The 57671-nt window shown below is 53.6% G+C and carries 45 protein-coding genes and 4 pseudogenes (1 of these 49 running past the window's edge); 29 read left to right on the forward strand and 20 right to left on the reverse strand.

Features of this window, described 5'->3' with window-relative positions:
• Window positions 1-276: 276 nt before the first annotated feature.
• Window positions 277-624: a hypothetical protein gene (locus OU993_RS28385; protein WP_268159913.1), complete on the forward strand. Its 348-nt coding sequence runs from the start codon at window positions 277-279 to the stop codon at window positions 622-624.
• A gap of 5 nt (window positions 625-629) precedes the next feature.
• Here the strand turns inward: OU993_RS28385 and OU993_RS28390 are convergent, their stop codons facing one another.
• On the reverse strand, window positions 630-2303 hold the full coding sequence (locus OU993_RS28390) for an IS66 family transposase (RefSeq protein WP_268159912.1): 1674 nt from the start codon (window positions 2301-2303) through the stop codon (window positions 630-632).
• A gap of 191 nt (window positions 2304-2494) precedes the next feature.
• On the opposite strand from OU993_RS28390, the gene OU993_RS28395 reads away from it, so the two are divergent.
• Window positions 2495-2842 carry a hypothetical protein gene (locus OU993_RS28395; RefSeq protein WP_268159913.1) on the forward strand — a complete coding sequence of 116 codons (348 nt, stop codon included), beginning with the start codon at window positions 2495-2497 and terminating at the stop codon, window positions 2840-2842.
• 5 nt (window positions 2843-2847) lie between these two features.
• On the opposite strand, the pseudogene OU993_RS28980 reads toward OU993_RS28395, so the two are convergent.
• A pseudogene (locus tag OU993_RS28980) lies at window positions 2848-3352 on the reverse strand (IS66 family transposase); the annotation flags it as partial.
• A gap of 73 nt (window positions 3353-3425) precedes the next feature.
• Here OU993_RS28980 and OU993_RS28410 point away from each other — a divergent pair.
• On the forward strand, window positions 3426-4460 hold the full coding sequence (locus OU993_RS28410) for an IS110 family transposase (protein ID WP_268162588.1): 1035 nt from the start codon (window positions 3426-3428) through the stop codon (window positions 4458-4460).
• A 262-nt stretch (window positions 4461-4722) separates the two neighbouring features.
• Here OU993_RS28410 and OU993_RS28985 read toward each other — a convergent pair.
• A pseudogene (locus OU993_RS28985) lies at window positions 4723-5894 on the reverse strand (cell division protein ZapB); the annotation flags it as partial.
• Window positions 5895-6029: 135 nt separating this feature from the next.
• A complete protein-coding gene (locus OU993_RS28415) occupies window positions 6030-7241 on the reverse strand; it encodes an IS256 family transposase (protein ID WP_268162589.1) in 1212 nt (403 codons plus the stop codon).
• 534 nt (window positions 7242-7775) lie between these two features.
• On the opposite strand from OU993_RS28415, the gene OU993_RS28420 reads away from it, so the two are divergent.
• Both OU993_RS28420 and OU993_RS28425 read left to right on the forward strand, forming a co-directional pair.
• A complete protein-coding gene (locus OU993_RS28420) occupies window positions 7776-8465 on the forward strand; it encodes a ParA family protein (RefSeq protein WP_268162590.1) in 690 nt (229 codons plus the stop codon).
• Window positions 8465-8839, forward strand: a complete 375-nt coding sequence (locus tag OU993_RS28425; protein ID WP_268162592.1) for a stability/partitioning determinant — start codon at window positions 8465-8467, stop codon at window positions 8837-8839. Before OU993_RS28420 ends, OU993_RS28425 begins: the two co-directional genes overlap by 1 nt.
• 477 nt (window positions 8840-9316) lie before the next feature.
• On the opposite strand, the gene OU993_RS28430 is transcribed toward OU993_RS28425, so the two are convergent.
• Window positions 9317-10711, reverse strand: a complete 1395-nt coding sequence (locus tag OU993_RS28430) for a replication initiator protein A (RefSeq protein ID WP_268162593.1) — start codon at window positions 10709-10711, stop codon at window positions 9317-9319.
• Here OU993_RS28430 and OU993_RS28435 point away from each other — a divergent pair.
• From OU993_RS28435 to OU993_RS28460, 6 genes are all read left to right on the forward strand, one after another.
• A complete protein-coding gene (locus OU993_RS28435; protein WP_268162594.1) occupies window positions 10710-11627 on the forward strand; it encodes a glycosyltransferase family 2 protein in 918 nt (305 codons plus the stop codon). The two genes, OU993_RS28430 and OU993_RS28435, sit on opposite strands and share 2 nt — an antisense overlap.
• Before the next feature lie 198 nt (window positions 11628-11825).
• Window positions 11826-12887: a dTDP-glucose 4,6-dehydratase gene (gene rfbB, locus OU993_RS28440; protein WP_268162595.1), complete on the forward strand. Its 1062-nt coding sequence runs from the start codon at window positions 11826-11828 to the stop codon at window positions 12885-12887.
• A gap of 5 nt (window positions 12888-12892) precedes the next feature.
• Complete coding sequence (rfbD, locus tag OU993_RS28445) at window positions 12893-13777, forward strand: dTDP-4-dehydrorhamnose reductase (protein ID WP_268162596.1); 885 nt, start codon at window positions 12893-12895, stop codon at window positions 13775-13777.
• Between the two features lie 8 nt (window positions 13778-13785).
• Window positions 13786-14670 carry a glucose-1-phosphate thymidylyltransferase RfbA gene (rfbA, locus tag OU993_RS28450; protein ID WP_268162597.1) on the forward strand — a complete coding sequence of 295 codons (885 nt, stop codon included), beginning with the start codon at window positions 13786-13788 and terminating at the stop codon, window positions 14668-14670.
• Window positions 14670-15215: a dTDP-4-dehydrorhamnose 3,5-epimerase gene (gene rfbC, locus OU993_RS28455; RefSeq protein ID WP_268162598.1), complete on the forward strand. Its 546-nt coding sequence runs from the start codon at window positions 14670-14672 to the stop codon at window positions 15213-15215. The genes rfbA and rfbC overlap by 1 nt, the downstream gene beginning before the upstream one ends.
• Before the next feature lie 135 nt (window positions 15216-15350).
• Window positions 15351-16964: a hypothetical protein gene (locus OU993_RS28460; protein ID WP_268162599.1), complete on the forward strand. Its 1614-nt coding sequence runs from the start codon at window positions 15351-15353 to the stop codon at window positions 16962-16964.
• A 254-nt stretch (window positions 16965-17218) separates the two neighbouring features.
• Here the strand turns inward: OU993_RS28460 and OU993_RS28465 are convergent, their stop codons facing one another.
• The 8 genes from OU993_RS28465 to OU993_RS28500 form a co-directional block, all read right to left on the reverse strand.
• Window positions 17219-18016: a glycosyltransferase family 2 protein gene (locus OU993_RS28465; RefSeq protein WP_268162600.1), complete on the reverse strand. Its 798-nt coding sequence runs from the start codon at window positions 18014-18016 to the stop codon at window positions 17219-17221.
• A gap of 183 nt (window positions 18017-18199) precedes the next feature.
• The gene (locus OU993_RS28470) at window positions 18200-20326 is read right to left on the reverse strand and encodes a hypothetical protein (RefSeq protein WP_268162601.1); all 2127 of its coding nucleotides are present in this window, start codon (window positions 20324-20326) and stop codon (window positions 18200-18202) included.
• Entirely contained in the window at window positions 20326-20745 is a 420-nt protein-coding gene (locus tag OU993_RS28475) for a GtrA family protein (protein ID WP_268162602.1), read from the reverse strand. The genes OU993_RS28470 and OU993_RS28475 overlap by 1 nt, the downstream gene beginning before the upstream one ends.
• Window positions 20742-22025: an NAD(P)/FAD-dependent oxidoreductase gene (locus OU993_RS28480; RefSeq protein WP_268162603.1), complete on the reverse strand. Its 1284-nt coding sequence runs from the start codon at window positions 22023-22025 to the stop codon at window positions 20742-20744. The genes OU993_RS28475 and OU993_RS28480 overlap by 4 nt, the downstream gene beginning before the upstream one ends.
• 10 nt (window positions 22026-22035) lie before the next feature.
• A complete protein-coding gene (locus OU993_RS28485) occupies window positions 22036-22968 on the reverse strand; it encodes an NAD-dependent epimerase/dehydratase family protein (RefSeq protein ID WP_268162604.1) in 933 nt (310 codons plus the stop codon).
• On the reverse strand, window positions 22968-23705 hold the full coding sequence (locus tag OU993_RS28490; protein WP_268162605.1) for an SDR family NAD(P)-dependent oxidoreductase: 738 nt from the start codon (window positions 23703-23705) through the stop codon (window positions 22968-22970). The genes OU993_RS28485 and OU993_RS28490 overlap by 1 nt, the downstream gene beginning before the upstream one ends.
• 11 nt (window positions 23706-23716) lie before the next feature.
• A complete protein-coding gene (locus tag OU993_RS28495) occupies window positions 23717-25054 on the reverse strand; it encodes an FAD-binding oxidoreductase (protein ID WP_268162606.1) in 1338 nt (445 codons plus the stop codon).
• Entirely contained in the window at window positions 25051-26523 is a 1473-nt protein-coding gene (locus tag OU993_RS28500) for a UbiA family prenyltransferase (protein WP_326493873.1), read from the reverse strand. Before OU993_RS28500 ends, OU993_RS28495 begins: the two co-directional genes overlap by 4 nt.
• Window positions 26524-26953: 430 nt before the next feature.
• Between OU993_RS28500 and OU993_RS28505 the strand changes: the two genes are divergently transcribed.
• The 3 genes and pseudogenes from OU993_RS28505 to OU993_RS28515 form a co-directional block, all read left to right on the forward strand.
• Window positions 26954-29971 (forward strand): glycosyltransferase family 2 protein, encoded by a 3018-nt coding sequence (locus OU993_RS28505; RefSeq protein WP_268162607.1) that lies wholly within the window; start codon window positions 26954-26956, stop codon window positions 29969-29971.
• Between the two features lie 70 nt (window positions 29972-30041).
• The gene (locus tag OU993_RS28510; RefSeq protein WP_268162608.1) at window positions 30042-30842 is read left to right on the forward strand and encodes an ABC transporter permease; all 801 of its coding nucleotides are present in this window, start codon (window positions 30042-30044) and stop codon (window positions 30840-30842) included.
• Window positions 30843-31003: 161 nt separating this feature from the next.
• Window positions 31004-31597 (forward strand): annotated as a pseudogene (locus OU993_RS28515) (ABC transporter ATP-binding protein); the annotation flags it as partial.
• Here OU993_RS28515 and OU993_RS28520 read toward each other — a convergent pair.
• The 5 genes from OU993_RS28520 to OU993_RS28540 form a co-directional block, all read right to left on the reverse strand.
• Window positions 31594-32544 (reverse strand): GDP-mannose 4,6-dehydratase, encoded by a 951-nt coding sequence (locus OU993_RS28520; protein ID WP_268162610.1) that lies wholly within the window; start codon window positions 32542-32544, stop codon window positions 31594-31596. The pseudogene OU993_RS28515 and the gene OU993_RS28520 overlap by 4 nt on opposite strands.
• Window positions 32545-32664: 120 nt before the next feature.
• Window positions 32665-33642 carry a GDP-mannose 4,6-dehydratase gene (gmd, locus tag OU993_RS28525; protein WP_268162612.1) on the reverse strand — a complete coding sequence of 326 codons (978 nt, stop codon included), beginning with the start codon at window positions 33640-33642 and terminating at the stop codon, window positions 32665-32667.
• A 132-nt stretch (window positions 33643-33774) separates the two neighbouring features.
• The gene (locus tag OU993_RS28530) at window positions 33775-34164 is read right to left on the reverse strand and encodes a DUF6165 family protein (protein WP_268162613.1); all 390 of its coding nucleotides are present in this window, start codon (window positions 34162-34164) and stop codon (window positions 33775-33777) included.
• 37 nt (window positions 34165-34201) lie between these two features.
• The gene (locus tag OU993_RS28535) at window positions 34202-34858 is read right to left on the reverse strand and encodes a CDP-alcohol phosphatidyltransferase family protein (RefSeq protein WP_268162614.1); all 657 of its coding nucleotides are present in this window, start codon (window positions 34856-34858) and stop codon (window positions 34202-34204) included.
• Window positions 34859-34865: 7 nt separating this feature from the next.
• A complete protein-coding gene (locus OU993_RS28540; RefSeq protein WP_268162615.1) occupies window positions 34866-36077 on the reverse strand; it encodes a glycosyltransferase family 4 protein in 1212 nt (403 codons plus the stop codon).
• Between the two features lie 273 nt (window positions 36078-36350).
• Between OU993_RS28540 and OU993_RS28545 the strand changes: the two genes are divergently transcribed.
• From OU993_RS28545 to OU993_RS28560, 4 genes and pseudogenes are all read left to right on the forward strand, one after another.
• Window positions 36351-37691 (forward strand): glycosyltransferase family 4 protein, encoded by a 1341-nt coding sequence (locus tag OU993_RS28545; RefSeq protein ID WP_268162616.1) that lies wholly within the window; start codon window positions 36351-36353, stop codon window positions 37689-37691.
• 128 nt (window positions 37692-37819) lie between these two features.
• Window positions 37820-38664: pseudogene (locus OU993_RS28550) on the forward strand (IS481 family transposase).
• A gap of 445 nt (window positions 38665-39109) precedes the next feature.
• Window positions 39110-40189, forward strand: coding sequence for a polysaccharide biosynthesis/export family protein (locus OU993_RS28555; protein ID WP_268162617.1), 1080 nt, complete (start codon window positions 39110-39112; stop codon window positions 40187-40189).
• A gap of 160 nt (window positions 40190-40349) precedes the next feature.
• Window positions 40350-41402 (forward strand): hypothetical protein, encoded by a 1053-nt coding sequence (locus tag OU993_RS28560; protein ID WP_268162618.1) that lies wholly within the window; start codon window positions 40350-40352, stop codon window positions 41400-41402.
• Between the two features lie 91 nt (window positions 41403-41493).
• On the opposite strand, the gene OU993_RS28565 is transcribed toward OU993_RS28560, so the two are convergent.
• Window positions 41494-43227 (reverse strand): WcbI family polysaccharide biosynthesis putative acetyltransferase, encoded by a 1734-nt coding sequence (locus OU993_RS28565; protein WP_268162619.1) that lies wholly within the window; start codon window positions 43225-43227, stop codon window positions 41494-41496.
• 114 nt (window positions 43228-43341) lie between these two features.
• On the opposite strand from OU993_RS28565, the gene OU993_RS28570 reads away from it, so the two are divergent.
• From OU993_RS28570 to OU993_RS28580, 3 genes are read left to right on the forward strand one after another with little or no spacing between them, the layout of a single operon-like run.
• A complete protein-coding gene (locus tag OU993_RS28570) occupies window positions 43342-45177 on the forward strand; it encodes a fatty acyl-AMP ligase (protein WP_268162620.1) in 1836 nt (611 codons plus the stop codon).
• Complete coding sequence (locus tag OU993_RS28575) at window positions 45170-45415, forward strand: acyl carrier protein (protein ID WP_268162622.1); 246 nt, start codon at window positions 45170-45172, stop codon at window positions 45413-45415. Before OU993_RS28570 ends, OU993_RS28575 begins: the two co-directional genes overlap by 8 nt.
• A 51-nt stretch (window positions 45416-45466) precedes the next feature.
• Window positions 45467-46510: an SAM-dependent methyltransferase gene (locus OU993_RS28580; RefSeq protein ID WP_268162623.1), complete on the forward strand. Its 1044-nt coding sequence runs from the start codon at window positions 45467-45469 to the stop codon at window positions 46508-46510.
• A gap of 138 nt (window positions 46511-46648) precedes the next feature.
• Here the strand turns inward: OU993_RS28580 and OU993_RS28585 are convergent, their stop codons facing one another.
• Entirely contained in the window at window positions 46649-47407 is a 759-nt protein-coding gene (locus tag OU993_RS28585) for an FkbM family methyltransferase (protein WP_268162624.1), read from the reverse strand.
• A gap of 544 nt (window positions 47408-47951) precedes the next feature.
• Here OU993_RS28585 and OU993_RS28590 point away from each other — a divergent pair.
• The 8 genes from OU993_RS28590 to OU993_RS28625 all read left to right on the forward strand — a co-directional run.
• Window positions 47952-49163 (forward strand): hypothetical protein, encoded by a 1212-nt coding sequence (locus OU993_RS28590; RefSeq protein ID WP_268162625.1) that lies wholly within the window; start codon window positions 47952-47954, stop codon window positions 49161-49163.
• Complete coding sequence (locus OU993_RS28595) at window positions 49160-49987, forward strand: ABC transporter permease (protein ID WP_268162626.1); 828 nt, start codon at window positions 49160-49162, stop codon at window positions 49985-49987. Before OU993_RS28590 ends, OU993_RS28595 begins: the two co-directional genes overlap by 4 nt.
• Window positions 49988-50006: 19 nt before the next feature.
• Window positions 50007-51236 carry a hypothetical protein gene (locus OU993_RS28600; protein WP_268162627.1) on the forward strand — a complete coding sequence of 410 codons (1230 nt, stop codon included), beginning with the start codon at window positions 50007-50009 and terminating at the stop codon, window positions 51234-51236.
• Window positions 51233-51979, forward strand: a complete 747-nt coding sequence (locus OU993_RS28605) for an ABC transporter ATP-binding protein (protein WP_268162628.1) — start codon at window positions 51233-51235, stop codon at window positions 51977-51979. The genes OU993_RS28600 and OU993_RS28605 overlap by 4 nt, the downstream gene beginning before the upstream one ends.
• Before the next feature lie 35 nt (window positions 51980-52014).
• Window positions 52015-52824 carry a hypothetical protein gene (locus tag OU993_RS28610; protein WP_268162629.1) on the forward strand — a complete coding sequence of 270 codons (810 nt, stop codon included), beginning with the start codon at window positions 52015-52017 and terminating at the stop codon, window positions 52822-52824.
• A 157-nt stretch (window positions 52825-52981) separates the two neighbouring features.
• A complete protein-coding gene (locus OU993_RS28615; protein WP_268162630.1) occupies window positions 52982-54217 on the forward strand; it encodes a class I SAM-dependent methyltransferase in 1236 nt (411 codons plus the stop codon).
• A 686-nt stretch (window positions 54218-54903) separates the two neighbouring features.
• Entirely contained in the window at window positions 54904-56172 is a 1269-nt protein-coding gene (locus tag OU993_RS28620) for a hypothetical protein (RefSeq protein WP_268162631.1), read from the forward strand.
• A gap of 12 nt (window positions 56173-56184) precedes the next feature.
• A protein-coding gene (locus tag OU993_RS28625) for a hypothetical protein (protein WP_268162632.1) crosses the window boundary here: on the forward strand, window positions 56185-57671 show its 5' portion. It continues 1150 nt past the right edge of the window; the window shows 1487 of its 2637 coding nt (coding positions 1-1487); it begins with the start codon at window positions 56185-56187; its stop codon lies beyond the right edge, outside the window.

Below are 57671 nucleotides of genomic sequence, written 5' to 3' on the forward strand. Positions count from 1 at the left end.
GACCACCGATAAGGGTTACTTATCGGTGGTTATAAGTCATTTCTACGGAATTGATCAGTGAGGGACACAAAGTCATCAGTACCTTCCGTTTAACGAAAGATTTACCATAATTTCCGTGTCTTATGCCCAGCTAAAATTCCCAACTGATCGGCACGGTTAGGGTAAGCGGGGCAGATTCGGTGGCGGTGCCCGAAAACAGGCCGGTGTCCGGTTGCCTGCTAGCGGCGCTATCGGCATGGTAGCCGTAACGCCGAACAGGAGGGTAGGGCACAACGCATGAGGCAGATCGATATCGACAGCCTGGACGAGGCGACCCTTATCGAACTCAACGCACGCATCGTCGAGCGTCTGCAGTATTTGCATCACCAGCGAACCACGGCGGCCCTGCAAGACATCAGGGTGGGGAGCGGCGTGGAGTTTGAAGGCCCTGGCGGCGCTCTGGTCCGGGGTGTCGTGATCCGTCGCAACAAGAAGACGGTGACGGTGCATGCCGATGATAACCGTCAATGGAATGTTTCGCCGACACTGCTGAAGCCCACCGGCGTCCACGTGCTCGACACCGCGGGTCAGATCCAGTCCGACGACGGCAAGGTCGTGTCCTTCCCGAAGCCAGACCGTCGGTGATGCGCTCAGGATCTGGCAACGATCATCGTGGCCAGTTGGGGAATGGCTGGGTGCGACGTGCCGATCCCCAGCCGATCGCCCAGATAGTGCCAGAACGACAGACCAAGCTTCTGGCAGGTCTTGGAAAGGCCCAGCATGCTGTCGCGCGCCTGGCGCCCATTGCGACTGACCGTCCCTCCGGAAATCTTCCGCTTGATGACAAAGCCACGCAGATCTCGCTCCGACGCATTGGTGTGGAGCGGGATTTCGGGCCGCTCCAGAACCCTGAGCAGCTCCGGCTTGCGGCGCTTCAGCCGAGCAAGGAGCTTGTCGAGGTCACCATAGCCGGTCTGGATCGAGAAAATTCGATCAAACCGGACCTGAAGACCGTGAGCTGCACGTTGGCTGGGACTTCGCTGATAGTTTTTCAGCTGCTTGTAAAAGAGCCAGATCAGCTCGCGGAGGGTTTCGACGTGTTTTACCTGGCGCGGCGTTGCCGGCATCAGCTTGTGCAGCAATCGCTCTGCGTGGACCCAGCACAGCGCGTGGGTACCGACCCGAAACTGCCCGGCATCGTCGGAGACGATCACTGCCTTGCCGACCAGCCCATGATGGCGGATGGCACCCCAGATGCCGGCCTCGGCGAACGGGCGGATGATGTCCCTGTCGAAAATGTCGATACCATGTTCAGCCAGATAGGCGAGAAACGGAACTTGATTGGCAAACCGCCGCGGTTCGTTTCTCTTCAGCCGCGCCAGAAGGGCAGGGTCCACCTGCCGGTCTTCGAGAAAAGCGAAGGCGGCATCGTTGAGGATATAGTCCTGATAGCTGCCGCGCAGCAGGGCCAGGAAGTTCAGTCGCGACTTCGAAGACGTCGTGCGAAAGGCGGTGAAATGCTCACCGCCGATATGCGTCGTATAAACATTGCGGTTGGCGTGACGGGCACCGGTGTCGTCGACCGTCACAAAAGGCGCAGAGACGAGGCCGGCGTGGAGCACGGCTGCATCCTCGGCATGAAAGCCATCCAGCCTCTCTGTGAGAAAGCGGACCACCTGACGTTTGGAGATTTCGACACCAACGTCGTTGAGCAAGGTCGTCATTCGCTGCGTCGTGACTTGGCCATGCGCATGGAGCATCAGACAAAACCGTCGCAGATTGGGCCCAAAGCCACCTCGTATCCCCGCAGGCAACGGCGCGATGATGGTGTCTCCCTCCGGCGTTACCCAGCATTCCCGACGGTAACGAACCACCTCGACCCTGAGCACCAGATCCCGGACGAAGCAGTCCTTGTAGCCCTTGAAGCGCGATCCAACTGGCACGCTGACAGGCAGTACCTCTTCACGCGTCACCCGCTTCGTGTCGTTCTTCGGCCCTCGCGGCCGGGACGCCGGATCTTTGCCGGTGAGCGTCTTGTCACCGGTCGCCTTCTCCATTCCCGACGGTCTGAAGGGTGGGCGCGGCGGCAGGTTTTTCAGGCGCGCAATCTCGTCACGCAGAAGCTGGTTGTCGATCTTCAGCCGGGTGTTCTCGAGCCTGAGCTGGTCGTTCTCATCCCGAAGCCTTTGGTTCTCAGCTACGAGCTTCTCAATCCGGGCGTCTGCCCGATCAGCCCGCTCCACCAGACCCGTCACGAGTTCTCGCAGCGCCTTCAGCGACAGCGTGTCGGCATGCTCGGCCATGGGCAGGCGGCGCTTCGTCATGAAAGAAGAATCTCATGATTTGCAGAAAACAGGAATCCCTCCTGCCACCGGATTTGCTCCAGGTACTAAGCGGGACGTAAGCGGGGCAGATTCGGTGGCGGTGCCCGAAAACAGGCCGGTGTCCGGTTGCCTGCTAGCGGCGCTATCGGCATGGTAGCCGTAACGCCGAACAGGAGGGTAGGGCACAACGCATGAGGCAGATCGATATCGACAGCCTGGACGAGGCGACCCTTATCGAACTCAACGCACGCATCGTCGAGCGTCTGCAGTATTTGCATCACCAGCGAACCACGGCGGCCCTGCAAGACATCAGGGTGGGGAGCGGCGTGGAGTTTGAAGGCCCTGGCGGCGCTCTGGTCCGGGGTGTCGTGATCCGTCGCAACAAGAAGACGGTGACGGTGCATGCCGATGATAACCGTCAATGGAATGTTTCGCCGACACTGCTGAAGCCCACCGGCGTCCACGTGCTCGACACCGCGGGTCAGATCCAGTCCGACGACGGCAAGGTCGTGTCCTTCCCGAAGCCAGACCGTCGGTGATGCGCTCAGGATCTGGCAACGATCATCGTGGCCAGTTGGGGAATGGCTGGGTGCGACGTGCCGATCCCCAGCCGATCGCCCAGATAGTGCCAGAACGACAGACCAAGCTTCTGGCAGGTCTTGGAAAGGCCCAGCATGCTGTCGCGCGCCTGGCGCCCAATTGCGACTGACCGTCCCTCCGGAAATCTTCCGCTTGATGACAAAGCCACGCAGATCTCGCTCCGACGCATTGGTGTGGAGCGGGATTTCGGGCCGCTCCAGAACCCTGAGCAGCTCCGGCTTGCGGCGCTTCAGCCGAGCAAGGAGCTTGTCGAGGTCACCATAGCCGGTCTGGATCGAGAAAATTCGATCAAACCGGACCTGAAGACCGTGAGCTGCACGTTGGCTGGGACTTCGCTGATAGTTTTTCAGCTGCTTGTAAAAGAGCCAGATCAGCTCGCGGAGGGTTTCGACGTGTTTTACCTGGCGCGGCGTTGCCGGCATCAGCTTGTGCAGCAATCGCTCTGCGTGATGGTATGGACGCCCCCTTCCGCCTGAGCCCGCGGCGGAAGATAGTCGGCCGTCGTCAACGAGAGGATTTATCATGCAAGCTCACGTCAGTGTTGTTGGTCTCGATATCGCAAAATCCGTCTTCCAGGTTCACGCCGCCGATGCGACCGGTAAACTTGTCATGCGGCGAAAGCTCAAGCGAGCGGAGGTTGAGACATTTTTCCGGACCCTGCAGCCCTGCCTCGTTGCGCTTGAAGCATGCCCAGGTTCCCATTTTTGGGCACGTCTTTTGCGAGACATTGGCCATGATGTTCGGCTTTTGCCGGCACAGTATGTCAGACCTTACGTCAAAACCAACAAGAGCGATGCTGCCGATGCAGAGGCAATATGCGAAGCAGTGACTCGACCGACCATGCGTTTCGTTCCGATCAAGGAAGAGATGCAGCAGGAGGTTATTGTTCTTCACCGTGTCAGGCAAATGTTGATCCGTCAGCGAACGCAACTGATCAATGCCATCCGTGGGCATCTAACAGAATTTGGCATTATTGGTCCAAACAGAGCCCATAATATCGGGCTACTGACCAAGCTTGTTGAAGACGAAGAGTTCGACGAACTTCCCGCGGTTGCCCGCCATGCTCTGCGCTATCTCGTCGAGCAACTTCGCGAGGTTAAAACGAAGCTCTTTCGAATAGATCGAGATCTTATGGTGGTGGTTAAGCGAAGTGAGACCTGCCAACGGCTTATGACCATTCCTGGCGTGGGTGTTGTCACCGCCACCGCTCTCGTTTCCTCGATGAGGCAACCAGCAGACTTCAAATCTGGGCGCCATTTTGCAGCTTGGCTTGGACTGGTTCCAAGCCAACATTCGACGGGCGGAAAGGAGAAGCTTGGCGGAATCAGCAAGCGTGGGGATGGCTATTTGCGAACGCTCCTGATCCATGGAAGTCGCAGCGTCATGCGGTGGTGCAGCCGCTCGTGGAGTTGGCTGGAAAAGCTCTTGGACCGTCGGCCGGCCAATGTGGCCGCAGTGGCCATTGCCAATAAAACGGCCCGCGTAATCTGGGCACTGCTCCGGTTCGGCGGAACCTTCGGACATCCTGGGGAAGGTGCAACGATGAAGAACGCATAGTCAGAATTCGACCTCGTCTGGTCGATGCGGTTGCGAGGGTAAAGAGCGAGTGATGGCAAAACCGGGCTAACGGGAACCAGTTGATCCCGCTGGGTGCATCGAACTTCGAGTTCGTCCGCGTGATTGGGAGCTGGTTTGCGAATCTACCATCAGGGCCGTTGTCGCAAGTTGCGGCATAGTGAAGAGGCCGAATAGATGACTGCAGCCGCAGGTATCGCCATTGGTGGCAACTTATCTCTTGCAAAGTCGGGGGCGTCCATAGATGGACCCAGCACAGCGCGTGGGTACCGACCCGAAACTGCCCGGCATCGTCGGAGACGATCACTGCCTTGCCGACCAGCCCATGATGGCGGATGGCACCCCAGATGCCGGCCTCGGCGAACGGGCGGATGATGTCCCTGTCGAAGATGTCGATACCATGTTCAGCCCGATAGGCAAGAAGCGGAAGCTGGTTGGAAAACCGCAGCGGCTTGTGCGAGTTCAACCGGGCCAGAAGGGTAGGATCGACCTGCCGATCTTTCAGCAGAGTGAAGGAGGCGTCATTGAGGACATAGTCCTGATAGTTGCCGCACGAAAGGGCCAGAAAGGTCAGTCGCGACTTCGCCTGCGCTGTGCGAAAGGCGGTGAAATGCTCACCGCCGATATGCGTCGTATGAAAATTGCGGTTGGCGTGACGGGCACCGATGTCATCGACCGTCACGTAAGGCGCCGAGACGAGGCCGGCGTGGAGGACGGCTGCATCCTCCGCGTGAAAGCCATCCAGCCGCTCCGTGAGGAAACGCACCACCTGGCGTTTGGAGATTTCGATACCGACGTCGTTGAGCAACATCGTCATTCGCTGTGTCGTTACCTGGCCATGCGCATGCAGCATCAGACAAAACCGGCGCAGGCTGGCCCCAAAGCCACCTCGTATCCCCGCAGGCACCGGTGCGATGATGGTGTCTCCCTCCGGCGTCGCCCAGCATTCCCGACGGTAACGAACCACCTCGACCCTCAGCACCAGATCCCGGACGAAGCAGTCCTTGTAGCCCTTGAAGCGCGATCCGGGCGGCACGCTGGCAGGCAGAACGTCTTCACGCGTCACGCGCTTCGTGTCGTTCTTCGGCCCTCGCGGCCGGGGTGGGGGATCCTTGCCGGTGAGCGTCTTGCCGCCCGTCGCCTTTTTCCATACCCGACGGTCTGAAGGGTGGGCGGGCGGCAGGTTTTTCAGCCGCGCAATGTCGTCGCGCAGAAGCTGGTTGTCGATCTTCAGCCGGGTGTTTTCCAGCTTGAGCTGGTTGTTTTCATCCCGAAGCCTCTGGTTCTCAGCTTCGAGCTTCTCAATCCGGGGGTCTGCTCGATCAATCCGCTCCACCAGACCGGTCACGAGCTCTTGCAGCGCTTTAGCGAAAGCGTGTCGGCATGCTCAACCATGGGAAGGCGCCGCTTCGTCATGAAAGAAGAATCTCATGATTTGTAGAAAACAGGAATCCTTGATGCCACCGGATTTGCTCCAGATACAGCGGGGGCGATTTTGGATAGCGTCCGTCAATCTGGTGTAATTTCGGGCGTTGGACCGGGCCGTCATGATCAGGCGGCTTTTGGTGTCATCTGAAGGGGCTTTTCCTCCTCAATTGTTGGTGTGTTGAGCTCTGCCATGCCCTCGATCTGCATGTAGCAGTGCTGAAGCTGCCATTCGTCGTTGGCTTCGAGGAGCACAGCTCCGATGAGCCGGACAATGCTGTCCTCGTTGGGAAAGATGCCGACGACATCAGCGCGGCGCTTCACTTCCTTGTTCAAGCGCTCCAGAGGGTTCGTGCTGTGGAGCTTGGTGCGATGCTGGGACGGGAACGCCATGTAGGCAAGTACGTCAGCCTCTACATCGTCCATGAAGGCTCCGAGCTTCGGCCATCTGGCGCGGAGCTGGTCAGCGACATGCCGCCAGGTCTGAACGGCTCCGTCATGGTCAGGCTGGATGAAGGCTTGGCGGATCGCGGCGGCCACCATGGTGTGCTGTCCCTTGGGCACATAGGCGAGTGCATTGCGCATGGCGTGAACCCGGCATCTCTGCCACGTCGCGCCGAGCACACGGGTGATGGCGGCCTTCAATCCCTCATGAGCATCGGAGATGACGAGCTTGACGCCCGTCAGCCCTCGGCGCACCAGATCACGCAGGAAGCTCGTCCAGAACGGTTCGGCTTCGGAAGGGCCGATATGCAGGCCGACGATTTCCCGCTTGCCGTCCGTGTCGACAGCCACCGCGATTATTGCCGCGACAGAGACGATGCGTCCGCCTTCGCGCATCTTCAGATAGGTCGCATCTAGCCAGAGATACGGCCAGGCGCCGGAAAGTGGGCGTCTGAGGAAGGCGTTCACACGCTCATCGATATCCTTGCACAGCTTGGAAACGGAGGATTTGGAGATACCGGTCATCCCCATGGCCTGCACCAGCTCATCGACCTTGCGGGTCGATACACCATTGATCCAGGCTTCTTGAATGACGGCCACCAGCGCCTTCTCCACCGTCTTCCTCGGCTCCAGAAAGCCGGGAAAATAGCTGCCGGAGCGCATCTTCGGGATCTTCAGGTTCAAGGTGCCGAGCCGCGTGTCGAGCGTCCGGTCGCGATAGCCGTTGCGCCAGGTCTGGCGGCTTTCGCCACGCTCGTAGCGTCCGGCTCCGATCAGGCCGTCCACATCGGCCTCCATGATCATTTGCAGCACGCTTTCGGCAATCAATCGAAGAAAATCCGGATCGCCGCTCTTCGCGGCAAGCTCGGCAAGAGGTAATCTGTCGTCGGTCATCGGGTCTTCCTTTCGGTCAGGTTGAAGTCTCGCAACTCCACCTTCTCCGAGGGGCCTAGGTGCCCACCTGACGTCTCGCGGAAAACCAAAGCGAAATCTCCACCGCTTTCTTCACGAAAATCGCACCCGAAATTACAGCAGCTGTCCGGACGCTATCTTGCCGCCCTTCCCCTTCCGACGAAAGAGAGCGGATGATGGTCGACACGTTCATATTGACACATCCGAAGCGGCAGATCCCAAGGCGGCGGCTTCTTCCTCAGACAACAGGAATGTGAGGTACTCGCATTGGGCACAGCGCTTCTCGGGCGCCAACTCTTGCGCACGTGTGATGCCATCACAATTCCAAGCAATATAGGGTCAAGATCCGATTGCAGCCGTGTTCGTTCGCATATGGCTACTAGATAGCTATCTGGTATCTTTTGCTAACAGATACTACTAATTAATATATGGTAGCTACTAGATACTATATGGATATATGGTAGCTATCTGTTAGCATTTTTTTGATGAACTGGATTCGTAAAAACGGAGAGCGCCATGCCTGTCATTTCATTCGCAAACCCCAAGGGTGGGGCTGGCAAGACAACATCTGCTTTGCTGCTTGCTGGTGAACTCGCTGCGCGCGGTGCATCAATTGCGATCATCGACGCGGATCCGGAGCGCTGGATCTCCCAATGGGGTTCCTTGCCAGGCAAACCAGAGAATATTCAAATCATCAGCAATGTCACCGAAGACACAATCGTCGATCTCGTTGAAGACGCAGCGAGCGAGTACCAGTTTGTCATCATCGACCTGGAAGGCACTGCAAGCCTTATGGTCGCTAATGCCATCGGTATGTCTGACCTGGTTATCATCCCGACCCAAGGCGCCTCCATGGACGCAAAAGGCGCTTCGAAGACCATCAAGCTGATCCGAAACCAGTCGCGGATGGCAAAACGCCAGATCCCTTATGCTGTTCTCCTCACCCGTGTCAGCGCGGCCGTGACATCACGTTCCCTCAAAAATGTTCGTGAACAGCTGCATTCCGCCGGTATTGAAGTCATGTCCAACTCGATCGTCGAACGCGCGGCCTATCGCGATCTTCTCGATTTCGGTGGGATTCTTGCCAAGCTCGATCCAAAACAAGTGAGCAATCTGGATAAGGCAATCCAGAACGCCATGGAGTTCGCCGCAGAAGTCATCACCAGACTGAAGGCCATTCAGTTAGGTGAGGGGAGGGCGGCGTGATGACGAAACGTCCAAGCCTCGGTTTTGGTGATGACGATGATCAGGGCACTGGCTCAACTCCAGACTTGCTGGACTTGAGTTCGTTCCGTCCAAAGCCGGTTCCACGACCCGATCGGGCCAAGATCGAGGAAGCGGCAGCAAGAACCAATTTTAAGAGCCGTGAGGCAAAACAGTCCCCGCCACCGGTGCGTCTCGACAAACCTGTGTCAGTTCGACGGCGCCGCACCGGTCGATCCGCACAGTTGAATCTCAAGGTACGCCCCGAAACGATTGCTCAGTTCTACGCGCTTGCCGACGCGCAAGGTTGGGTTCTAGGCGAAGCCTTTGAGAAAGCCGTCGCGCTTCTGGAAAGGGAATATGGCAGCGCAAAATAAGTGCGTCGCAGGATCGGAGGTAATCTATTCAAAGGCTCGGACATGACCGACGTCAAGACGATTTACCCATGTGGTTAGATTACGTCTCTTGCGTCCTGCCAATCTATTTTTGTCGTGCTCTTGGCAACCTTTGCATCTCTTCACGAGCCATTTCCTGCCCGATCTTTCTGCCCGTTTTGTCGTGCTGTTTGAGTTTTTGTCTTGTTTTAGGTGTTTTATATAGTTTTAGGAAAAAAAATACCTTTTTTTGGATTTTAAATCAAAGACTTAGTGATTTTTGTCGTCGGCGATGTACGGAAAAATGTCGGCGATGTACGGGATGTCGTCGGCAAAGTACGGAAAAAAGTCGCTCAAGTACGGTTTCGAGGTCGGTTGGACGGAAAGATACCTGCCGCAATTTGTCGTCGGTCAAGTACGGAGTCCGAGAGAGATTTTTGTCGTCGGCCAAGTACGGAATCCCGCGACAAAAATGGGGTATCACTCTTCGGCAAGCAGGATGGAAGGCGACGAATGATCCAGTTCGTCTCGTCGCTTCATGGCAAGTACCGTCCCGTCCTTCCCATCCTGAAGAGACAGATCGTAGTCAGGCATCGGAAAGGCCTGTGTGCGTATGACGAACTCCTTAAGGTCATAGGCGAACTTACGAAACTCCTGCGTGGAGCCGCTGCGTTTGTGGATCTCTCGCACGCTGTAGGTGGCTTCTCCCTTGCCCGCGGCCTTGCGCGCCAAGCGGTAGATAAAGCGGCCAAGGCCTGAGCTGATAAGGAAGTAATCTTCGTGCAGCGTCAGAAGCGGGATTGTCTTTTCGTTGCGAACGACACTCGTATAGACCCAGTCGGGAATGGTGATCTCGATCATTTCGATACGGTTGGCATTGGTACGACTGACGACGCTATAACCGCCAATCAAAGGACGACTGTCGACCTGCCGGCGGCGACCATTGGAGAGATTGACGACCTTGATGGTGGTGTTGGCCAACCGATCCAGAGCTGCTTCAAGATCTTCGTAAGACTTTCCACCATCCGATCTGCGGCAAAATTTCAAGATGTGCGAGGCGCTTGGCCGATAGGTCTTCGGTGGAAGGCTCGGCCGCAATCCCTTGTTCTCCTCTCGGCGATAACGCTGCACCTCGTCTGCCAGATACGACACCATGTTGAGGAAGATGTCATAGTCGAAAACGGTCGCGAGGCCCGTCTCGGCACCTCCCTCGATCGTGATCAGGCTGTCTTTCAGCTCATAACGGATGATGCCGGCATTCGCCCGTTTGCTGAGCGAGAAAGGTGCCACATCCATCAGATTGACGTCGTCCTTGATCGGTGCGTCGTAGACAGTTGGCACAAAGAAAGTGAGCTGTGCGTCTGCTGGAGGTGCCGAGCGAAGGATTCGCTTCGGTTTGCTTTCCTGCATCAAGACCGCAGTTACATCGGCCTGGAGGCTCTCGTTGCGAATGGCTTCGCCAAGATTGCGAATGGCCCGATTGATTGCGTTATCTTCTAGCTGGTCCAGCTTCAGATCTGCCCAGACCCTGCGGCTGTAATAACGACGAAGCCGGCTGAGAGCGTCGCGGTCGAGCTCGCAAGGTTCACGGTCGTGAAGCATGGCGAACTGCTTGACCAGGTCCTGCAGATAGGCGTTTTTTTCGTGTAGGCTCAGGTCTGCGAATTGTTCACGGGGCATGAGCGAAAATTTCAAAGTGGTCATGAAAGGCCTGATCGTTGAAAGGGAGTGCCACTGATACGCTGTCATCAGCGCTTCAAGCTTGACTTTCCTTCTGCGCAATTCGATTAGGCTTGGTCCTTGTTGACAAGGTTTGAAGCCCTCACGTCTCAGTTCCGAGATATCGCCGTCTTGCGCAAAAATGTAGTTGTCCATGAAATCTGAACTCCGGCCTGAGGGCAAGCCGCGAACGAGCGGCGTCATCGTTACCTATCGACCGGTTCAGGACGAGCTTTTGCGGCTTGTTGATGCCATTCGACCCCAAGTGGACGAGCTCTTCATCGTTGATAACGGCAACGGGACCGAAATCCCAGAGGTTTTGCGGCAATCAGACATCAAGGTCATCTGCCTCGGTGACAATTATGGAATAGCTTGTGCACAAAATATCGGGATACGCGACGCGCTGAGTGGCGGCAGTCACTTTGTTCTGCTGTTGGATCAAGACAGTGTTCCGCAAGCCGATATGGTCGCCCGGCTCATTGAGGCGTATGAACAGCTTGTAGGGCATGGGGTGCGAGTTGCGGCCGTCGGACCCAGCTATATCGACGAACGACAAGGCGAAATAGCTCCCTTTGTTTATCGGGACGGCCTCAAACTGAAACGTCGCCATCGAAAGGCAGATGCCAAGGTGTCCGAAACGGATTTCCTGATCGCGTCCGGTTGCCTGATCGCACGTGAGGCCTTCTCAGACATCGGAATGATGGAGGAGGGGCTCTTTATCGATTATGTGGATATCGAATGGGGTCTTCGCGCCAGACAGTTGGGCTTCAGGAGCTTCGGCGTTCATGACGCCATGATGACCCATTCACTTGGGGATGAATGGATTGAGTTTCGCGGTCGACGTGTTCCTGTTCATAGCCCTTTGCGGCACTATTATCACTCTCGGAATGCAATCTGGCTAGCCAAACGGCCATGGATCGGATGGCCGTGGCGGCTGATCCTCCTGCAGCGTCTTGTCCTGCAATTTCTGTTTTTTGGGGTATTTGCGCAGCATCGATTGGACCATATCCGCAAGATGAGCCTCGGCTTCTGGCATGGTTTGACAGGCCGTAGCGGGCGGTTAGAGACCTGATCCTACACGCTCAATCCAAATCGATTTTGGCCAGGACCTGCATGCATTTTCTTGCGCGATAAAAGAATGGGGATGTCGTTCTTCGTTGCCACGATCTTCAAAAAGACCGTGGCATCTGGCAGAAAACTCGCTAATGAAGGCGCAGTGCCGTAAATGGCTTGCATCAAAAATACTGCTTCAACAGGTTTGAGAGATAACATGACGATTGTGGTGACGGGTGGCGCCGGTTTCATTGGAAGCAATTTCGTTCTGGATTGGCTGGCGCTCAGCAATGAAGCTGTCATCAACATCGACAAACTGACCTATGCTGGCAATCTGGAAAATCTCCAAAGCCTGAAAGGCCATAACAGCCACGTCTTCGTTCGGTCAGATATCGGTGATGCTGCAACGATCGGCGAGCTTCTGAGGACCCATAAGCCACGTGCGGTGGTCAATTTTGCCGCGGAATCGCATGTCGATCGTTCCATTCATGGGCCGGCGGATTTCATCGAAACCAATGTGGTAGGGACCTTCCGGCTCCTGGAGGCCGTGCGGTCCTACTGGAATGAGCTGTCGGAGACTGACAAGCAGGCCTTCCGCTTTCTGCATGTCTCGACCGATGAGGTCTATGGAACGCTGTCCCCCACCGACCATCCGTTCCGCGAAACCAATCGTTACGAGCCCAACAGCCCGTATTCGGCGAGCAAGGCGGCCTCCGACCACCTGGTGCGCGCCTATCATCACACCTATGGCCTGCCGGTCCTGACGACCAATTGCTCGAACAATTACGGTCCGTATCACTTTCCGGAAAAACTGATCCCGCTGTGCATTCATAATGCACTCGCCGGCAAACCCTTGCCGATCTACGGGGATGGACAGCAGATCCGCGACTGGCTCTACGTCAAGGATCATTGCTCTGCCATTCGCCGTGTCCTGGAAGCTGGTCAGTTGGGCGAGACCTATAATATTGGCGGCTGGAACGAGAAGGCCAATCTGGAGGTCGTCGAGACCTTGTGCAGCATCCTGGATGAACTGTCGCCGCGCAAGGACGGAGTCAACTATGCCAAGCAGATCACCTTTGTGAAGGATCGGCCGGGCCATGACCGCCGGTATGCGATCGATGCCACCAAGATCGAGCGCGAGCTTTGCTGGAAACCTGCCGAGACCTTCGAGACCGGCATTCGCAAGACGGTGCAATGGTATCTCGACCACCAGGACTGGGTCGGTAATGTGACGAGCGGTGCCTATCAGAACTGGGTTGGCCAGCAGTACGGAGCGTGAGGGACATGCGCCTGCTTCTGACAGGAAAGAACGGGCAGGTCGGTTTCGAACTGCAACGCGCCCTCGCTCCACTTGGCGAGGTCGCCGCACTCGATCGGACCGTCTGCGATCTGGAAGATGAAGCCTCCGTCCGTGACGCCGTCAGGCAGTTCAAGCCGGACGTCATCGTCAATCCGGCTGCCTATACCGCCGTTGACCGAGCCGAAAGTGAAGAGGGAAGGGCGCACGCCATCAATGCCTGCGCACCGGCCATCCTGGGCGAAGAGGCGGCTCGGTTGGGTGCGCTCGTTGTCCATTATTCGACCGATTATGTTTTTGATGGCAAGGCGGACGGCTATTATCGCGAGACGGATGCGACGGGGCCGCAAGGTATTTATGGAAAGACCAAGCTTGCCGGCGAAGAAGCGCTGGCTGCAACAGGGGCTCGCCACGTAATCTTCCGCACAAGCTGGGTTTTCGGCGCCCATGGGGCCAATTTTGCGAAAACCATGCTGCGGCTTGCCGGCGAGCGCGAAACGCTTGGCGTCGTCGCCGACCAGATCGGGGCGCCGACCTCCGCGGCTTTGATCGCCGACGTGAGTGCTCACGTCATTCGACAACTCGCTGCCACCAAGACCACCGATCTCGACGGCATCTATCACCTGGTCGCGAGCGGCGAAACAAACTGGCACGCCTATGCCTGCCACGTCATCGACTATGCGCGTGCCAAGGGTCATGCCATCCAGGTCGCACCCGATGCCATCCGGGCGATTGCAACGGCGGATTATCCAACGCCTGCAAAGCGGCCGGCCAATTCGAGATTGGATACCCGAAAACTTCGCGACACCTTTGGCTTGACACTTCCGGACTGGAAGGTTGGCGTCGATCACGTTCTTGAACAGATCCTCTGAGGCACATCATGACAAACCGTAAGGGCATTATTCTTGCCGGTGGTTCCGGTACCAGGCTGCATCCGGCAACGCTGGCCGTCTCCAAGCAGCTGCTGCCCGTCTATGACAAGCCGATGATCTATTATCCGCTGACGACCTTGATGTTGGCGGGAATCCGCGAAATCCTGATCATCTCCACACCACAGGATACGCCCCGGTTTCAGGCTCTGCTGGGCGATGGCACGCAATGGGGACTTCGCCTCGAATACTGCGTTCAACCTAGTCCCGATGGACTGGCACAGGCCTTCATTCTTGGCCGGGCCTTCATTGGCAAAGACCCCAGCGCCCTCGTGCTCGGCGACAACATTTTTTACGGTCACGATTTCCAGAAGCTGTTGCGCAATGCGGCGTCTCAGACCGAGGGTGCGACTGTGTTCGCCTATCACGTCCATGATCCCGAACGGTATGGCGTGGTCGAATTCGATCAGGATCAGCGCGCTTTGTCGATCGAAGAAAAGCCGGCGAAGCCGAAGTCCAACTACGCGGTGACGGGGCTTTATTTCTACGACACACAGGTCTGCGATATTGCCGCAAGCATCAAGCCTTCGCCGCGTGGCGAACTGGAAATCACCGACGTCAACAGCCGCTATCTGTCACAGAACCAGCTCAGCGTCGAGATCATGGGCCGCGGTTATGCATGGCTCGACACCGGAACCCATGACTCGCTTCTGGAGGCTGGCCATTTCATCGCAACGATCGAAAAGCGCCAGGGTCTGCGTGTCGCCTGTCCGGAAGAAGTCGCATACCGTGCTGGCTGGATCGATGCCGCCAAGCTTGAAGAGCTTGCGAAGCCCTTGGTGAAGAGCGGCTATGGAGCCTATCTGCAGAACATTCTGAAGGACGACATTTTCTGATGCAGGCGACAAAGACACACATTCCCGAAGTGATCATTCTCGAGCCGAAAGTCTTTGGCGATGATCGCGGTTTCTTCCTCGAAAGTTTTAACGCGCGCACCTTCGAGACGCTGACGGGTGTCACGCGCAGCTTTGTCCAGGACAATCATTCGAAATCCGCACGTCACGTCCTGCGTGGGCTGCACTACCAGATCCGGCAGCCACAAGGAAAGCTGGTTCGGGTGGTCCAAGGCGAAGTGTTCGATGTCGCCGTGGACCTGCGGCGCTCGTCGCCCACCTTCGGACAATGGGTGGGTTTGACGCTGTCAGCCGACAATAAGAAGCAGCTGTGGGTTCCGGAAGGATTTGCGCATGGCTTCGTGGTGTTGAGCGAAACGGCCGAATTCCTCTACAAGACGACCGATTTCTACGCGCCGGAATACGAACGCAGCCTGCTCTGGAACGACCCGTCGATCGGGATCGAATGGCCTTTCGAAGGCGAGCCAAAACTGGCGGCGAAAGACGCAGCAGCTGTCACATTGGACAAGGCAGAAATCTTCGACTGACGGGTTGTGGGGACCTCGTCGCAAAGTACACGCTGGTTGATGATCGAACATGGGCCTGATACCCCATGTCAGACATCTGCAAGTATCCTCGGTATCATGCTGGGCCCCATAATGATTTCTATAGCAACCACATCGTTGCAAGCGCTGCTTTTGGTTTACCTCGTTTTATGGCCGCTACTGCTGACGGAGCAACGGAGCGAGGAAAGTCATGTTACCATCTTGGCTCCGACGGTGGGAATAATAAGCCTTGCCTTCCTGGGATTGTTTCTCTGGTGCTTCCCATGGTTAAATAATCTCCCATTCCGCTGCTTTATCAGTTTTATCTATGCGATACCTATCATTCTAAGGATCGTTAAAAAAAAGCGTATAAATTTTCTGATAAAAACTCATCTAGTGTTGGCTCTAGCTGTATTTGTTCAAGCCTGCATAGTGGGCCATAATCCATTACCAGTATCTCAGGAATATGCTCCGGCTTCGGAACAGCCGGGCCGAATGATTGCATCCCCACCCGACAATCAAATTCCGTACATCACTGCGGACTACATTCGGAACGGGTTTGACGGGAGAGAAAAGGCGAAAGACTTTTTTGGTGAATGGGGATTCACATCAAGGGGGCTGCTGGTTCCCTTTGGAATCAACGGACTTTTCTTCCTGCTCGGATATAACGGCGGCGGCGGAACCATTGCCTCTCTCTATGGATGGCTGACCAACTCCCTTGTCATTCTCGGGGTATTCTATCTCGGCTGCGCGCTGAGCACGGACATGCGGCGCGTCCGTCTCGCCATTTTCTGGGCGGCCCTTTCGCCGGTCATCTTTATCAATACGGTATTTACATGGCCGAAACTTCTCGCTGCCTATTTTCTATTGCTTGCGACCACTTTCGTGATCCGGCGGCAGCTACATCTGGCGGGATTGCTTGCCGCGCTGGCCTGGCTGAGCCATCCCGTCGGAGCCCTGATGATCCCGGCACTTGCTCTTTTCACCCTTGCCTCCACGCCACTCGGTGCAGGATCCTGGATTTTCAGGACGACGCGGTTCTGCCTGCCGGCAGCCTTGACCGGGGCTTCGGCAATGACGCCATGGATCCTGTTCAAGCTGCACCTCGGCGATCCCGATCCCTTTGCAACCTATCTGTTTGGCAAAGGAGCAGGCTTTGAGCCTGCAGCCAATTTTGAAGAATGGATAGCACCGCGCATCGGCAACCTCTATTATACCTTTACGCCATTTGCTTTCTACAATGATGGCCTGATGTCCGTGTGGCTGTACGGACCGCTGAATGATGTATCGAGATGGCTCAGCCAGTATGCAAAAAGCCTACCGGGACAGCTCGGCTTTCTGACGGTAATTCCCGCCATCCCGGCGATCCTGCTGCACCGCTGGCATCGGCAATCGGCGATATTCCTCGGCTGTTTCCTCGTGGTCGCAGTGTTGGCGATGATGACCTTCTGGGGATTTTCCGGGGACGGTCTTGGCCGCAATTCTCTGGAGCCGGTCACCATATTCTTGATGGTCGCCATCTGCGTATTCGGGCGGGGGCTCTATATAGCAGGACCCATACTCCTAGTCGGCGCCGCAGCCGAGACGATTACGCTGTCCGTCCTTGAGTTTGCCGCTGACGATAAATTCAGCGCACAAACTTCCGTTCACCTCGGAATGCTTTCGATTTTGGCAACAACAGCCGTGTCCGCAGCACTGCTATATTCGTCGGCAGGGATATACAAGGATAAGAAGGCGCAGACTGGCTCGTGAGCCTCACATGCAACCCTATTAGGCGCAGTCAAAGACGCACCGCCTGATTTGGAGATCCTCGTTGGGCAATAACGGATCACATTGCCATAAACGATGGTGCAGTTTCCATTGGAGAAACTGCTGTTGAAGCTAATTAATAACGCCGTTCTCGTGCCGCATGATGTTGATGTGCACTTGCTGTCCAGAATGCCGCGAAAAGACTGAAAACAGGTAGAATCAATATCATGCGCTCTGTCCACGAGATTTGTAAACCGTTACCAGAGTTTGAGGCCGAATTTGCGATAGAAGGTCAGGCCCGATTTGACGAACTGCCAGACATGCCAGGCGCCCTTGCGACTGGCATGTCCACCTCCATGAATGATCCGCACTTGCGGTACAAATGCAATCCTGCTGATCTGCGCCGTGCGCAGGGATAGATCAAAATCCTCAAAATAGAGGAAATAGTCCGGGTCAAAGCCGTTCAGCCCTTTGAACACATCACCACGAAACAGCATGAAACATCCGCTGACGATCGGCGGATCCCAGAACACGGCATCCTCGGACATCTCCGCCATCTGATAGCGGTCGAGGCGCTTCTTGAATAATTGCTGGAGCCACCTCGGCGCAAACCCTCGTAAGGCGAGATCAAGGACCGCCGGATAACGCTTGCAGAGAAACTGCCGCTTGCCGTCAGTGCCGTAAACCAGTGGCGTCAGAAGCCCACATTCCGGATGAGCCTCCATGAAGGCCAGCGCCTTTTCCAGTGAATCGGGAGCAAGCTCAACGTCTGGATTAAGGACGAGATGGTAATCACCAACTTGGGAGAGGCAAAGATTGTTCGCACCCCCAAAGCCGATATTGCCCTGACCGGAAAACACTTTGAAGGGAAGAGTGGGGCTGATGTTGGTTAGCCAATCCCTGAGATTTTGCGGCTTCGGAGAGTTATCGACGAGAATGAACCGGTCAATCTGCGCCACAGGCGGCAGGGCGGTGTCGAAGGATGCAAGTGTTCGACCGAGCTCTTCGAGGTCGGGTCGATAGATGACAATGCAGACAGAAAGAGATCGGTTCATATACTAATTGTGAGCATGCGGTGCACTCGATTTTGTCAGATGTTTTACAGATTTGGCTGGGCTCTCTGTTCGAGAGAAACCACTGAAACCCGGATCGTTCGAATGAGACGGTGCATCGGGAAGGCAATCCCCCATCATGTTACACATACAACTGGTGTTAGCCCACCCGAAGATGACAGAAGCTTATCGGCTTGTTCCAACCGGCGGTGCAATGGCCGCCCACGCTCCCCATCCTTTGCCATCATCGATTAGAGAAACCACAGTCTGACTGTTTCCAGAACAGGAATCGTGATCTCTAACTTTGATCCATGCCCAGCTGTGCGGTAGCAATTCATCGAGGTTTTTCACTTCAGCAAACCCCGCGTCATCATGCACCTCCAAACGAATTCCCTCGCTCGTAGGCCCACGCATGACACCAACGAAGGCGTCGCGGCAGCGTCCGTCTTCTTCGGGACGAAGAACGTAAGTGATAGAGCCGATGTTTTCATCCGATCCTTGCCATGTGGACAGCATTCCAGACATTTGAAGTGACTGGATGCCATGCAATACGCTCGGCAACACTGCCCCGCTTCTGTCGAAACTTTGCTGCAAATCGGCTTGGAGATTGATTGTCGGACCCGGCACTTGAGACTGGAAATAAAGTCTGGGCAGGGAGATCGGATCGCGTAACCTACAACCCTCACCGTTATCACGTAAAAGCACGACGGTAGTGATCTTACCGTCGCCTCGACCGTTGATCTGGACGGGGAGGTGGAACACATATGCACGGCTTGAGGTGAGGCCGCGCCAGCCCCTCCATTGAAGAGACGGGGGAGCAAAGCCGGTGACCTTGCCGTCCTCTGTGATGGCCAGCAACCAAGCCGTGTCCGACATGTCCGATTTTGCATCAATGGAACCGCTGATAGCCCATGAGTTCTGTTCGAGCCGTGTTGTTTCGCTGATCGACACACCCGTGCAAGTCGGAAGCCCCATCAATTCACTGGTTGAAGCAGCAACCGGAACGGCTAGACCATACTCCTCTGAGAAGATGTTGAGTCTGTGATCTTGGAGGTAATCCAAGGCTGGGCGTATAGCTGCAGGATCGGGGTAGAGTGCTTTTAGCGTTCTATCATTGCGCGCCCCCATTAGAACAAAATAGCTCGCCTGACGAAGGACATTGCTGCGATTTTCCAGCTGAACAATATTATTGGTTCTGATGGAGGTCATCCCTGCGATCAGGATCCCCAGTACTCCGCAAGCGATCGCAGTTCGCCCGGCCCTTGCAGGAGGACCGATACGATAGATCAGGCCAATCACGCAGCAGCAGAGAAGTAAATTCAATGCGGAATAACGGGAGGAAAGGGCTGCGACATCGCCGAGTTTGTACCTGCCATAGGTGACAGCAAACGCGCTCATGATCGGGAAGGCCCCGATCGCGACCAACGTGAGTGTTTGAGGATCTACTCTTGCCTTTACGAGTGGCGATATGAGCCCGTAGATAATCGCCAACAATGCAAAGGTTGCAAAGACGATTGTCCCATAGGCAGCGGCAAAGTCGTAGGAAGAGGAAAATGAACTTCCGAGAACGGCCAATAAGAATTTCAGGATGGCGAAGATGTGCGGTTTATCCAAGATGCTTGCCGCCTGAGCCCCGCTCCCTCCCTGCAGGAAGACCGCCATTGGCAGTACATAAGCAAGGCACACAAGCAGCGCCTTGCTCCAGGCAGCGCGATTGGCGACTAGAAGGATGACTTGCGATACGATGATGGCAATGCCGTTTCCCATAGATAGGATGGTCGCGGCCGTGGAGAGGAAAACGAAAATCAACGATCTGTTCAGCATGCCCGTCGACGTCAGGTATTGCTGTGTGGCTGAGCAGACGAAAATAGCAAACAGTGCCGTCAAACCGAACTGTGTCTGAAAGCCGATTGTGAGGTTCTCCCACTGCGAGAGGGACAGCATGATCGCTGAAAATACGACAGACAGGAGCCAGAGCGATCCCCGGTCACCCCCTGTCGCAATCCTCGCCAGACAAAATCCGATAGCGGCCTGAAGTGCAACGATGACGCAGACTAGTGCAACATTGGAGTAATCGAATAGATAGTAGTCTATAAAGAAAAGTATTTTGCTGGTGAATATGATATGCTCGTTATGCTTATTAAAGAGGTAAGAAAGCGATGGGCCTCCGCCGTTTGCAATATGCTTGACCATTTCCCATTGGTCCCAATAATGGACCGGTGTCGTTGTGTAAGTGATTATGTAAATCGAGATAGAAATAAGAATGATCGCCGCAGCGAAAACCGTAGATATAGCCAATTTATTGAACATCATTATCTCGCACCCGCGAATGTGAAATACTTGTGCATGAAATAACTCGAGGCGATGGGGCTTAGAACGCCGATGACGTGAGCCACAGTTTCAGCATGGAAGCTGAAACCGATCCACGGAAAAACAAAGCGGGCCAAGCCAAGGCTCACCGCCCAGACCTGGACAAGTGCCACCAGATTGACGAGCCCAAAGCGCAGATATTCATGTTGTACACTCCGGCCGGATTTTTCGAAGACGAAGAGCTTCATCAAAATATAAGCCGTCGTCATCCCTATCAGATAGGCGATGACGATGGCCGCAGAGTAGTTGGTGAGCTGCGATAGTGCCATCCGCGAGAGGATGTTTGCTGCGGCCGCCAAGCCGCCCGATAGGGCAAAGCGGATGAAAGGCCTGTTCAGCAGGTCAGCAAGTTTGTCCATCATCTGACAATCGCTTCAGCCATTTGACGGCCGTACCGGATACTTTCGGCGATCCCGCGGTCCTCGGGGTAATAATAGCAGGTATCGGCGACCTGGAGGCCTGCGATCGGTGTCTGGATTGGCGGAAGCTTTTCGTAGAAATTCGGCTCACAGACAGGCTGGGCGTATTTCAGGCGCCCGACTTTTGCCTCGATCAGATCGGCCTTCGTGATGGCGGGATTGACCTTGCGGATATAACCGAAGGCCTCATCGATGAACTGCTCGTCGCTCCACTGCCATTTTGGTTGTGATGTCGGCATGTAATAGGGAACGTAGACCACCGTATCCTTGACCGGGCGCAGATTGGAAAACTCGATCAGGCCGGGAATGTCGATTGTCTCGTCAACAATGTTGACCCAGAAGTTTCGACTGACCGACCTCTTCAGTTTGAAGAGGAGGCAGACCACGCCAATGTTGCGGATCGCATCATATTTTGCTTTGGATTCAGCGGGAAGATCCGGAACCAGGGTCGATATAAAGGGGGTGGGAACGGTTGAAATGACCGCATCGGCGGGGAAGAACCGACCATTCGCCTGCACACCGGTCACACGTCCGTTTTCGGTTTCGACCTTTTGCGCCGGTGTCGACAGATGCAGCCTGCCGCCTTTGTCCGTGAAGGCCTTCACAAGAGCATCAACGAGGGTTTGTGATCCGCCGTCGATATAACCAAGTTCCTCCTGGAAAATCGACTTGCGCGAATTGCCTATGCGGCGCACCCGCGTTGCAATCCACGAGGCGGAAATATCATCGGCGAGTTCGTAAAACTTCAGATCCATCAACCGCTTCCAGAGGGTCTGATAGACCTCCTTGCCGGAGCCGCCCTCAAGCCATTCGCGCGCGGACTTGTGTTCGATCGATGCAAAGGACCGCGCCTTGGTCGTCAGGAACATTTGGATCCCGGTTCTCAGTTTCGCGATGAAGCTGAGATGCGGAAAGCGCAGCAGTGAAATCGGATCGCCCCAGGGATGGATGCGGTCCTTCATGAAATAGCCCATCGAGGTCGGTCGCCAGCGCATCCGGTCGCCGAGGCCCAATTCGCGCATCAAGGCAAAGGTCGGTTCGTCGGATTTGCAGACAAAATGATAGAAGCGTTCGATGGACAGGCCGCCAAAATCAAAATGCGCGGCCATGCCGCCGGCAACCGCGTCCGCTTCGATCAGATCCACATCATGGCCGAGATTGATCGCCCGATGTGCGGCAGCAAGGCCCATGGCGCCCGCTCCGATGATGACGATACGGCTCATCGCTTATCTCCTAAAAGTCCAAGACGATGCTGCTGTAATGCGCATCGAGATAGGTTTCACGGATCGCCCCGCTCAGAGGGGTTGCGGTCACGCCAAAGATTGAAGGCCAGTCGATCACCGGGAAGGTTTCCGGTATCACCAGTGCCTCCAGCTGGTTGGTTGTGAACGGCGGATTGGCGCTGAATTTGCCGTAAACGAACAGCAACCACCAGAAAAGCTGATACGGGATATGAATGATCCGCGCGCGTGGTTTCACGGTCTGGTGGATCAGGCGAATGAGGTCGCCGTAGTGGATCTGCTCGAGGCCGGAAATGTCATAGGTTCCCGTTTTCCGATTGTGGAGCGAGGAAATAATGATGGCAGCGAAGTCGCCCACATACAGCGGCTGACGAATGAATTTGCCGTCGCCCGGGATCGGAAACGCGGGTGTGCGGTCCATGAAGCGGCGCAGCCATCCGAGATGCTTGCGATCGAACCAGCCGAACATCAGCGTGGGACGCAAGACGACATGCGGAATGTCCGTCACCGTGTCGATGAACTTTTCCTGCGCCGTCTTCGAGCGCGTGTAGAAGTCATCGGCTTTCGAGTTGACCACAGACGATGAGATATGGACGAAGTAGGGAGTGGCATGCCTGCGCATGGCCGTGACGATATTGTGTGTCGCCGTTACGTTGTTGTCGACGAATTCCTGCTCATCCAGACCGCCGATCTGTGCCTGATTGAGGAGAACCGCATCAGCGCCGGCAAAGACATCCATCCATGGACCTTCGACAGCAAGGTCAGCCTCAACGACCTGCACCTCGGGGTGGAGACGGCGCAGCAGGGCCGTGTTTGTCGGATGTTTGTCGATCCCGACAATGGTGATGCCTGGTTCGCCTTTCAGGCGTGCAATCACGTTCTGCCCGACGAGGCCGGCAGCACCAGTGACAATGATCTTTGTCATCAAATTTCCATCCGATTGAAAACGAAGCTCGGCAGATTACGGATGACGAGCATGATAACGCGCCAAAAGCCTGGAGCATAAGCGACCGGCCCGCCTTTGAAGGCTCGGCTATAGACGATCTTTGCCACCTGTTGCGGGGTTGCCCAGAGCGCACCGCTTCGGTTCATGCCTTCCGTCATCGGCGTGACGGTCGGACCGGGCTTGATGAGAACCGCGCGCGGCCCTTTGTCCGCAAAACGGTGAGCAATGCCTTCCACCAGGGCGGCAAGGCCGGCTTTTGCGGCACCATAGATGAAGTTGGCGCGACGACCACGATCACCGGCCACCGAACCGATGACAACCAGGCTGCCGCGGCCTTGTCTTTCCAGCATGTTCGCGGCCGCAAGGCTCCAGGCTGCGGCGGAATTGAAGTTCACGCGCAGGATTTCCTCAGCAGCGATGAGGTTATTTTCGGCGGCTCCCTGATCGCCCAAAATGCCATAGGCGAGAAGGACATGATCCATCCCTCCGATGCGAGCGGCAAAATCGGCGAGTTGCTGCTGTGCGTCTTCGGGTGCTGCAAGATCGCAGATTGCCGTTTCAACGCGCTCCGCCCCGCGGATTTTCAGATCGGCAGCCGTCTGCTGGAGTCGATCCTGATCACGGCCGACAAGCAAGATGGTCGCGCCGTCTGCAGCATAAAGCCGTGCCGTCTCCGCAGCGATGGTAGACGTGGCGCCCAATACAATAAGTCGCAATGTGTTTCCCCTTAAGCCTGGGACACTCGTTTCCAGAAATGCGAATTGAAGCCCGCATCGACGTGTTTGGCAAAGTCTTGCCAGGCTGGATAGCCCGCCTGAAACATTTCAGCCGACATTCGACCATCCTTGGCGGGATAAAGACGCCCCCCTGCCTCGCGGACAATCGCATCCAGCCGCGCCATCAGCTTGAGGGTCACATCGCCATGGTTTGGGAAATCCAGCGCAAGCGTGGTGCCGGGAGATGGAAAGGACAGAAGGCCCGGTGACGGGACATGTCCGAAGGTTTTCAAAACCGCCAGGAACGAACCCTGGCCGCTTGCCGAGATCGCCTTCAGCATGTCGCGCGTTGCGTCCTTTTGAACTGCGGGCGGGACAACGGACTGGTACTGATACATGCCCTTTCGGCCATACATGCGGTTCCAGCGGCCAATGGAATCGAGCGGATAAAAGAATGGGTGAAGGCCGGTCCGCAACGGTCCGCTTTTCCGCTGACCGTTCCAGAAGTACAGCGCGTTAAAGGCGCTGATGGAATACCGGTTCATGGCAAGACCGGGCAGGCTGACCGGCATGGTCAGGCGCGTATTGCCCTTGTCCGGCAAAGGCGAACCGGTGCTCGCATGATTGCCGCGGGTAAAGATACCCCGCCCCAGACGCTCGCCACTTGAAAGGCAATCGATCCAGGACACGGTGTAATCGTAATCATCCTCGCTCTCCGTCGCCAGGGAGAAGAATTCATCGACATCGCCGAAGGGAATGTTTTCGGCGTCGATCATGGCGCTTTGGATAGGGATGAGCTCGATTTCAGCCCAGGTGATGATGCCGGTCAAACCGAGACCACCGATGGTCGCCTGAAAAAGTCCGGAAGCGTCATCCGGCGTCAGTTCCAGTTCCTGTCCATCAGACCGGACAAGGCCAAGACGGCGCACCCAGCAGCCGATCGTTCCATGGCGGTGATGGTTCTTCCCGTGAACATCATTGGCGATGGCACCACCGACCGTGACGAAACGTGTACCGGGCGTCACAGGCAGAAAAAATCCCTGCCGCACGATTACCTTCAAGATGGCATCAAATGACGTACCGGCTTCGACCCGCATCAGCCGGGACGCCGGATCAAGGGCGATCATCCGGTCCAGTCCGGTCATGTCGATGAGACCGCCTTCGGGATTCAGGCCACTGTCTCCGTAGGATCGACGCAATCCGGAGGCCAGGAGTACGTACCCTTCCTGACGTCCGGACAGGACGAGCCGTTGCAACTCGCTACGCCAGCCTGGACGCGCAACATTGTGAGGGGCCTGCAGCACACCACCCCAGGAGCGAACGGACTTTGAGGCCGAAAAACGGGTCATAGGGCTGCCAGAAACAGGAGGGCAACAACCGCGCCCAGACCGATGCTGAACCGATCGCGGATTGCAAAGCTCACCGGATCATCATTCATCCGCCCGCGATGGGACAAAAGCCAGATCCGCCCGAGCCAAATCGACAGCACGAGCGGAATGACCGACAGGAACTGCGGTCGGCTATATTCATTGCCCGGGAGCATTTCCAGGAGAATGAAGATCATCAGCACCACGAGGGATGCCATGGCGGCACTGATCCCGAGCGCAAGTGTCAATGGTGCATCCTCGACCTCATAACCGCGGCTCTTCAGGCTGGATGTGCCACTGGTCGAGGCGCGAACGATTTCGGTATGTCGCTTTGCGACTGCCAGAGAAAAGAAGAAAAACAGCGCGAAGGTCAGCAGCCAGGCCGGACGTGACTCGTTCAACAGGACCGTTCCCATGATCAGGCGCGTCGTGAAGAGCACGCCGATGATGAGAGTATCCAAAAGAGGCACGCGCTTCAGGCCGAGTGAATAGGCTCCCGTGATGACGAGATAGGCAAGAAGGGCGGTTGCAAATTCAAGTGACAGGAAAAGAGCGCAGACAAAACCGCCAAACAGCAGACTGCCCGCGAGCGTAAATCCCGCCTGAATGGAAAGCCGACCGCTGGCAAGGGCGCGGTGGCGCTTCGACCAATGCTGCCGATCGGCATTGAGATCCGCGATGTCATTCAAAAGATAGGTCGCCGAGGTCACGGCGAGCAGGCAGCAGAAGGCCAGAAGTGTTTCGAGAATAAGAGAAACATCCGTCCAGGCATGCGCGAGGATCAGCGGAACGAACATCAAGACGTTCTTGGTCCAGTGATGAACGCGGATTGCCTTCATGAACTCTTTCGGCTTCAGCGGCGCCGTATGGAATTCCGCCAGAACCGGCCTGCCCAATTGACGCGCCTTGCGGGCGGTTTCCGGCTTGACGCCGGCGAGAACGATACCACTGGATACGGCCCACACCGCAAGATCGACGGCATGATCTCCGACATAGATGAAGCCGTCGGGAAAACGGTCACGAAGATAGTCGGCCTTTGCTGACCCCTTCAGATTGGCACTCGCCGATCCTACGGCTGACGCAAAAATGCCGATCCGTTGGGCAATCTTGTCAACAACGGTCTGATCTGCGGCAGAGCACAGGTGCAACTCATGGCCTTCAGCCGCCTTTTCCCGGAGCCATTGGACCAGATCTTCGCGAAGTGGCAGCACCTGTTCGGTCAGATCCACCTCCTTTGCGAGCGCCGCCTTCAGGGCGTGGCGTCCATTCCTGAGTTCCGGGAGCGTCCGAAAGAATGACGTCGGCTTCCGGAACAGTGCAATGGCCGCGGATTCATGCAGAGTGTCTGACAGCACGAGGGTGCCATCCAGATCAACTACGATGGGCAAGCTCGCAGACGCGGCTTCTGTCATGACCTGCACATTGCCTGAAGAGGATAAGGAGGCCGTCATTCCGATTCATTCCTTCCGCGAGCACCAAAGGCTTCACCAATCAAATTTGCAGACACTTATAATGTCTCGGGAAGACAAGACAAAACTGCCACCTCCCAAAAGAATGAACATCTGATTTTTGTCGTTGTGGTACATAATCCCCACACATGCAGAAATATGTGCCCTTGTCCCGTACATCACGAGGAACGGATGACCGTCGGCAGTGCGGCAGCATTCTGCGAAGGTAAGCGTCTGGAGGTTTCGGCTGACATCAATGTCAACAAATTCGGACTATCCGAACTTCGGCAGGAAAAAATATAACGGATTGATCTCGCTCAGATATGAACGTTTTCCTAACGTAATTCTCGCATGAAACCGAGCTGTCTAGGATGGCTAACGGCTTCAAATGTGCTAAGCCGACCGCAAGATCACTAGGCACTGAGAATAGCATATGTTTCTGACACAAAATGCGCTCGACCCGGCTCGCCATATAAGGCTTTCTGCGTGGCTTGAGCATGCTCCATTTGCATTTTGGCTGATGCAACAAATCCGACCGGAAGTTGTAGTGGAGCTTGGTACTCACAATGGATTTTCATTCCTATCATTTTGCCAGGCAGCAAAACTTAGTAATTTAAGTTCACGAATATACGCTGTCGATACATGGCAAGGCGATGAGCACGCTGGTTTCTATGGTCAGGAGATATTTGATTCTCTTGAGAGTGAACTTCGACAAGAATACCCAGGGATAGGCCTCATGTTGAGGTCCACCTTCAATGAGGCGCGACCGCAGTTCGCTGACGGATCGGTAGATATACTACATATTGACGGTAGACACCGTTACGAAGACGTGCTCGAGGACTTTCAAACGTGGAAAGGTGTACTCTCAGATAAAGCAGTCGTTTTATTTCATGATACGCGGGTCCAGTCTGGAGATTTTGGCGTTTGGAAGCTATGGGCTGAGATAGAAAAAGAATATCCAAGCTTTGAATTTTTCCACGGTAATGGCCTGGGCGTGTTGGTTCCTGGCAAGAATGCACCAATGTCCATTAAGGCGATCTGCAATGCAAATGCAGAGGAAAAAGCTCTAACCCGCTCGTTGTATGCCCGCCTTGGTTCGTTGAATTCAATAGAGTATCAGCTGTCATTTGCTCGAGAAAATCTGCGCGAGGTCGGCGAGCAGTGCCGTCTTCTGACGGAAGATCGTAATCGTGTTGTTGATGCACTTGAACAAAAACGCCAGGAGCTGGTGTCACATCAACATGCTTTGGAAGCTGCTGGCGTTGAGCGCGACGCTGTTATCATTGAACGCGATGCTGTGCATAGCGAGCGAGAAACGCTTCGAGATCAGCTTAGTTTTCAGACTGAAGCTGGCATAGCGCTTGAAGCGCGCTTGAAGTTGGAACTTGAAAAACTCGAACATGTGGAAGCGCGGGTTTCTCAGCTTCAGACTGAACTCGGTCAAGCCTATGCGCGCATCGGCCAATTGGACACAGCAATAACGAAGTTCCAGTCATCCAGCAGCTGGAGATTAACAAAGCCATACCGTTGGCTGGGGCATCAGCTCAAGCGTGCCAAGCATCTGCTGCGGGTTGTTCCAGGGATGGTTCGACGCAATGGTGGACTGCTTCGTTTCATGTCTAAGGTAATACGCTTGCTTATGCGTGAGGGACCTAAGGGACTTCTGTCGGCATGGCGCTACAACAATGCAGTTCCAGCCGCGCTCGTTGATCATCGTGACGATGAACGTGATTACAGTTCATGGCTGAACAAGTACGCATCATTAGATAAGGTTGCCAAGCAAAGGATTGAAACCGAGATTTCGAGTTGGGAAAGCCAGCCGCTGATTTCAATCATAATGCCGGTCTATAATCCTCCGTTGGACTTACTGGAAGATGCTGTAAACTCGGTCAGGTCGCAGATGTATCCGCGCTGGGAACTCTGTATCGCTGATGACTGCTCAACTGACAAACGCGTCCGCAAATATCTCAATACGCTGTCTGGCCTTGATTCTAGAATTAAAGTGGAATTCAGACCCAAGAACGGGCATATTTCAGAAGCGTCAAATAGTGCAATTAATATAGCAACCGGTGAATGGATTGCATTGTTTGATCAGGATGATCTCCTGACGTCTGACGCCTTGTTCTACGTGGCAAGGGAGATCGTTCGCAATAAGGATGTTAAACTTATCTATTCCGATGAGGATAAGTTTGATGGCAGCAAGCGATACGACCCCTATTTTAAGCCTGATTGGAATCCGGATCTGCTGAGGTCACATAACCTTGTTTGCCATCTTGGCGTATACAAGCTCGATCGCATTCAGGAAATTGGAGGCTTTCGAAAAGGATTGGAAGGCGCGCAAGATCACGATCTTGTCCTGCGTTTTTCTGAAGGCCTGCAGACGAACGAAATCGTACATATTCCGCGTGTTCTGTATCACTGGCGCAGCCATTCAGGTAGCACGGCGCAAAGCACCGACAACAAGTCATATGCTGTAACTGCCGGGCAAAAGGCGATTCAAGATCATCTGGATCGTATCGGTTTGCCAGGACAGGTCGATATCCTTCCAACCAACATGTATCGTGTGAAATACGATTTACCGGAAGCTCTCCCTCTCGTCAGCATCGTGATACCAACTCGCAACGGCGTTGAATTGCTAAGGCAATGCATAAATTCTGTAGTCGATAAGACAATATATAAAAATTACGAGATAATCATTATAGATAATAATTCCGATGACGTTAACGCACTTAATTATTTTGAAGAAATTGGAAAAACGGAAAATATCAAAATCATAAGAGACGAAAGTCCATTTAACTACTCTGCATTAAATAACAAAGCTGTCGCCCAAGCGAATGGTGAATTCATTGTTCTCATGAACAACGATATCGAAGTCATTTCTCCCGATTGGCTATCAGAAATGATGGGGCTTGCCATTCAGAAGAATGTCGGCGCTGTCGGCGCAAGACTTTGGTACCCTGATGACCGATTGCAGCACGGGGGTGTCATTCTCGGAATCGGGGGCGTGGCGGGTCATTCACACAAGTTCCTGCCGAAGGGGGCTCATGGCTATTTTTCCCGCGGTGAACTGACACAGACGCTTAGTGCCGTGACCGCTGCTTGCCTCCTCATTCGCAAAAGCGTCTATGAGGAGGTTGGGGGGCTTGATGAGGAGAACCTTAAAGTCGCCTTCAACGATGTAGACTTCTGCATTAGGGTGCGAGGGGCCGGTTACCGGAATGTATGGACGCCTTATGCCGAACTTTATCACCACGAATCCGCTACTCGTGGTCATGAGGATACGCCTGAAAAGAAAGAACGTTTCCGTTCAGAAGTTCTGTATATGCTCGACCGCTGGAAGGATGTGTTGAGCAGCGATCCTGCCTACAATCCAAATCTGACGTTGGAGTACGAGGACTTTTCTCTGGCCTGGCCGCCGAGAAATGATGGCGACCCGACGCTTGCGTCATAATCTTCTCCTATCAAGACGCTAAGGCCCATCCGCGACCCGCCGGCCTCGGCACGGAATGTGAAGAACTGCTATGTGGTATGATAAAAAAAACGTCGAGAAGGCGCTTCTGGATATAGGCCAGGGCTTTTCGAGGCGGGAGCTATGGGTGTTTCTCGGCTGGAGAGATGTAAAAAAACACTATAGTCGTTCAGTTCTTGGACCTTTATGGCTTACGCTCTCAATGGGTGTTATGGTCATGGGTTTGGGCGTTCTCTATTCTGAGATATTTAAGATTGACGTCGCTACCTATCTTCCGAGGTTGGCAATAGGACTGATCTTATGGGGCCTGATTAACGGCCTCGTAAATGGTTCTTGTTCTGTTTTCACAGCGGCTGGAGCATCAATTCGGCAGGTTAAGTTGCCGCTTTCGCTTTATGTTTTTCAGTTTGTTTGGAGTCAAATTCTAACATTTTTACATAATTTTCTTATATACATAATTGTTGTTATATTTTTCGCGATAAATCCTGGATTGAATTGTCTACTTTTTATCCCGGCGCTGGCACTCATTGTCATGAATGGTGTCTTTCTCGCGATTATTCTTGGGCCTTTATGCGCACGCTTCCGTGATGTTCCCATGATCATTGCGAGTGTGATGCAGATCGTTTTTTTCATGACCCCGATTATCTGGAGTACGGAGAGCATGCCGCAACGTGCTTGGCTCCTGATCGGAAATCCCTTCTACCACTTCGTTGAGATTGTCCGTGATCCGCTTCTGGGCGCGACTGGCACTCTCCTAAATTGGAGCGTGTGCGTTTCAATAACCCTGGTATTGGGCGCCATCGCCTTGTTGTTCTTCAGCCGCTATCGCGCACGTGTCGTCTATTGGAGCTAACCGTGACGAGAATTCAGCTTGATCACGTGGTGGTCGATATCCCGATTTACGATGCCGGTAACCGGTCACTGAAGAACAATATCCTGGCTGCCGCAACGGGTGGCCAGATCCGGTCTCGGGTCAATTCGAAGAGGGTCGTTATTCGTCCGATCGATGACGTCTCACTTGCCATCGAGCATGGTGCCCGTCTCGGATTGCTCGGCCATAATGGCGCTGGTAAATCCACCCTGTTGAGGGTTTTGGCCGGCATCTATGAACCGACTGCCGGATCAGTCGAGATCGAGGGCGATGTCGCTTCCATGTTCGATATCGGATTTGGCATGGACCCCGATGCCAACGGCTGGGAGAATATCATCCTCCGGGGCATGTATCTGGGATACAGCCGGGATGAAATTTCACGCCGCTCGACGGATATCGCGGCATTGACGGGGCTTGGTGAATTTCTCGACATGCCCCTGCGGACCTACAGTGCCGGCATGTCGACACGTCTCGCCTTTGCCGTTTCGACGTCGATCAAACCGGATATCCTGTTGATCGACGAGGGGATCGGTGCGGGTGACGCTGCATTTCTGGTGCAGGCCAATGAGCGGATGAAAACATTCATCGGTGAGGCCGGCATTCTCGTCATGGCCTCGCATTCGAATGATCTTTTGCGCGCTTGGTGTGCCGAAGGGCTCTGGATGGAGCACGGACGCATCCGCATGCAGGGGCCGATCGAGGCGGTGATTGCCGCTTATGAGGAATCACTTCGCTAATGAGGATGCGTATTACCCCGAACGGCTTGACGAAACTCGTGCAGAACGTCACGAAGGGTTTCATCAAGTGAAATTTCTGGACTCCAGCCTGTTGCCGCCTCCAATAAAGCGCACTCGCCCTCTGCGACCGCTATGCCGGACGGTCTAGACCTTTCAGAATCGTGCTCTACCGCAATTTCTACGTGTGCATGTGCCAAAAGTATGTTCAACACGTGTCGTATGGAAACGCTCCGGCCTGAGCAGACATTGAAAAGATTGCGTGAAGGCAGGGTGTCCGAAAACCGCAGAAGCGTAGTATAGGCACGAACAACGTCGCGCACATCCAGAAAATCGCGAAAACTATCCAGGTTACCTACACGCAAGACATGTGGAACATTGCCAGCTTCAATCCGCGCGATCTGCGCCGCAAAACTCGGTACTGCAAAACGCTCATCTTGGCCTGGCCCAGTATGGTTAAATGGGCGTACATTTATAAGGCAATTGTCTATATTAAGTATATCGCTAAAAATTTGCTCTGCGGCAATCTTGGTGCGCCCGTACACGTTGAGCGGCATTGTTGGCGTTGCCTCGGTCACCCGGCCGCTCTTGAAACTCCCACCATATACTTCTGAGCTACTGACGTTCAGGACAGTCGCGGTGGGGCAATGCTTTTTCACTGATTCCGCGACGACGATTGCTCCGCCGGCATTCACCTCCCAGGTTCGCGCAACATGGGACAAAACGGACGATTCTGCTGCTAGATGAACGAGGAGATCCGGTTTAATTTCAGAGATTGCCGTGTCGAAGGCTTTGAAGTCCCTGACGTCAGCCGTAATACATCCAGGAGCCTGCCCTCCGCTCAACAAGAACAGTTCAGCGTCTGGATAGACAGATTTTAGCTCCGCCTGCAAATGCGTTCCGACGAACCCCCGAGCTCCGGTAATCGCAATCCTCGTGAAGGTGCGCATCGAATGTAGTGCCCTTCCATGCTGATACAGTGCAGGGGGAATATCCGCTCCGCCTGCACTGGAAAATATTCGGCATTCTGATGCTGGACCGATTAACAAGACATCAATATGGCGTACAGCTTATTTCGCGGTAAGGCGCGCCAGGTCTGCATCCACCATCTCGGTAATCATCTCCTCAAGCGTCGTTGAGGGCTCCCATCCAAGCGTTTTGCGCGCCTTTTCAGGGTTGCCAAGCAAAATGTCGACTTCCGCAGGACGAAACAGATTGGGGTCAATGGACAGATAGTCGTCCATCGTCAGCCCAACATGGGTGAACGCTATGCGACACATATCGCGAACCGTTGTGGTACGGCCTGTCGCAATGACATAATCATCAGCCTGATCCTGCTGAAGCATCATCCACATCGCGACAACATAGTCTTTGGCATGTCCCCAATCGCGCTTGGCATCAATGTTCCCGAGCTTCAGTTCCATCGCCAGTCCAAGCTTGATGCGAGCGACCGCGTCAGTGACCTTTCGCGTCACAAACTCGATACCGCGCAGCGGGCTTTCGTGATTGAACAAAATTCCCGAAGACGCATGCATGTTGAAGCTTTCACGGTAGTTCACCGTAATCCAGTGTCCGTAAAGCTTTGCCACTGCATAGGGCGAACGGGGATAGAACGGTGTTGTCTCGCTCTGTGCTGCCTCTTGGATCTTCCCGAACATTTCTGAGGATGATGCCTGATAAAATCTGGCTTCGGGTGCCGCAATCCGGACGGCCTCCAACATATTGGCGACGCCGACCGCTGTAATGTTTGCCGTTAACACAGGCTGCTGCCAGGATGAGGCAACGAAGGATTGGGCTGCAAGGTTGTAGACCTCGTCAGGTTTCACCTGGGCGACCGCACGGATGAGGCTGGAAAGATCGGAAAGGTTCCCGTCAATGACGTTGATGTCATTGTTGATTCCAAGCCAACGGAGCCTGTGATCGGCGACGCCGAAATGCGACGAACGCCGGACAACGCCATAAACCTCATACCCTTTCTCGAGAAGAAATTTGGAAAGGTAAGCCCCGTCTTGGCCGGTAATACCAGTAACTATGGCTTTACGTTTCACTTTCTGATCCCCTTACTCATAATGATGTTTGGCATGCTGCGTTTTCGCACCCTTGGCACAGCGGTTTAGCTTATTCGTAGAATCGATAAAAGAGAAAAGCCTCGTCGCCTATGCAGTGAATTAATATTTATTCTACGCGTGACTCTTTTCTTCGAAAATGATAGATCCAAAAAGTATATTTATTTCTCGCTTGAGTGCCGCTCTATGATCGTTGTTTTTATATGTCTCTTGTGCTGTCGCAATAAATGTCTTATCAGGAGGATTGTCGGAATTATATTGGCGCACGAGGTTCTCTGCGTCCCATATTGCTTCGTTGACGGATTTCAATCTCCGATATATTTGACCAAGTTTTTCGTCCCGATACTGCGGAAGCCCCTCGGCAAGGTCGCGGAGCTTTAAAAGCTCGAACCGCACATTGGAAAGCTTTTCAGGATCCGTGATTCTCTCACTCTTAATCTCCAGAATGGAGATCTTATCAAAGAGCTCTCCAATCGATACCGGAACAAGAACAAATTCACTCATCGATTTCACCTACTTCTGACTGTCTTAATTATCGTTATTACTTAAGAGAAGCTGCTTTTGTAAACAACTCGTAGAGAAACAAAATAATGAGCGCTGAAAATATCCCCAACAACGTGACGTCGTACCAAGTAAGATAATTTTCAGTCCACCCTAGCAGGGGAGCTCCGAATATATAGACACTCAAGTTGAGAAAAATCATCCCCAATCTTGCTTCTGTCGGACCCAAACCTGCAACATCGACGCGGAACTTGCCCTCAACCAGACTGTAGACAAGAGCGTAGATCGCCAGCATATGGTATGCAGCAAGCATGAGGAGCGCTACGTCGAGCCGTACCCATGGCGACAGACCAAGTCCGACGGCAATCAACAAATTGCCAATAACGTCCACAGTTTGATCGATGAAGAAGCCAAATCGAGGACGTTCGATCTGGCGGACGCGGGCTAACGTTCCATCGAGCGAATCGCCCAGCCAATGAATGACGATGCCGATATTGGCAAGCCAGATATAATTCACGTTCCAGTTCGAAGCAGCGTAGCCGAACAGAACAATCACAGCGCCCAGCACGCCGAATGCCGTCAGGCCGTCCGGCGTTACGGATCTCGGCAATCGCCTAGCGATTGCAATTAGGACACCTTTTTCAAGACCAGCCACAAAGCTGGCGTTTTGGCGTTGAACAGACAAATCAGAAGACATTGCGCTATTATTCGAGTGCGGGTGTAAACGTGCCATTTGCGGCCTGATCGACCGTTTGGCCAAGCGGTCCCGCATCCGTGGTGGCGTGAAACGGTGCTGTTCTGACAAAAGCGCAACGATCGAGGAAGGCCATAATGGTCTGGCTGTATCGTGTTGCCGTCATGAATCGATCATCGTCGATGCGAACCGCTGGCTGCGGATATGTCGCCCGCTCCAAGACAGCCTCGAACCAGACGGTCGGATCATCGGCGGACAGCAGGCGGCCTTCTGGTCCGGCCACTTCGCGATGCGCCGGAATATCTGATGCAATCACCGGAACGCCGAGGCGCTTCGCTTCCACGATCGGCAAGCCGAAACCTTCGTTGAGCGATGGCATCAGCAGACCCACGGATCCGTTCAGAAGATGTGTCAAGGCAGGGCTCGAAAGACCTGATACAGCGTGAATGTAGCCCTGCGTCTCGTTGCAGCGTTCGAATTTTTGCAGAATGGCAGCACCACTCCAGCCTGGCGATCCGACGATAACCAGGTGGGGCGCACGATGCCCCATATGCCGTACCAACCGGCGCCAGACCTCAAGAAGGATCAGGTGGTTCTTACGAGGCTCGATACTGCCGCAGACGACAAAGTAGGGCACGTCCGTCAGCCGTGACTCAGATGGGGGCGAATTGAAGACATCGGAAACAGGTAAGGCTTGAGCTAAGGTTGGCAGCGGTGTTCGCCGATGGCGCGCAATTGCAGCTCCGACCATTTTCTTCACATGTTCGGTCGTGACGATCAACGCTGACGCATAGGTCGCTGCTGTTTTCACCATTTGCGCATGATGTTTTACAGAGGAAGGATCGACGTGATTGGGCATTTCCAGCGGAATAACGTCGTGCAGCATGAAGACAGGCACGACATCGGGCCGCTTTCGCAGCCAGTGCATAAAGAACGGCAAGGCAAGCATAATCTGCCCCACATTGACATAGACTGCGCCGGTTGGGACATGTTTGCGAGCGGAGCGGCCGAAGGAGATTCCGGTCGCCCGGATGAGCGTCAACATGCGCATCAATTTTTCTAAAGCAGACATTGTCTTGCCGGTGGCTAGACGATCGACGGACTGCCCGTGCAGACGGGCCACCAGTATAGACAGTTTCGGGTCGTTTTCAGGCGCGTTGTTCTCCAGCCACATAGCTTCCAACGCGTCCAGACCGCGGCGGACGATGTCGGCATCGTACATTCGCGTGCCCCAAATAGTGTGTAATATTCCAACGACTTGGCGATCACTAGAGGAAAATAAAGCCTTCGCAAGGATGAGCTCTACCCGATCAATACCACGCGGAGTCCGGCTCAAGGGGCCGAGGAAAAGTCTCATCATGTCGTAGGCAATTGGGGCTTGCAATTGCTTCGTTCCTATCGGCTGCACTGACCAAGTCTTGACACCTGTCTCAGCCTTTGGCAAGTCGGGCCGCTGAAGTTACCGATGTATTACTGTCTATCGGATTGGGTTTTCATGAACAGTGCAGACGAAACGCCCAAGGTCATGATCGACGGCTTTAATCTCGGCTTGTCACGAGGAACAGGCGTAGCCACCTACGCACGCAATCTCAGTTTCGCATGTCATCAATCCGGTTATTCAACTGGTATTCTCTATGGGTCGCCAGTCCGTCGCAGGACGCGTTCAGACTTGATGACGGAAGTATCGTTCTTCGACGTTGAGCAGCCGTTGAACACGAGTCAGGAGTTTCTACGCGATTTGGCGCGTCTGATACCACATCCAGGCGGATACCGACCATTTCGTGTACCGATCTCAGGTGAGGTCGTAACCCGAGCGCTGGCTTCCAGGCTTCCTCATTTTGACAGTCTCTGGAACGTCCCTGATCTTTATCCGTCAGCGGACTATCAGTTCGCGCTGACAGGGCGCTTTCATAAAGTCATGAACGTCTCGAAGACACAGATCATGCACTGGACTTATCCATTGCCCCTGAAAATGCGCGGGGCAAGAAACGTCTATACGCTGCACGATCTTGTTCCTCTGCGACTGCCATACGCAACTCTGGATCGAAAATCGAGCTATCTTAAACTTGTCAACCGTTGCGTTCGTGAAGCCGACGTCATTGCGACCGTATCAGAGACATCGCGGTCGGACATTATCCGCATTCTCAACTGCGATCCCGACAAGGTCGTCAACACCTATCAAGCGGTCAGCTTGCCTGTTGCTCTCGTTCAGATGGACGACGCGGAAGTCCAAGCCAAGGTCGAGGGGATCTTTGGTTTGAAGCACAAAGGGTATTTCCTGTTTTTCGGAGCAATAGAACCCAAAAAGAATGTCGGACGTTTAACGGAAGCGTTCCTGACTTCGAATGTTTCGTCACAGCTTGCAATTGTTGGTCCAACCGGCTGGCAATCGGATCAGGAGTTGCGCTTCTTCAACGATATGGCGCAGCGCCAATTGAAGAAAACCGGCCCATTTCCCACGGCGGACCAAAAACTGTTTCGCTTCGAATTTGTGCCGTTGGCATTGCTGATCGCGCTCATTAAAGGTGCTCGCGCCACGATCTTTCCATCGCTCATCGAGGGTTTCGGGCTACCGATCCTGGAAAGCATGCTGCTTGGAACGCCTGTCATTACATCCAAAGGTGGTGCGACGGAGGAAATTGCCGGTGACGCAGCCCTGCTTGTTGATCCCTACAACACTTTAGAGATCGCCAGTGCAATCCAGAAAATTGATGGAGATGGCGAATTGCGGCAGAAACTCGGTGCTCTTGGACAGCAACGCGCAACTTTGTTCTCCCCAGAACGCTATCATGAACGGCTTCAGGCGCTTTATCAGCCTCTCTTAGCCGGGCTATAATTGATAGCAGTAGCCATCCAGAAATTGATAGGCGGTCTGAAGTTGGATAGCGCAGACTTCCAATAGATTAGATGTTTGATCCCGGGTTTTGATGGTGCATTCTTCACGGACGAGTGAAAGGAAGCGCTATGGGCCAGATACTCCACGGGAGCGCCACAACGACTGAGGCGGTCCGTCGAGCGATACAGCATAGTCAAGAGAGCCTGAGGGCCCTGGCGAAGCGTCACGGGATCAATCAGAAGACCGTCGCCAAGTGGAAGCGGTGGTCGCCGCGTTCCGGCGTCACACGCTGCTGCCACCGATGATTGTCTCTACGCCCTCCAGGCGACGATCCCACATCTGACCCGCTCGTCGCTGCACCGCTGCCCGCAACGGCACGGCATCTCACGGTTACCCGAGGTCGAAGGCGAGAAGACCGCGAAGCGGAAGTTCAAAAGCTATCCGATCGGCAACTTCCACATCGACCTTGTCGGGGTCAGAACCGAGCAGGGCAAGCTCTACCTGTTCGGCGCCATCGACCGCACGACCAAGTTCGCCTTCGTCGAGCTGCACGAAAAGGCGACCACGCGCGTCTCAGGCGACTTCCTGCGTCACCTGATCGCGGCCGTGCCGTACAAGATCCACGCGGTGCTCACCGACAACGGTGAACGCTTCCGAGCGCACTCGTTCGAGCTCACCTGCGCCGAGCATGACTCGACCATCGGCTCACCAAGCCTAAGCATCCCTGGACCAACGGTCAGGTCGAGCGGATGCACCGCACCATCAAGGATGCACCGTCAAGCGCCACCACTACGATACCCACGATCAACTCCGGCAGCACCTTGGCGACTTCGTCGCCAGCTATAACTTCGGCCGCAGGCTTAAGACCCTGCGCGGGCTCACACCCTACGAAGCCATCTGCAAAGCATGGCAGAACGAGCCAGAACGATTCATCTCAAACCCGCACCATCAAATCCCGGGACCAAACATCTAATGGAATCCTGTTCACCCCGATATCGCTCTGAAAGATTGATTTTGCGTATAAATGGTTAATGTTACACAGCGTGGAATTTGTTCAAATAGAGACGTGGACTCTGTGGTTTCGAGCCAACTGTTGCGACTTGGCAGCACTTCCAAAGTTAGTGATCGCCTCTTGATAAATTAACCATGAATTTGAACAGTAAAATCTGCTTTCTGCGCTAAGCAGGGTCACAAAATGCGAAACAGTGGCGCGTCGTCAATTGACGGGGGGCAAGCGCGCGGCTAACTCTGCACCCCGCATATGACTGTTGTGAGCATTCATGAACATTCGGCTTTTTTCCGGTGCCTTTTCAAACTTGTGGACCTTACGACGCTCGACGGTTATCGTGTGCATTGCACCAGCCGTCGTAATATCCGGCTGTACCGCCCTACCATCCCAGGGGCCTACGACAGCAGCTGTGATAGAGGCCTCCAGTGACAGCAAGGCAAAAAGCGGTAAACCCGTGATACCTGCTGGCTATGCTGTGGTGGATATCGACAGACATGTTGTAGACGTTCTCGCTCACCAACCAGCAGAAACTTTGCACGGTCGGTTTGGTGAGCGTAGACCAGCGCCAACCCAAAATGTCGGCGTTGGTGATACCGTTCAGGTTGCAATATGGGAGGCATCTGCTGGTGGGCTCTTCTCAAGTGCTTCAATAAGCCCGGATTCGACAGGTCAGCATTCAGCTGTCATTCCTGCCCAGCTTGTGGGGAGTGACGGCTCCATCACCGTGCCTTTTGCGGGCCGAATCCCCGTCGTCGGTCTCTCCACAGCCGCAATTGAACAGCAGATCGTCAAACGTCTCAAGGACAAGGCGATCGACCCTCAGGTAATCGTCTCGATCAAGGACAATATGTCGAGCAGGGTTACGGTTTTAGGTGATGTGTCGGCCAGCGCCCAAGTGCAGCTGTCCCCCCGGGGCGAAAAGATTCTGGATGTCATCGCTGCGGCAGGAGGAGTGCGTACTCCTCCCTACGAAACATTTGTGACCCTCATGCGCGGTGAGCGCACAGCCACGATGCCATTGCAGCAGATCATCAGCAATCCGCGCGAGAATGTCTATGTTCTGCCGGGCGACACGCTGTCGCTGCAGAAAATCGCGCGTAGTTTCACCGTCTTTGGCGCGACGGGTGCGAACAACTTGATTGACTTTGGTGCTCAGGGCATCACGCTGCAGGAGGCTCTGGCTAAGGCGGGGGGACTTCGTGATAGCCAAGCCGATCCTTCCGGTGTATTCCTGATGCGCCGCGAGCCGGTGGAAATCGCAAGAACACTTGATCCGTCCATTCCGATGACTGGACATGGCCAGATCAACATCATCTACAGACTGAATCTGCGATCGACCGGATCCTATTTCCTTGCGCAACAAATCACCATTAAAGACAAGGATATCCTTTACGTGGCATCGGCGCCGAGCAACGACGTACAAAAGTTCCTTAGTCTGGTGCAGACAGCCACATCGCCGGTAATTCAGGCAAAATCACTTTCGAACTGACGCATAAACCCAACCATCGAGCAAGCCGTCCGCAATCGACAAATTGAGGGCTTGAGTTAGGTTTTCAGCCTAATGACATCTGAAATGATGCTCTCCTGATTCGTAGGGCAATCGCGATTCTGAAGTATCTGCTTGTCGACCGGGTTTATGGGTGATGTAAATGTTAGTCGCTACATTTGGACCATCATCCGCATTTGCCTATTGGTGCCTGTTTTCACTCAACACAATAACAGAGGTCGTTCTCGGCGAGTTTGATTATATAGGTGCCAGCACTGTGCACGACCTGAAGGCGGCACTCGGCACGCGTAGAAAGAAGCATCTGCATCTCTATAGCGACTGTCCGGACCAAGGACTGATAAAGGCAATTCTCGGTAGCCGGATTCCTTTCATTATCCTGGAGGAGGACCCGGTCGATGTCCATGACTTCCTTATCCGGGAAAGAGGGCTGGGTTGGATGGAAGCGTTGCGCCTTGCTTCCTTGTTCTCAGCGACGACGGCGCCGCTTTACGATTCTCCATTGGCACTGCGTCTAACGCGTTCGGAGCGGTTGACCCTCGGGCAGTTCGTTGGACAGGTTGCCACTCATCTCGGTCTCGACGTCGAGGGTGATCTCTATCGGAATATCCTTCAGCGCCTCCATCCGAGCGGGGACCCGGACCGATCGATTGAAACAATCATACTGGAACAAATCGCCAATGCTCGCCCAAGGCGCGATACGGTTGATTTACCGCCCTTCGAGCAGTCGATTGCCATGCCAGTTCTGGCATCCATGCGACACGATCGTATCGGCAAATTACCGGAAAGTTTGCGTTGGCCGGCCGATCTTTTTGTCGGACATGCTGGAATCTCTGTGCTTCTGAGCCAGCCGATTGAAATGTTGGGACCTGCGCGCTGCCTGATCTACGGCCCATATCTTCATCTGCCGGTGGGCCAATGGCAGCTTTCTCTCTCGCTTGACGTTGCGGACAATTATTCCGGAAACGCGCTAGACATTGATATCTTTCACGGAAGGGTTCTCCAAATGGAATCTTTCAAACTGCCGCCGGCAGGTCAGATGTCGTTAAAGCTGCGCGTTCCCGTTTCAGAAAGCCGCGAACCTCTGCAAATACGACTGATCCAACGGGAAGGCGCAATTGAGGGTCTGTTGAAGATTGGAGACGTCTACATTCAAAGGCTTGCGATAGAAAACGACATTAATGGAGAAGAGATATAACGCCAGCTGTCGGCATCAACGTGGAATCGATCTGGCTGGTTCACCGGGACTTGAGATCTTTGTCAGGGGGCTGTGGGCTAATTCCGTTGCATCAGCCATAGTACATTATATACTTTCGGAAATATTCCTCCCACCGTACCTTTCGGCCGTGCACGCGGTAGAGCGTGTCGTCTTTCGCCCATTTTAGCTCCAACGCTCTGGCGACAACCGGATGAACTGGAACCTGCAGATAGCGCAAACTATCGAGACGGCGAGACGGCCAAATGAAATCCCTGACGTCCAACTGTCGGGAAAGATATTTGAGAAGCATCCGCAAGATTGTGCCGTTCGGATGTGCGGTCGTGTAGAACAGAGGACGGTCTCGAAAATTCTCAAGGATATAGGCGCCTATGCCCGTATCGAATTTCTCGTCCATCGCGCGGAGTCGTTTTTCTTCAAATCGATGCAGCCGCTTGGGGTCGATCACACCTGTGACTGCGAGCGTTCGATAGGCTTCAAGCCTTGCTTCCGGGTTCGGAATTTCCTGACGCAGCCGCGCCAGAAGTCCGTCGAAATAGGTGAATTCGAAGTTGGGAAAATCCTTGTCGCGGGCAAGACGGTCATCCGGTCCGTTAAACGCGTCGAACGGCCAAGGCGAGGCAAACCGTATACACGGATAGCGTAGCCGGTGCACGGTGTCTGGAACATAGTCCTTCAACGGATAGTTTTCCCATTCCCGAATATCCTGAATGAGGAGGATGTCGCTCCGATCAAGATCTCTTCGCCCCTGTTCATGCAGGTTGGCGGGGAGTTCCATGAAGTGATGCTTCACAGTAAAATGTTTTGAGAATGCACCATCGCGCATCGCGTTGGAGAGAATACCCGCCTGACAATTGCCAAAAATCAGGATTCGCTTCTTTCCGTCGCCCTGCGGGCGGGGCGATGCCATTCGAAGCGGCGTTGTTAATGCGATGGTTTCGCTAGGTCGGACAATGGAAATGTCACGTATCTTGAGCCATACATTGCGGAAATGTCGCAGATCGAGCCGCAGTCGTTGAGGAGTGCCGCCGTCGTAGCTGATGTCGAAGGGGACCTCGAACAGAAAGGAAGCTTTCCCCGATAGGATATCCTCGCCGCTGAAGATTTCCGATGCGATCGTCTGACCGTCCTGACTCAGCAATCGCACATCGAGAACTTCGCGTGCTTCCTGATCAACCTTGCCAACATCGAAGGCCAGGTCAAGACGCATCATGCCTGCCGGCAGATAGAAAGATGACAGGGAACGGTTGAATGTAATGGCGCCGATCGTCAGGGGCGACACCGACACCGATCCCGGCAATCGCAGTGGTCGCCAGCGTCCTTGCATGCGGAAGATCATTGGCGAGGTCTCGCGTGTCGAGGCCGCGGAGAGGCGCGCAAGCGCGAGCTTTTGGACTTTCACGCGACCTGCACCGAAACCTGTCACGCGAAACTCGCAAGGGGCGTCGACACCGCTTTCGATCGATAATTTATGCGGCACATCAAATTCAATTCGATGTAAACCTCTGTTAAGTTCGGCCGGCGTGAAATCTCTGAAAGCTCGCAGGAACCTGTTCTGCATGATGATTTCCACGCCGATGACAGGATCGTGTTGCCAGAGGCAAGGACCAGCCATCGCTGCGATGTCGAGACTATAGCGTCCCTCTTCCAGCCTGAGGAATGGGCCGAACATCATGCTTCGAAATGGATAGAAAGGAACGCAGGAGATGCTGCCGTCGGCATTGCGATAGCCTGGGAATTGAACTTCCATTTTATCAAGGAGGTCTTGTCCGCCAGTTTTTAACGGTGAAATGATGGTATCAGCCATATCCAGGCGGTTCCCTGCGTCTCGCATTGTCGTGGAATGAATAGTTTGTATCCCAACATTCCATATGCACGTCGATGAACTTTATCCGAAGCGAACTGCCGATTGAGGAACGACGTGTTTCTCATTAAGAGAGTTCTTGTTGCGGCGAAGAGTGAGTTGATCCGATACATGCAATCCTATTCTTCTCTTTTAGACATGCTGATCGTCAAGGCAACGGTAAGACGAGATCACAAGGCAGTTGTTTTCGTACCTGAAGCGAATCGACCGGAGGTCGCTCTTTCCTTCCTCGAGTTATGGCAGCAGGCACAAACCCTTGCCGCCGATCTATCAGCCAAGGCTTCTCCCGGAGACAGGGCAATTCTCCTGTTTCCGACAGGGTTGGAATTCGTGGTGTCCTACTTTGCCTGCCTGATGGCAGGCATTATTGCGGTGCCTCTGATGCCACCGCGAAAAACCGCTGGGCGCGATGCGAGCATCGCGATTATTGAAGATTGCCGTCCGCGGATCTTCTTGACATCCGGCGAAGAAGGGCAGGCGCTTCAAACTGCCAGTCTTGCGCGCTTCCATGAGGCAGGAGTGGATCATGTTCCGGTGACGTTGACGTCTCGGCTTCTCGCGTTCACCCCGGTGTCCCTGTCTCCGGAGAGCATTGCCTTCTTGCAGTACACGTCAGGATCCACGTCCGTGCCGAAAGGGGTGATGGTCAGTCACGGCAACCTTTTGGCAAATCTTGAAATGATGCGCAGTCGGTTGGGGAACCACGAATGTTCAACCCATGTCAGCTGGATACCGCTCTACCATGATCTTGGACTGATCATGAACCTTCTGCAGCCGTTGTATGTCGGTGCAACAAGCGTTCTGATGACGCCCTCAACGTTCATGCACCGACCTCTTCATTGGCTTCAAGCGATCCATAAGCACAAAGCGGAAGTGGCAGCAGCCCCGAATTTCGCGTATGACCTTTGCGTCGATCGATATCGTGCAGATGCTATGGACGGAATCGATCTCTCCGGCTGGAAACTCGCTGTCAACGGTGCTGAGCCAGTCCGGCAAGATACATTAGCAAGATTTGCCGAATGCTTTCAGCGGCATGGGTTCAATGCATCTGCCATGCATCCGACCTATGGCTTGGCGGAGGCGACGCTCGTCGCAACCTCCGCAGTCCGAGGGCGCGGCCCCTACACGGCGCAGGTGAGCGCCCACGGTTTACACGCCCGTCGCATCGTTTCTCCACGCGATATCCAGGATCGCCGCCAGATCGTTAGCTGCGGAAGTGCAGTATCGGGTGTCGAGGTCGCCATTGTCGATCCGCAAGAATGTATTCGTCAACCTAAGGGCCTGATCGGTGAGATCTGGCTTCGAGGTGCGAGCATAGCCGGCGGTTACTGGAATAATGTTAAGGCATCCCGGGAGACGTTTGATGCAAGACTTGCTGATCCGGATGATGCCGGCGGATGGCTTCGAACGGGTGATCTGGGACATGTGGATGATGCCGGCGAATTGTTTGTCGCCGGTCGCATCAAGGACGTCATTATCATTCGTGGCGTGAATTACTATCCGCAAGATATCGAAGGTACGGCAGCAACCGCGCACACAGCTTTGAGGCGAGATCATTGTGCCGTGTTCACTGTGCTGGACGAGAAGGGACTGGAACAGGTCATCCTGGTTCAGGAGGTCGAACGCACGCAACGGCATAACCTTGACGAGCGTGCGATTTGCGCAGCAATCCGAAAGGCCGTAGCCGAGAATCATGACATTTCACTTACGAAGATTGCCCTAATCCGGCCGGGAAATATCCCGAAAACAACGAGTGGCAAGATACAAAGACACCGCGCTCGCGATCTCTGGCTCGCCGGTGCATTTGAGCATGCTCGTCTCGTCACCGCTCCACTTCCATTCATTGGTCCGGCGGATACCCAGACAATTACCTCGGAGATTGAGCATGGTTAGCGTTAATAGCATTCGGGAATTTTGTATCAGTGAACTGGCGCGCATGCTGGAAATCGAGGCAACCATGATTGATGCGTCCGACACATTTACCGGTTTAGGGCTGGACTCTGCAATGTCGGTACACTTCGTGATCGCTGTAGAGGAAAAGTTCGATCTGGAACTCTATCCATCAGTCACCGAGGATTACCCGACGCTTGGTGACTTTTGCGGGTATATCACAACGCTGACTGACGCATAACGCAATTGCACGCCGCAGGACAGGCGCTCGATAAATTCTGTTAGGAAGACAATGTCTACAAACGACAAGACGACATCCGATTTCCATGAGATCACGCGTCTGATTGCAACGCTAACCAACGACCACTCGCATCCGAATCTCAACGCCATTGCCCGTAAGCTGCACAACATCGATGCAATGGCATTGAATCTGAAATATTTCGGCTATGAGCTTGCCGCCGCACTGGTCAAGGCCTTGCCTCCCATCGAGAATGCGCACGTTCAAATCATCGGACTCCGGTCTAAGCCGGCCACGCAGGCAGATATGGAAAGCCTGTGGCTCAGGTACTGGTTGAGCGAGTTGAAGCTGCCGTTGGTCTTTCATCGCAAGCTTTGGGAATATGCTTTCGTGCTTCAGGCGCTTTACGAGAGTGACTTACTGCAGGCGGGCATGCACGGCCTGGGATTTGGCTGCGGACGCGAACCACTTCCGAGTTATCTGGCAAGCAGAGGCATCAAAGTCACCGTCACGGATCTGGCACCGGAACAATCTAGCGAGCTTGGATGGGTTAATTCCAACCAGCATACCGAAACGCTTGATGTTGCGTTTCATTCTCACCTCGTTGATCGGCACGTCTTCGAGGACCATGCTGTCTTGCGTTATGTCGACATGAATGACATTCCTCATGACCTCAGCGGTTTTGACTTCTGCTGGTCCATCTGCGCCTTGGAACATCTTGGCTCAATTTCCTGCGGGCTCGACTTCATCGAAAACTCGCTGCGGGCCTTGCGACCTGGCGGTGTTGCGATCCATACTACAGAGTTCAATTTCATGAACGACACCGAAACCATCGACAACTGGCAGACGGTGCTTTTCCAACGTCGGCATTTCTTGGAGATTGCCGAAAGGCTGAGGGCCGCGGGACATCACGTTGCGGAACTTGATTTTTCGGTCGGCGACAAGCCGCTTGATAAGTTTATCGACATTCCACCATGGGTTCACGATATGAAACCGGATATGGCTGCAAACTGGGAGCCGAACGTTGCCCATCTGAAGCTCAACATTGATGGTTTTGCGAGCACCTGTTTCGGCCTCGTCATTCGGAAAAATGGCTGAAGCACTGAGGCATCGGTCAGTCCGACAAGAGATTCCAGACAGAAGAAGCGGCATTGATCAAACCGTTGCCTGCTAGATTACAAGCATGAAGATAAAGCGCATGTCTCGCCTCCGTCAGCCTTACAATTGGGCAGATCCTCACTCCTGAGGCGGAGCGACCACGAAGCTGTCGAAACAACATGGCGGGAGACGGAAATAGGTTAGTCGCTCACGGTCTTCTTCGCGAACGTAGAACCGATTGAGACCGTCGAACCAGGCAAAAAGATAGCCGCAAGATAAGAGGCCAGGTTCCCATTCTTCCCAAGCCGGCTCCTGGGTCATCGGCTTTGTTGCCTCTATGACGATGAGGCGGGGACGGTTGCGATCAAGTGCGGCACCCTTGAGGACTTCCGTCTCCTTACCCTCAACATCGATCTTGAGGAAGTCGAGAACAGTCTCGGGAGCATGCTGCTGGAGAATGGCATCAAGGGTTGATACCTGTGTCGAACTGGGAGTAATTGTCCAGTTTTGACGAACGAAATCGGCAAAGTCGTCGTTGAGCGAGGACATGCCGGTTTGCTCGACAACTTGCAGTGTGCCGCCTCCAATAAAGTCAGATAGGGCAATTTGCAGATTGATGTCGCGGTCGCGTGCTTCGCACAATTTTCCAAAATGAACCGGGTGAGGCTCGATATTGATGCCCCGCCACCCTGCATTGTAAAAATGTTTCGTAACGGAATGAAGATCCGGGGAGAATGCCCCGACATCGACATAGAAGCCACACGCCACATCTTGCAAAGCTCTGCGAAGCATGACGTCCTCGAAATTCTGTGCGTAGGAGGTCATGAAAGACAAAGCTTCCCCCGACGCCTGAACTCGAGGGGAAAGCTCTGAAAAAACAAGATCGTCACGTGTCATGCATGCTACCTTGGCCATAGGGATAAAGGTGTAGAGCCGAAATTCGAATTCATCTTACCAAGGGAATGGGGAACGTCCATAGAAACCGCCATCCACTTGACCGAATAAAATCTAGAATTGTCTTTTTGGGGAACATGATGTCGGAGCAATTGCCAGGATTTCCCTTGAGCGAACGACGCCGTGTTTCGTGGTACAGGTGTGACCTGTGCAAAACTGAGATGATCTTGTCGCAAGGAGGATGTATGTCGTTCTCAAAATTTTCAGCCGGAACTGTCACAGAAGTGGAGAGCAAAACGCGTTGACAGATCCAGGCGAAACAGACCGGCCGTTTTCTCCCTTGGTGAACGCAACCTGGAAGAGGTCTGCCATGTCTCAAGAAAGTACAGAGGCAGTGAGCAAATCAAGTTCCGGCCTGCAGGATGTCGCCGCATTGACGTGATAACCATCATAGCCGATATTGGAGAATGTCCTAAAGTCACCGCTCCGGCTGAACCCGTCGAGCTAAGCGGGCTTGCGCCGCATCGAATGCAAAACGGAAACAATCGTGAATATTTCCTTTATGAGACCATTGGCAAGGGCAGACGGAGGTAAAAAAACAACGCTTCCCATGTTAGGTCAAGAGATCGGCGGCCCTGCAGATGCCTACCTACGTTTGGAGCAAAAACGTGCCGCTCTGACACGTATACTTTTGTGGGTTTCGATAATTATTCCGACATCGATTGGTTTTTTATACTATACATTTTTTTCCGCTCCGCGTTATGTTTCGGAAGCTCGATTTATTGTGAGAAGTGTTTCGGCGCCGAAAATAACGGGATTGGATGTGCTTTTCCGTACGATCGGTATCGCAAAGACCGCAGATGATGCGTACATCATCCAGAAATATCTAGTCTCCAGAGACGCCCTCGATGCTTTGCAGAATGAATCCGTCGATGTTCGAGGTATCTATACGCGCCCTGAGGCTGATTTTATGTCAGCTTATCCTTATTTTTGGCGGTCAGAAAATCGTGAATCTCTTTATGACTATTTCACGGACCGAGTCTCGGTCACCGAAGATGCTGCAAAGGGAATTGTACAGCTAAGGGTTACGGCCTTTCGTCCACAAGATGCGCATCAGATAGCGGAAACGCTTCTGCGTATCGCCGAGAACATGGTGAACCGCATTAATGAGCGCGCTCAAGAGGATACAATTGAGACTGCACGCGCAGAGGTAGCGCGCGCGGAGGCCAATGTCGTTGAAGCCCAATCAGCATTGACCGACTATCGGAATCGTCAGCTGATCGTCGATCCTTCGAAATCCGCGGCGACATTATTGGAGACAATTGGAAAGCTGACTGCAGAGAAGGCCAGTGCGATGGCACAGGTCAAGCAATTGGAGGTCACCGCTCCACGCAATCCGTCTCTCCAATCACTGAACGCAAAAATTTCCGCTTTAGGCGAACGCATCAAGGATCAGCAGGGGCAGCTGGCCGGCGGAGATAGCGCGCTTGCGAGCAAACTCGAGCAATATGAGCAATTTGTATTGAAGCGGGAGCTTGCAGACAAGGTTCTCACCAGTTCCCTGCAGTCCTTCGATGATGCGCTTAAGGAAGCAAGGCGCCAACACATTTATGTAGAACAAGTTGTTCGTCCGCATCTTCCAGATTATCCGACCGAACCACATCGTTTCAAGTCCGTCATCACCATCCTCGTTTTGGGCATAACAATCTTTTCAATCGGATGGGTCTTGATGGTCGGGGCGGGAGAACATTTGCATTGACCGTTCAAAATCATTCATCGTTCGGCAAAGTCGAAAGGAAGACGAGCTATTGGGCCGCTCTAGCAATCCAGAGACGGGTTATTAGCGCACTTATGGTCCGCGAGGCTCTCGGCAGGTTTGGCCACGAGAATCTCGGCTTCTTTTGGATTATCGGCGAACCAATGCTGATGACATCGGGCGTGATGCTGATGTGGTCAATGTCGGGTTTTGAGAAAGGTCATGAAGGCGTCGGCCTTATTCCGTTTGCGCTATCTGGATATTCAATGCTGACCTTGTGGCGCCATATCACCGGTAAGTCGATCTATGCCTTGCGCTTCAGTGCTGCATTGCTGTTCCACCGGAATATCCGCATATTGGATATGCTGATTGCGCGTACGGTTTTGGAATGCCTGGGTGGGCTCGCTGCCTTCTTTATCACCTACCTGCTTTTTAATATTCTTGGATATATGGAGACACTGGAGGATCCGCTGTTGGTGATCGGAGCCTGGCTTCTTCTGACCTGGTTTGCCTTCGGCGTTTCCTTGATTATCGCCGGGCTAACTGAGATGGTGGAACCTGTCGGCCATTTTGTTCAGCCGACACTGTATATTTCGCTTCCTATGACCGGTTCTTTTTACATGCTTCACTGGCTACCAGAGAGTGTACAGGGAATTTTGTGGTGGTCGCCCCTCGTTCAATTTTTCGAGATGTTTCGAGCGGGTATGTTCGGATCCCATGTGCCGACGGAGTGGAGTGTGCCATACCTTGCGGTGTGGGGGCTGCTGTTGACCAGCATCGGATTGCCTATCGTCAACCATGCCCAGAAACACATAAAGCTCTACTAGCACCATGACCGAAGCCCAAATGAAATCGATTGAACTCGACCCGGCTGTGGCGACAAGCGCCGGCTATCCTGCGCAGATCGAACTCGTCGCCCTTGCGCGGACCGAGGGGCCGGCCGCGCCCGCGCTGGATGGCGTCGCGCATGTGCCACAGCCAAGGACGCGGGCCTGGTGGACAAGGCATGGTCTGTTTCTGATCGTTTTCCTGTTGCCTGTGTTTGTGGGCACAGTCTATTTCGGCTTTGTTGCTTCCGATGTTTACGTCTCGGAATCAAAGTTCATCCTTCGGACACCTGGAAAAATGGATGGACCACTATCATCCTTCGGACAAGGGCAGGTGAGTGCACGTTCCGACGATGATGCCTATGCTCTGATTGAATTCATCAAATCGCGCGATGCTGCGAGAACCATGGAGCGTGATCACGGTATGCGCGACATCATGGGGCGACCGGAGGCGGATGTGTTCAGTCGATATCCTGCCTGGTGGGCCAAGGATAACCAGGAGAACTACTTCAAGGCATACCGGCAGCATATTAGTGTCGAGATGGATGGTGTAACAGGCATCGTCACGCTAGTGGCGCGTGCCTATCGACCCAACGACGCGATCAACATGGCCAACTCGCTACTGCAAATCTCGGAAATCTTTGTGAACGGTCTTAGTGCGCGCTCCAATAGAGATGCCGAAAACTTCGCGAGGAGCTTTCTCGCCCAGTCGCAGTTGGAACTCGTCAACGTCGAAGCGGATCTGTCAGCCTATCGTAATACGCAGTCCGTATTGGACCCAAGCATCGAGTCCGAGGCAACTCTGTCACAGATTGGAAAGATGGCCGGCGAAATTACCCGAATGGAAGCCGCGCTTGGACAGCAGCGAAGCCTTGCGCCAAATTCCCCGTCGGTCAAGCCCCTAACTGAACAGATCCGAGCCTATCGCGAGCAATTGTCTGTTCTGCGCAAGACCGTTGTCGGTGATCCGGAATCAGCCGTTTCAAAGATGAAGGATTACGAACTTCTGACGCTCAAGCGCGATATCGCCGCGAAAAAAATCGCGTTTGCCGCGGCACAATTTGAAAAGACGCGTCAAGATGCGCAGAATCAACGGATATATCTTCAGCGCGTCGTTGAACCCGGATTGCCGGATGTACCGGCGCTTCCCTACCGCATTCTGATGGTCCTCGGCATTGCGATATTGTCCTTCGCCGCATTCAGCATCGTTAAAAGCATGGTTTCCGCCACGATGGAGCACAAGCTTTGAGCGTACATGCGGAGGAAATCCCGAATGACTCGCGACCATTGAATGGTCCCGGCATGCCGAAAGCTGAGACCCGTCATGCAGTTGACACCGATCCCAGGATCGCAATCGTTGATCTGGTCAAGCGATATCAGACCCCGATGGGGGAGCGGACAGTCCTCGATAAGATCAGTTTTACGATCAGGCCCGGAGAGAAAATAGCTGTTCTAGGCCAAAATGGTGCAGGCAAGTCGACGCTGGTAAAACTCGTCTCCGGCGTCGAACCTCCAACTTCTGGCACAATCCATCGTGGCATGAGCCTGTCTTGGCCGGTCGGATTCAGCGGTGGTTTCGAAAATGCGATGACTGGCCATGACAATATCCGCTTTATCGCGCGCGTGTATGGCGTTCCGGTTGAGAAGGCCGTCGCGATCGTCGACGACTTCGCCGAACTCGGCCGGTTGTTGCACATGCCAATGGCGACATATTCGTCCGGCATGCGCACCAGGCTCGCTTTTGGCTTAACGTTGGCGGTCGAGTTTGACTGTTTTCTCATCGATGAGGTGATTGCGGTTGGCGATCAGCGCTTTCAGCGAAAATGTCACGATGAATTGTTTGTAAAACGGAAACACTGCGCGATGATTTTGGTGAGCCACGATGTCAATACCATCCGTAACTATTGTAACCGTGCGCTCGTCCTGAAAAGTGGGCGCGGACGCGTTTTCGATGACTTGGATCTGGCGCTTAGCATCTACTCGACACTTTAAACTTTCAGAAGGTGTGTCCGTGATCGAGGTATAATATGATATATATTTGCTATGGATTAACAAAATCCGCAAGTACATTCCTTTATCAAATAACGGAGGAAATACTACGCTGCAGCGGAGGAGATATTTGCAGAATTGTTAGGCCAGGCAGAAATATATTTGAAAATTATTTCGATAGAATTTCGACAAATTTTCTTGAGCGGATTGCGGCCAAGGCAGGGGACAGGCATGTTGTCCTTAAAACGCACGGACCATTGGACCCAGATGTGGCAAGATTAATTGCATCTGGCGAACTGAAGGCCAATGCCAGTTTCCGCGATCCGCGTGAAATCGCTCTATCCATGGTCGATCACGGGAAACGTGCTCGGAAACTCGGAGAACGTCCATTTTCAGAGATTGTCACTATAGCAGACACTTTTTCTGCGATTGACACTCAAATTTCTTATCTCCGCCAGTGGACACAGACAAACAATGTTAAAGCGCTTTCCTACAATCAGGTGTGTTTCGATACGAAAAACACAATCACCAACATAGCAAATCAAATAGGATTTGACTTAAATTCCGATCATGTACTGCGTATTTTTAATCAAAAGCGGCTGATTGGACAGATCAATATAGCATGCCCGCTTCGTTACAGAGAGATGAGCAATTTAGATCAAAATTTATTTTTAAAGAGATATCGTGATTTTTATGACGACTTCGATTTGCATGAAGATTATACGCGAGATGCCCGAATTGAAAGGTATAAAGATCGATATGGGTTCCTCGGGTATCATTTCAATATATCTATACGGCATGTGCGACGCCTCGCAACAACCAAAAGTCTCGGCGCCGTGTTGCCATGATAAAAATTTGTGCTGACTATTATACTGCAAATCATTGATTTATGTTTTCTGAAAAACATCTCACTGCTGCCCAACTTAATCCGGCAGATGTAGTTGACGGAAAACGACGAAGCGCTAAAACGTCGACTACCGTGCAAAACTTGGGGACATGCGAATAATGAGTGAGCCATATCAGAAAATTGATGCGTGCCGCGTCAGCGGTTCGAAGAACTTAGTCAGTGTGCTTCAGCTTGGGTACCAAGAATTGACCGGTGTTTTTCCTGCGGCAAACCAGCCAGTCACATCCGGGCCGCTGGAACTGGTATGGTGCCAGGATAGTGGATTGCTCCAGCTTGCCCACACGTACAATTCCTCCGAAATGTATGGCGACAACTATGGCTACCGCTCCGGCCTGAACGCCTCAATGGTTCGCCATCTCACTCATAAGATCGGGTTCTTGGAAAAGTTCTCTGATATTGCTCCCGGCGACGTTGTACTTGACATTGGCTCAAACGATTGCACTTCGCTGAAGGCTTATAAAACGCCTGGCATCGAACGCATTGGCATCGATCCGACCGGCGCGAAATTTCACCAATATTACCCGGATGATGTAAAACTCGTTCCTGACTTTTTCAACGAAGCGAATTTCCGGAAGGTAAGTCAGAAGCAGGCAAAGATTGTAACGTCGATCGCGATGTTTTACGATCTTGATGATCCCATTGCTTTTGCACGCGATATTGCATCCATTCTCGATAAGAATGGTGTTTGGCATTTTGAACAAAGCTATATGCCTGCAATGCTCAGAACTGTATCATACGATACCATTTGCCACGAGCATCTCGAGTATTACAGCCTTGGAGTCGTGAACCTCATTCTGGAAGCCGCAGGCTTGCGAGTCGTCGATGTCCAGATGAATGGAATCAATGGCGGGAGCTTTGCGGTCACAGCTGCGTTCAAGGGATCATCCCACAAGGCCAACGACGCTGTTATTAACTGGCTGCTTGAGCAAGAAGACCGCATGGGTCTCAACACGGTTCGCCCCTTCCGCGAATTCGAGGATCGCGTCTATCGCCATCGTGCAGATCTCACCAGACTTCTCAAAGCTCTGGCCGCGGATGGTAAAAAGGTCTTTGGTTATGGCGCCTCGACAAAGGGAAATGTAACGCTGCAGTTTTGCGGCATTACGCAAAATGAATTGCCCTATATCGCTGAAGTCAATCCAGAGAAATTTGGCAAGGAAACGCCTGGAACTCGTATTCCGATTATTTCTGAGACCGAGGCTCGGGCAATGGAGCCTGATTATTTCCTAGTCTTGCCCTGGCATTTCAAGGAAGGGATCTTGCAGCGAGAGCAGGAGTATATCGCCAAAGGTGGAAAATTTATCTTCCCGTTTCCAGAAATCGAAATCGTATAATTAAACGGTCTACTGGCAAATGCGGCGCTCAAAACGCCGCATTTTATTTTATAATATATGCGGATCGCGTTGCGTTTATGATGTAGCCTGATTTTTGAGTTTAAAACGTTTCTGCATTCTGCTCTACCCTCGAGGAGGCGAGGATCTCTAGATCGATTCCGAATATCCAATTGTCCGGTACGGCGGGAGCGTCGGCTCGAACTGTGTTGTCCAGTGCCGTGCGTTGACTCCATCATTTTGCGCACCTCGCGTAATCGAGGGAAAATCAGACGTGTCCGCAAAGTCGATATCGTTCATGAGTGCCTAAAATTTGCAGTATCTTGTTTCCACCTCTCCAGTACAGCACTTTATGCACGTTTAAAATATAGATGCATCTAGTGTTGCGGATATTCGTTTCTTGGATAGGCCTGGAAACGTTGTTTTGTCACGGCGGGGGGAACCTTAATGCTCCGGTCGGAGACGGCTGGTTGGCCATTTCCATACCTCGTTTAGGCATGCTATGAGCGGCGGTGGAAGGAAAATGGCTCGTAACCACCAATGCGGGACTGATGAAGTCGACACCGAGGATTAAGCAATTGGGCGCAGACGCGACAAAGTACAGACGCATACTTTGGTTAGGGCATCGACCTAATTCGATAGGAGATGAGCCTCAGCGCCTACGCGACCTGGGCTTCAACGTAACCGAATTGGCAGATGATGCCTTTGGGCAGTTTATCGTAGGTGGAGGGCTGGCGAAGTCGGATAGCGCCTTGGTCATGCCAGCTCTGGAAAAGCCACAACTGTCTGCAGAAGGCGCGCAGCTGCTGAACGCGCGATTTGATACGGTCGTGGTGGCGAATGATGCGGTGCGCACCAATGAAATACTCCGTGTTTTTGACGGGCGCGTGATCATTCGAGCACATGGCTGGCGACAACCGATCGGAGCAGAACTCTTTCATCTCGGATGTTATCCAATCATTCAGAGACGTGGGAATACCCATCATGTCATAACGGACGCGCAGACTGTCAAGGATGATATCCCCATTGGCGCAGTCAGTATTGCTCCAGCCTGGTTCAATGAGAGACTTAATATATTCAGGGATACATGGAACGGTTTTCGGTCGACAAAACGTGGAAGAGTTGCCGTAAGCCTTCCATGCTGCAAGAAAAACAATATGGATCGACGCTATTCTCTATTCGTTGAAAAGCACTTTCCGATCAGTTTTTTTGACCATGTAGAGCATTTGGGACGGCGTGATATCGACAGCTGGAAGCTCCAGAGGCATCGCATTCGAGCACTACAGACAGCTGCGGCTTATCTATATTCATCCGTGGACAAGAATGACCTCGACATGGCGCCGCTCGAAATGATGCTGATCGGCGGTCCGGTCGTATTCTTCGACAGCGGTTATTTGTCGGCATTGATGCCTGCGAATTCGCCTGGCCGCGTCCGAACAATCGATGAGGCACACCACCTTTGTGATCGTTTATCGTTAGGGGATCGCGAGTTGACTCGCGAGATATTGGCCTCTCAGGCGGCCTTGGTGGACCGTTATACCGTGCAGGTTGCCGGACCCAAGTTTGATGCCGCATTTACATCCGTTTTGAACGAACCCCTCGTAAACCGGCCGGGTATTTCCCGCTCGGGCATCACTTACACGCCAGACCTTGCTGATCGTCAGATGCGTCGCCTGATGAAGGCTGTCACATATGAAGCAGGCGCCGAAAAATCCCTTGAACAATGGACGCCACGCGATGTGATTACGGTATTTTACACAACGGTTCTGGCAATCGTACCGGAACCTGAAAAACTTGCCGCGTATGCGGCAGCCCTGACCGCAGGAACACGCCCGATAGATGTACTGATGTGGATGATCGACGATTATCGGCATCTGGTAAGTGATCATCGAAATCGGCTAATTCTGTCACTATTCGCTTCCGAAGCAAGACAAAGTCTTGTTTCAGCCGCTCGTTGAGACAAATCAACAATGAACATTATGGCATCCGACGCTGTCAGGCAAACCCCACTCCGCGGCCTTTTCGTAAATACTGCGAAAGAACAATGCAGTATTCACGAAAGCGGAAATATGGTACTTAGTAGTCTGCTATCTGATTCGGCGATTAAAATCGATTATCTCGAAATAAAACGCCACGATTATCATAATTTGGACGCGCAGGATTTTCTGAAGAAGATATCCGCCGACTACGGCGCTGAAATCGATGCCAGCAGCTACGACTTCACGGTCGTCAACTATCATCATTTTACAATGGCTCCGTTTTTGGGAAAGCGGCAACTGGACGGACTTCCAGGTAGGAAATATGCAATCGTGCTCGAGGTCGAGCCGCATGATTGCCTATCGTTTTGCCCTTACGGATGGTTCGACGGTTATATCGTTCTGGACCCCTCGGTAAGGGACAATCGTCCTGAAGTATTCGCCTTTCCGCGTCCAATCGAACAGATGTTGCCAGGAAATCTTGATCGCCTCGACGAGATACCTGTCATCGGATCGTTCGGATTCGGAACACCCGGTAAGGGCTTTGAACTGGTCGTGGACGCCGTAAACCGCGAATTTGACAGAGCGCTCGTGCGCGTGAACATCCCGTCAAACATCTACGCCGACGATGCGATGGCGAGCGTGCATGGAGAGAACTACGCCCGTTATCTTGCCAGAATCTGCCGAGACATCGCAAAGCCCGGCATTGACGTTCAATTCACTTATGACTTCCTGTCAAAAGACGAACTGATGGAGTGGTGCAGTCAAAATACACTGAACTGTTTTATGTATACGAGAAAACAGTCGGGATTGGCTGCAACAACCGACCAGGCGGTCGCTTCAGGAAGGCCGTTGCTGGTATCAGGCAATCAAACCTTCCGCCACATCCATGAATATATGCGTCCGTATCCCGGCACGACGCTACGACAGGCCATCGAAACGTCCGGACCGATCGTCAAAACCATCCAGAAAGATTGGAGTCCGCAAAGCTTTCGCTCTCAGTTTCTAAAGATGGTTGAACTGACGGATCGTCAGGTTGGCGGAGATGCCGTTCACGTCGTCAGTCGACGGGGTGACGCGCAGCGGTTCAACGCGAAGCCGACTATGCTCCTAATCTCCCCGACGAGTATCCAGCGGGACGCTATCGATACGTTGTCTGCGCGTGCCGTATCTGCGTTAAGCGATGCCTCCGGGTTTCAGGTCATAAAGAGCACCACGCAGACGTCCGAGGGCTATGCTCGGACATGCTTTTGGCTCAGACCACATGTGGCGTGCTTTATCGGCTTGACGACAGATCGCGCAAAACTTGAAATCGCAAGATTTCGGCATGCGTATCCAGAATGCAAGACGATACTCATTACACCTGCGGACGTTGAACGTGTTGAAGGCGCTGTCCAACCCCTCGACACTTTGGGGGCGGATATTCGCTACGTCCTTCCAGGGATAGCGCCATTCAACACTCAACTTGTTGCAAAACAACA

This window comes from Rhizobium sp. SL86 (assembly GCF_026672545.1).
Classification (GTDB): domain Bacteria; phylum Pseudomonadota; class Alphaproteobacteria; order Rhizobiales; family Rhizobiaceae; genus Neorhizobium.

Excerpts from the sequence above, each read along its gene's own strand:
- OU993_RS28580 (WP_268162623.1), top strand. The coding sequence starts at position 45,467 with ATGTCTACAAACGACAAGACGACATCCGATTTCCATGAGATCACGCGT.
- OU993_RS28495 (WP_268162606.1), bottom strand. The coding sequence starts at position 25,054 with ATGACCCGTTTTTCGGCCTCAAAGTCCGTTCGCTCCTGGGGTGGTGTG.
- OU993_RS28600 (WP_268162627.1), top strand. The coding sequence starts at position 50,007 with ATGAAATCGATTGAACTCGACCCGGCTGTGGCGACAAGCGCCGGCTAT.
- rfbC (WP_268162598.1), top strand. The coding sequence starts at position 14,670 with ATGCAGGCGACAAAGACACACATTCCCGAAGTGATCATTCTCGAGCCG.
- OU993_RS28545 (WP_268162616.1), top strand. The coding sequence starts at position 36,351 with ATGAACAGTGCAGACGAAACGCCCAAGGTCATGATCGACGGCTTTAAT.
- OU993_RS28505 (WP_268162607.1), top strand. The coding sequence starts at position 26,954 with ATGTTTCTGACACAAAATGCGCTCGACCCGGCTCGCCATATAAGGCTT.
- OU993_RS28535 (WP_268162614.1), bottom strand. The coding sequence starts at position 34,858 with ATGTCTTCTGATTTGTCTGTTCAACGCCAAAACGCCAGCTTTGTGGCT.
- OU993_RS28530 (WP_268162613.1), bottom strand. The coding sequence starts at position 34,164 with ATGAGTGAATTTGTTCTTGTTCCGGTATCGATTGGAGAGCTCTTTGAT.
- OU993_RS28540 (WP_268162615.1), bottom strand. The coding sequence starts at position 36,077 with ATGTACGATGCCGACATCGTCCGCCGCGGTCTGGACGCGTTGGAAGCT.
- OU993_RS28575 (WP_268162622.1), top strand. The coding sequence starts at position 45,170 with ATGGTTAGCGTTAATAGCATTCGGGAATTTTGTATCAGTGAACTGGCG.
- OU993_RS28420 (WP_268162590.1), top strand. The coding sequence starts at position 7,776 with ATGCCTGTCATTTCATTCGCAAACCCCAAGGGTGGGGCTGGCAAGACA.
- OU993_RS28485 (WP_268162604.1), bottom strand. The coding sequence starts at position 22,968 with ATGACAAAGATCATTGTCACTGGTGCTGCCGGCCTCGTCGGGCAGAAC.
- OU993_RS28510 (WP_268162608.1), top strand. The coding sequence starts at position 30,042 with ATGTGGTATGATAAAAAAAACGTCGAGAAGGCGCTTCTGGATATAGGC.
- OU993_RS28520 (WP_268162610.1), bottom strand. The coding sequence starts at position 32,544 with ATGCGCACCTTCACGAGGATTGCGATTACCGGAGCTCGGGGGTTCGTC.
- OU993_RS28565 (WP_268162619.1), bottom strand. The coding sequence starts at position 43,227 with ATGGCTGATACCATCATTTCACCGTTAAAAACTGGCGGACAAGACCTC.
- OU993_RS28425 (WP_268162592.1), top strand. The coding sequence starts at position 8,465 with ATGACGAAACGTCCAAGCCTCGGTTTTGGTGATGACGATGATCAGGGC.
- OU993_RS28585 (WP_268162624.1), bottom strand. The coding sequence starts at position 47,407 with ATGACACGTGACGATCTTGTTTTTTCAGAGCTTTCCCCTCGAGTTCAG.
- OU993_RS28430 (WP_268162593.1), bottom strand. The coding sequence starts at position 10,711 with ATGGACAACTACATTTTTGCGCAAGACGGCGATATCTCGGAACTGAGA.
- OU993_RS28610 (WP_268162629.1), top strand. The coding sequence starts at position 52,015 with ATGATATATATTTGCTATGGATTAACAAAATCCGCAAGTACATTCCTT.
- OU993_RS28560 (WP_268162618.1), top strand. The coding sequence starts at position 40,350 with ATGTTAGTCGCTACATTTGGACCATCATCCGCATTTGCCTATTGGTGC.
- OU993_RS28415 (WP_268162589.1), bottom strand. The coding sequence starts at position 7,241 with ATGACCGACGACAGATTACCTCTTGCCGAGCTTGCCGCGAAGAGCGGC.
- OU993_RS28435 (WP_268162594.1), top strand. The coding sequence starts at position 10,710 with ATGAAATCTGAACTCCGGCCTGAGGGCAAGCCGCGAACGAGCGGCGTC.
- OU993_RS28470 (WP_268162601.1), bottom strand. The coding sequence starts at position 20,326 with ATGATGTTCAATAAATTGGCTATATCTACGGTTTTCGCTGCGGCGATC.
- rfbD (WP_268162596.1), top strand. The coding sequence starts at position 12,893 with ATGCGCCTGCTTCTGACAGGAAAGAACGGGCAGGTCGGTTTCGAACTG.
- OU993_RS28475 (WP_268162602.1), bottom strand. The coding sequence starts at position 20,745 with ATGATGGACAAACTTGCTGACCTGCTGAACAGGCCTTTCATCCGCTTT.
- OU993_RS28390 (WP_268159912.1), bottom strand. The coding sequence starts at position 2,303 with ATGACGAAGCGCCGCCTGCCCATGGCCGAGCATGCCGACACGCTGTCG.
- OU993_RS28615 (WP_268162630.1), top strand. The coding sequence starts at position 52,982 with ATGAGTGAGCCATATCAGAAAATTGATGCGTGCCGCGTCAGCGGTTCG.
- OU993_RS28395 (WP_268159913.1), top strand. The coding sequence starts at position 2,495 with ATGAGGCAGATCGATATCGACAGCCTGGACGAGGCGACCCTTATCGAA.
- OU993_RS28500 (WP_326493873.1), bottom strand. The coding sequence starts at position 26,523 with ATGACGGCCTCCTTATCCTCTTCAGGCAATGTGCAGGTCATGACAGAA.
- rfbB (WP_268162595.1), top strand. The coding sequence starts at position 11,826 with ATGACGATTGTGGTGACGGGTGGCGCCGGTTTCATTGGAAGCAATTTC.
- OU993_RS28385 (WP_268159913.1), top strand. The coding sequence starts at position 277 with ATGAGGCAGATCGATATCGACAGCCTGGACGAGGCGACCCTTATCGAA.
- OU993_RS28480 (WP_268162603.1), bottom strand. The coding sequence starts at position 22,025 with ATGAGCCGTATCGTCATCATCGGAGCGGGCGCCATGGGCCTTGCTGCC.
- OU993_RS28410 (WP_268162588.1), top strand. The coding sequence starts at position 3,426 with ATGCAAGCTCACGTCAGTGTTGTTGGTCTCGATATCGCAAAATCCGTC.
- OU993_RS28465 (WP_268162600.1), bottom strand. The coding sequence starts at position 18,016 with ATGAACCGATCTCTTTCTGTCTGCATTGTCATCTATCGACCCGACCTC.
- rfbA (WP_268162597.1), top strand. The coding sequence starts at position 13,786 with ATGACAAACCGTAAGGGCATTATTCTTGCCGGTGGTTCCGGTACCAGG.